A 49,475-nucleotide genomic window follows, 5' to 3' on the forward strand; every position below is an offset into this window, starting at 1 on the left:
ACCATCCCGGTGATTTTCAGCTCGATCAGGAGCGCATGACCCTCCTCAACGCCACCGCTGATCGCTTCAGGCGACTGCAAAAGCTGGTGGGTTTTGCCAACTTTACCCTCCTCGGTTTTGATCGGGGCTTGCGATTTGCCAAACGCTATCCCCAGGTGGGCTCATTCACTCGGGAAGAGCTTGATTTTTTGGAGATGATTTTTTCCGAACAGGCCTCCCTCTACGGCTTTTTCGGCGATAAGCCCCTCAAGCAGATCACCGCACGGATTCCCAGGCGGGAAGTGGTCAAAATCCCCCGCACCGGTAATTATCTCTACAAGGGGAGCCCTCAGAAGACCTACGAAAGAATTCGTCGGGATGTGGGAGACCGGGTGATTCTCACTTCGGGGGTGCGCAGCGTCGTTAAACAGTTTTTGCTGTTTTTATCCAAAGCCCAGGAGACCAAAGGCAACCTTTCCCGCGCCTCCAGGGCTCTCGCTCCACCAGGATACTCCTTCCACGGCATCAGCGATTTTGATGTGGGGCAGGTGGGATTCGGAGCCCTCAATTTTACCGAACGGTTTGTCACCACCGACGTTTTCCGGCAGTTGCGGGATCTGGGACACGTCAACCTCCGCTATCCTCGAGACAACTCCCTGGGCGTCCGCTTCGAGCCCTGGCACGTCAAAGTCACTTCCTGATTCATCCCCCACCTTCCTGATCCACGTTTCCTCCGGTTGGCCCCTGCTTCTGAATTTTAGTCAGATCTCTTCGGGATATTGTTTTAGAGGGCTGATCTATTCCATGTGTCAGCATAACATGCTGTAAAATAGTGGTGAATTCATGTAGTCAGGCTGCTTCCTGGATGCTGAGCACCAAGCGTTTGCCCAAAACGGCCAGGGCAGATTCGATTCGGGGGAGTTTGGAGGGATGGCGGGGATCCAAAAGGCGACGGACCTCTTTTTCATCGCAACCTAACCGGCTGGCAAGCTCGGATTTGCTCAACTCCGAATTTTTTAATGCCAGATAAAGGGCTGCCTTGGCGGACATTTGGGCTGGAACCGGAAGGTTTTTCTGGTTTGTGCCAGAGGGGGAAGGGGGTGGGATGGGATCTTTGCGACGGATGCGCCCAGCAATGGCCTCTTCCAGGCAGTCTGAGGCCTCTTCCAGAGCTTCCGCCAAGGTTGTCCCATCGGTGGCCGCCTCTGGAAAATCAGGGAAGGTCACCAGGTGATAGCCTGCTTCATCGATTTCAATGTTGATTGGATAGGTGAATGGCTGTTCCATAGGTATCCCTCATTTGAGATCGCTCTGTTTCAGGCCTAAATCCTTGAGCATCTTGTTAAGTAGACCAGGACCGATCTCTTTTTTGCGATCCTTTACCACTGTCATGGCCTCTCCAAAATAAAGGGTTCCATGACTTCCTTTCCCTCGTTCGCAGATAAAGCGAAAGGGGATATGACGCTCCCGGGCCAGTTTTTTTAACCGGGTCAGGAATTCAGATCCATTCATTGATTGAGTATCGGACAAATTTGTCCAAACATCAATAAAAACAAATCAAATTTGTTTTGGAAGCCATTTTTTTGTTTGCTCTGTAGCAAGTGCAAAGGCGTAGGGAAGGCAGGCCAAAAATGGGTAGAAATGTGATATTGAGGCTGGAGAATGACCCGGTTTTAGAAGGAAAAGAAGGCGTTGATTTCGTCAAACCGATCGACGACCAGGTCGGGATTCATCTCTGCCACGGGGAGGCCTCGGTTGTAGCCGTAGGTGACCAGGATCAGGGGACACTGGGCCGCTTGGGCCGCTTTGGCATCGGTGTCGGAATCACCCACCATCACCCCTTGGGCCGGGGTGGCGTTGAGCTGCTTTAAGGCGTGAAAGATGGGGTCGGGGTCGGGCTTGCGGCGGGGGAGGGTATTGCCGCCGATGACAGTGCTGAAAAAACGGGAAAGATTGAGTTCATCCAGCAGGCGAACGCTGAGATCTTCGGGTTTGTTGGTAACCACCGCCTGGGCTATGCCGGCTTTTTGGAGTTTGGTCAGGGTTTCCACCACACCGGGGTAGGGCCGGGAATGATCGGTGAGATGATCCCGATAGTAGGCGAGAAAATCCTGAACGGCGGCTTCAAAGTCGGGATCCCCTTCCGGCGGTTCGCTCTCTTCCCCCCAAAAACCCCGGGCACACAACACCCGGGCGCCGTTTCCCACCAGATGTCGCACTTCGTGGTGTTGCAGCAGTGGATAGCCCCGTTTTTCCAGGACATGGTTGAGTGCCCCCCAAAGATCCGGGGAGGTGTCCACCAGGGTGCCGTCCAGATCGAAGAGGGCGGCTTGAGGGGAGGGCGTTTGGGCCATTTGGAGCTGCTTTACTTGCGAATGGAGGCGATATAGGGGAGTTCACGGTAGCGTTCGGCATAGTCCATGCCGTATCCCACCACAAAAAGATTGGGTACCTGAAAGCCGATATAGTCCGCTTTGATGGGGAGTGTTCTGCGGGAGGGTTTGTCCATGAGCACACAGGTGGTCACCCGCTCGGCCCCTTTTTTCTTTAGATGCTCCACCGCAAAGGTGAGGGAGTTGCCGGAGTCGAGAATATCATCCACCACCAGCACCTGCCGTCCTTCCAGGTTGTCCCGGCAATCGATATTGAGTTCCACCTGGCCGCTACTTTCCGTGCCGTCGCCATAGGAGCTTATATGCATAAAATCCATGGTGGGCTCCACCCCGTGGCGGTGCATGGCACGGATGAGGTCGGCTGCAAAAACGAAGGCCCCCTTGAAAAGACCCACGACGTGGGGCTCTGGTCCCAGGTCGGCGGCAATCTCCTCGGCGAGGGCGTTCACCCGCTTGGTGATCTGGGCTTCGGTCAAGAGGGTGAATACCTTTTCAGTCATTAATCGGGTCCCCTTTCCAGGAGAAAAACTGCCATGGGGGCGAACAGGTTGGCTACGGCCAAGGGTACGAGATAGTTGGCAAACTGGCGTTTGATGGGGCCTTTGGGACGGTGTCCGGAGGCGGCCAGTGGGATCTGATCCAAAATTTGGATCTCCAGGGATTTGCAGAGATCCTGAAAATCCAGAATGGTACACATGTGAATGTTGGGGGTATCGTACCAGGCGTGGGGCAGCACCGGGGTGCGGGGCATGCGTCCCCCCAGGGTCAGGCCCAGACGGATTTTCCAGTGGCCAAAGTTGGGGAAGGAGACGATGATTTTACGCCCCACTCGCAACATTTCCTGGACCACGAAACGGGGCCGGTGAACCGCCTGGAGGGTGTGGGAAAGAATGACATAGTCAAAGGCGTTGTCGTGGTGATCACTCAACCCCTGGTCGATATCGCCCTGGAGCACCGGCAGCCCCCGGGCGATGCAGGCGTGGACCCCTTCGTGGGAAATTTCCACCCCGGCACCGTGGGCATTTTTCTGGTGGATGAGGTGTTCCAACAGCAGACCATCCCCACAGCCCAGATCAAGCACCCGGGCTCCCTCGGTCACCAGGCCTGCAATCACCTCCTGATCCACGCGCAGTTGAGGGGTTTTGATCATGCTTTGCCGTTGCCTTCCCCATGGAGGGTGATCTCTTGGTGGAGACGCTGCAGGAAAGAGGCCAGGGATTGCTTGAAGAGTGGCGCATCCAGCAAAAAGGCGTCGTGGCCGTAGGGGGAGGAAAACTGTTCGAAAGTGACGTTTTTTCGGTGCCAGTTGAGAATTTTGACCAGCTCCTTGGAGCGGGAAGTATCAAAACGCCAGTCGGTATCGAAGCTCATGACGAGAATTTTGGCTGTGACCGGTTTCAGTCGTTTGCCCGTGGTTTCCGGATCCGGGAAAGGATCAAAATAGTCCATCGCCTTGGTGATGTAGATATAGGTGTTGGCGTCGAACTGATGGACAAACGTAGATCCCTGGTAGTGCAGATAGCTCTCCACGGCAAAGTCATTCTCGAAGCCGTAGGAGAGTTCTTTGCGGTCTTGGAGGCGGCGGCCAAATTTATCGTGGAGGCCCTTTTCCGAAAGATAGGTGATATGGGCCATCATGCGGGCCAGGGCTAAACCGTGGATCGGTTTTTCGGCTTCATAATAGTCGCCATTGTTGAAATTGGGATCCACCATGATCGCTTGGCGGGCGACGGCGTTGAAGGCGATATTTTGCGCTGAAAGCCGGGGGGTGGAGGCGATGATGATGGAGGCCCTGACCGCATCGGGAAAGTCCAGAACCCACTGCATCGCGTGCATTCCCCCCATGGAACCTCCTGCGACCGCCAGGAGTTGTTTGATGCCCAGATGATCCATCAGCGCTTTTTGCAGTCGTACCATGTCGCCAATGGTGATCATGGGAAAGCTCAAACCAAAGGGCTTGCCGGTTTTGGGATTGATGCTGGAGGGGCCGGTGGTGCCGTCACAGCCGCCGAGATTATTGCTGCATATGACGAAAAAGCGATTGGTATCGTAGGGCTTTCCGGGACCGATATAGTCGTCCCACCAGCCCGGTTTGCGCTCGTCCGGGTGGTTGCGTCCGGCGGCGTGGGCGTTGCCGGAGAGGGCATGGCAGATGAGAATGGCGTTGGAGGCCGTTTCGTTGAGCTGGCCATAGGTCTCATAGGCGACCCGAACCGGGGCCAGGCTTGCGCCACAGTCCAGGGGCAGGCAGCTGCCGTCGGTGAACAGCTCCACGTGTTGGGTTTGAACGATACCGGCAGAGCCGATGACGGTGGCTTCCTTGCTTTTCATGACACCCTGGAAATAGACGATTGCAGGGAAGGGATCTTTTCTCTTTTTCACCCTTTAGTCAAGGGAATGGAAGAGGGGGGGGAGGGTCATTTTTTTTCGGCATGGAAATTGCTTAATTGTTCTCCAGAGTGAATTTTACAGATCGACTTTAGCCAGATCGATCCCATTGATTCAATGGACTCTTCGGTCAGATTGGGATCCATCCAGAGGGCTGATGGCTTGAATGAAAGAGGTTGAATTGAGATTTTTACCAGCAAAAGCAAGTGGATTTGATGTTTGTCAGCGGGTTGAAGAATGATTCATCGGCAGATAGGAGAAGGCAGGCCAAAGGGGCGTTTTTTCGAGTTGACCGAGCTTAAGCTGCTTGGCAATGACCCCAGGCTGGGCATGGTTTTGAGTCTGGGCGTGGTATGAGGCTTGCTTTCTGCCTGTATCGGATGGGGCGCTTTTAATGGTGGGATCCTTTGGGATAAGCCTGATCACCCCCCTGGATCCCTGTCCACCCTCGGCTGTCTGACAACAACGACGGGGTTTGACCAAGGGTCTGACTTTAAGAAGAATTCCCGACTTTACGGTTGGGATACCAGGTTTTGATTGGAGAATACGTTGGCCAGCAAACTCACCGCTCCATTTGCCCGACTCAATGGCTTGAGCGATATCTTCATGGCTGTCGGCATCATCCTGATGCTGGCCGTGATGCTGCTGCCGATGCCCTCGGCACTGTTGGACCTGTTGCTTTCCGTCAATATTTCATTGGCCATCGTCATTCTTCTGACGACTGTTTATGTTCATAAACCGCTTGAATTTTCTTCATTTCCAAGCGTTTTGCTGATTGCCACCCTGTTACGCCTCTCCCTGAACATTTCCACCACCCGTTTGATTTTGCTCCACGGGTCGGAAGGGGAGGCGGCAGCGGGTCAGGTGATTCGTTCTTTTGGCCAGTTTGTGGTAGGAGGCAACCCGGTCGTCGGGGTCATTGTTTTCTCGATCCTGGTGATTATCAACTTTGTGGTGATCACCAAAGGTGCCGGGCGCATCGCTGAAGTGGCCGCCCGCTTCACCTTGGACAAGATGCCCGGTAAGCAGATGGCTATCGATGCCGATCTCAACTCCGGACTCATCACCGAGGTGGAAGCCAAAAAACGTCGGCGGGAGATCGAAGAAGAGTCGGAATTTTTCGGGGCCATGGACGGTGCTTCGAAATTTGTCCGAGGGGATGCGGTTGCGGGTATTCTCATCACCCTGATCAACATCGTCGGCGGCTTCATCATCGGTGTCGCTCAACAGGATCTGAGTGCCGGGGATGCAGCCAATATCTATACGATTCTGACGGTGGGGGATGGACTGGTGGCACAGATTCCGGCCCTGGTGATCTCCTCCGCTGCCGGTTTTTTGGTGACCCGAGCCTCTTCCGACCGCCACATGGCGGAACACATGGGGGGGCAGATTACTGCAAACCCCCGGGTCATTCTGATCTCTGCTATCGTCCTGGGACTTTTTGCTCTGACGCCCGGCATGCCCACCACGGCTTTTTCGGTGTTGGCCATCCTGCTGGGTTTTTGGGCCTACATGCTCTTTAAAAAGAAAGATACCCAAGCCAAGGAGCTGGTGCGGGAAGAGAAGGTTCAGGCCCAGACCGAGGCACAGGTGGAGGAGCCCATCGAAAGCTTTTTGGCCCTCGATCTTTTGCGCCTGGATGTGGGCTACGGTTTAATCTCCCTGGTGGACGAGAGCCAGGATGGGGATTTGCTGGATAAGATTCGCTCGATTCGGCGCCAATTTGCCACCGACATGGGGTTCGTCGTCCCCCCCATCCACATTAAGGATAACCTCCAGTTCAGACCCGGAGAGTATGTTTTCCTGGTGAAGGGCGTGGAGGTGGGACGCGGTGAGATCAAGACCGGTCACTTTTTGGCCATGGAAGGGGGGGTGGTGACGGGCAAGATCAATGGCGTTCCCACCACCGAGCCCGCCTTTGGTCTGCCGGCCTTGTGGATCAATGCCAACGACCGGGAACGGGCGGAAATGTTGGGCTACACGGTGGTGGATCCCGCTACCGTGCTGGCGACCCACATTACCGAACTTGTGCACAACCATTCCCACGAAATGTTGAATCGCCAGGAGGTGCAGAGTCTTCTGGATCTGGTCGCCAAAAATCAGCCCAAGCTGGTGGAAGAGTTGGTTCCCAATCAGATCTCTCTGGGAGGAATCCAAAAAGTATTGCAGGGGCTATTGCGGGAGCGGGTTTCCATCCGCGATATGACCACCATTCTGGAAACGGTGGCCGACTACGCCAAGCTGGTCAAACATCCGGCCCAACTGGTGGAACTGGTCCGGCAATCCCTGGCCCGGTCTCTGGTTCGTCGCTACCTGGACGACGAGGGCAAACTGTCGGCATTGGTGCTGGGAGCGGATGCGGAAAACCTGGTCACAGAGGCGATTGTCGATGGGGAGTTCGGTTCATATCTTTCCATGGCCCCTCGCTCCACCAGTCTGTTTCTGAAAAAAGTCCGGGTGAATGTGGAAAAAGTGGCCATGCGGGTGGTGCAGCCGGTCATCATTACCGGCTCCCGGGTTCGACCGTTCGTCAAGCAGTGTACCGAGGGTGTTTTTCCCCATCTGGTGGTGTTATCCCAGAATGAGGTGCCCTCCAATGTGCAAGTTCAATCCCTGGGAACGGTTTCTCTCTCCTGACCCTTTATGAACGGTAACCGGATCGGATCATGAAAATATCAACCTTTCAAGCCCGGGACATGCGGGAGGCGCTTTTGGAGGTCAAGGAAAAGCTTGGCCCCGATGCTGTGATTCTCTCCACTCGCTCCATACGGGTGAAGGGCAAGGCCGGGCTTCCCACGGGTCGCTCCATGATCGAGGTGACCGCCTGTCCCAATCCCGGAGCCGATGGGAGTGTGCCAACACCGTCATTCCCCCGGCGGGTAGCTACCGGGGAGGCTCAGGTCTCTGGAGAGGCGGCAGCCAAACCGGGGCGCGGGCGGCTTTTTTCAGCGGTGGTGGATGACCCGGTGGAGATGGCCCCAAAAGAGTCTTTCCGATCACCTCCTCCGGAACCCGCCCGGCGACGTGCTCCGGCTGCGGTGGGGGGCCGGATTTCATCCTCTTCGGATCTTTCGGATATACGCTCCTCCTTGAGAACCCTGGAAGAGCGGGTTTCGGGTTTACCATCGATTTTGGATAATGAAGCCACAGGCCTGGGTCCCGAAGGCAAAAAACGCTACAGCTGGCTTCTGATGCACGGCGTTGAGGAGCCCATTGCCCGTAAAATAGCCGCCATGGATCAGGAGGATGTGGAGGGTGGGCTTGAGTCGGCCTTCAAAAAGGTGATGCAGTTTCGGGATCCTCTGGATGGTCGCGCCCGGGTGATTGCCCTGGTTGGACCCACCGGGGTGGGAAAAACCACCACCTTGGCCAAGATCGCCGCTGAATTGATCCTCAATCGGCGCCAAAACGTCGGCATGATCACCCTGGACACCTTCCGGGTGGGTGCAGTTGCCCAGCTGGAAACCTATGCCAAGCTGCTCCAGGTGCGCCTGGTGGTGGCCCGCTCCCTCTCGGAGGTCAAGGCGGGCCTGCAATCTCTCAACCGGTGTGACTTTATCCTGGTGGATACGGTGGGATCGAGTCCCTACAACCGGCGTCAGGTCAACTCCACCGGTGGATTGCTGCCGGTGATGGGGGAGGACCGGGAGGTGATGCTCTGCATGGCGGCCAATGTGCGGGAGAGCGAGCAGCAAGCGATCTACAGGCGGTTCTATTCCCTCTCTCCCACAGGGCTGATTTTTACCAAGCTCGATGAAACCGTCACCTATGGTGGCGTGCTCAACGTCGCACTGCGGGCACAAATTCCCCTGACTCTTTTTACCGACGGACAGAGGGTTCCGGAAAATCTGGGTTGGATGTCTGCCAAAAAACTGGCCCAATGGTTTCAGAAGGAACACCCGGTGGAAGAGTGATTCTTCCCATTGGTAGCTGATTTGGCATTTTATGAAGGAGGGGCAGTCCCCTTCACCCCGACCCTGAAAGTGGGGAGACGACTTTCATGGTAAAGGAAGGCAAGCAGAAGTCATGATCGAAGATGTTGACAACCAGGTGGCAACTCTCAAGGAGTTGGCCCGCAAGGTAGCCGAGACTCCTCATGCGGCTGCTGAAACGCCGTCGGTGGCCACAGCGGTCGGAAAGGTGGCCAAAGAGCGGGTCGCCCGACGCAAAGTGCCCTATACCATGGCTGTGACCAGTGGTAAGGGAGGGGTGGGCAAAACTTTGGTGAGCGTCAACCTGGCCATCGCCTTTGCCCGGCAGGGGCTCAAGGTGTTGGTCATTGATGCCGACTTGGGGCTTGCCAACATCGACGTGGTGTTGGGTCTGACGCCCCAATATACCATCCAGGATGTGCTGGATGGCGGTATGAGCCTCTCCGAGGTGGCGATCACTGGCCCCATGGGGATAACCATTCTACCTGCGGCCTCCGGCGTGGCCGAGCTTTCCACCCTTTCGGAGACCCAGCGTCTCTCCCTGATGGATCACATCGACAACTGGAACGATGATTTTGATGTGGTGCTGGTGGATACAGGCGCGGGGATTTCCAGTACGGTACGGTTTTTTGTGCTGGCGGTGGAGCGGATCACGGTGGTAGCCACCCCCGATCCCGCCTCCATCACCGATGCCTATGCCCTGATGAAGGTGATGTTTACGAATCACCGCATCTCCCGTTTTGACTTGTTGGTCAATCAGGCCAAGAGCGAGCAGGAGGCCCGGGAGGTCTATCGCACCCTCTATCGGGTGGCGGATAAATTTTTAAATATTGGTCTCAAATATTGCGGCTATATTCCATATGCCACACACTTGAGCCAGGCGGTACGCAAACAGAAACCGGTGACGGAGCTGTTTCCTGAATCCGAAGCGACGGCCTCTTTTGATAAACTTTCCACAAATCTGCTTGAAATGTGGGGGGAAAATCGTCAAAACGACGGACTGATGACCTTTTTCTGGCGGCGGCTTCTGGAGGAGGATAAAGATGCCTCCCCCCAAAGCCCGGAAAGTTGAACGGGATCGACATCCAATGAGTGCCCAAACCGCCCAAATAACCAAAAATCAAGACACCAAAGCCTGGGAATCCATGACCCGGGACGAAATCATCGTCAAATATGCCCCGATGGTGAAATATGTCGCCTCCAGAATGTCCATGAAGCTTCCCGAATCGGTGGAGTTGGACGACTTGGTTCAGGTGGGGGTGTTGGGATTGATCGATGCAGTCTCCAAGTTTGATCCAGCCCGGGGAATCAAGTTTCAGACCTATGCCGAATTTCGGGTTCGGGGAGCCATTCTCGATGAATTGCGCTCCATGGATTGGGTTCCCCGAGCGGTTCGCCAGGCCGCCACCCAGATTGAGGAGGTGTTCCACAAGCTGGAAGTCCAGGAAGGGCGGCCTGCTGATGATGAAGAGGTGGCGGACAATCTGGGGATCAGCCTGGGGGATTATTATGCCCAGCTGGATGCCATTCGGGGTATTTCCATTATCTCCTATGAAGATTTGCGTCCTTCCATAGATGATGAAGAGTGGGATGTTCTGGAGGTGTTTGCCGATCCGGAGGTGGAGGATCCTCTGGAAGCGATTGGTTTGCAGGAGTTGCGGCAAGGGTTGAGTGAGGCGATCAGCTCCCTGCCGGAGAAAGAGCGTTTGGTGGTGACCCTGTACTATTTTGAGGAGCTTACCATGAGCGAAATCGGTGAGGTTTTGGGGCTCACCGAATCACGGATTTCCCAGCTTCACAGTAAGGCGGCTCTCAGGATGCGGGCGCGAATTCGCCGGGTCATGGGTCGAAAATAGCGATGACTTTCTGGAATGTATTGGTAATTCTCTGTTTTGTGGTCCTCTACCTGGGAATCGCCCTGGTTTTTGTCCAGGTGCGTCGCCTGCGGGATGATCTGAAGCTCATGGCGACCACCCAGAATGCCGATGAGGATCATGAAGAGCTGCGGGAATATGTGGAGACGGTCACCGCCAGCCTGGAGATGATGGAGCGCAAGATCGGTATGGCCGTTGAGTCGATTCCTGCCCAGATACGGCCTGATCTGGAAGCGCTCCAGGGGGAGATGCGCTTTTTGAGTCGTCCGACTGAGAGCGGTATTGCCAACCGGTCCGAAACAGGATCAAGTAGCGAATCTGCCAACAAAAACGATGCCTACCGGGAAGCCCGTCTGCTTTTGGCCAACGGTGTGGATGAGGAACGGGTGATCAAGGAAACCGGTTTGACTGTGGAGGAAGTGAGCCTTCTGAAAAGTTTTTCCTCCCGGGAGGAGGAGTTGGGGGAGGGTGATCCCGACCCCTTGGAGTAAACGCCATGATCATTTCAGGGCTGCTGCTGCCGTCTGGCGATACAGCTGCCAGCGTCAAGCTGCCCCGGGTTTTTTCCCAGGGTGAATCCTTTACCGCCCGGGTTTCCCGTCTTGACAACCATGGTCAAGGTCTCATGAGGCTGCCTGACGGCCATCTTTTTTCCTTTTCCGGTGCCAAGGGACTCTCTGAAGGGGAGCAGGTACGCCTGGAGGTGGTCCGCACCGCTCCTGAACTCACCTTTCGCCTTGCTGGCACCCAATCCCAGGCTGCATCCCAACTGGCTGAATCCGCTGAGCAAAGTCTGGTCCGCGCCCCCGATGTATTCGCCCGATTGATCGCCCAGGCCGGTTTGGCCAAAGGGGGCATGAGTGGGGAGGCACTGCTGTTTTCCCTTAAAAATGCCGGACAGCCGTTTTTGGTCACCGACAAGGGGGAGACCCTGGCGGGGCTTCTGCAAAAAAATCTGCCCAATATTTCCGGTGATGCCCTTTTAAGAGGAAATGGGGCTTCTCTGGCCAAGCTTTTGGAAGGGGGCTCCCGACAGGATGTGGCTGACGCCATTCGCAACCTGCAACTGGCGGCTGGCACCCTTCGTCTGGGGGGGGAGGAGAGCGCCGGGATGGCTGGCAAGGAGAGTGCTGCCGCTGAACTGGCTGCCACCCGTGGAGCTTTGCAGCGGCTGGGGGATCTTCTCGCCATGCAGGAAATTTTGCCTCGTACCCCCGCAGCCGACGGCCAGGCCTTTCCGGGATATCGTCTGTTCTGGCTCACCGAAGGGGGGTTGGGGGAGGCGATCTGGCGCCAGAGTGGTGGAAAAAAAGGCGGCAGAGGAGAGGCGGACAACAACTCCATTCTGGTCTCCCTCAACATGACCCATCTGGGCTCGGTCCAGGCTCGATTGGAACTTGGGGAAAGACAGTTGATGGTTTCCATCGCCGCCGAAGATGAACAGGCCCTCTCGGCCTTGCGGGGTCAGGTAGGCCAACTGCGCACCGGGATTCAGGAGATAGGGCTGCCTCTGAAGGCGCTGGAACTCTCCCGCCTGACGCGAGCTGGAATGCGGGAGGCGCGTCAGCAGCTGCTGGGCCTTGCCGGTTCCGGTTTTTCGGCCAGGGCGTGACCATGGGCGAGGATGAAAAGAGAGAGGAAGGCCACATCAAGCAGGCCGTGGCGCTGCGTTATCGCAAAAGCCGGGACAAGGCCCCTCAGATTACCGCATCGGGAAAGGGGCGTATCGCTGACGCCATTCTCAAGCGGGCCGAGGCGGCGGGGGTTACGCTGATGGAGGATCCCGACCTGGTGGCGGTGTTGGGCAAGATTCCCGTAGGAGAGAGTGTCCCCCCCGATCTTTACAAGGCGGTGGCCGAGGTGCTCGCCTATGTCTATCGAATCAACAAATCGTTTGATGGAGAAGGGGATTCGTAGGGGGGTGATTGGGTTTGATGGCCTCTCCCAGCCGGGCTGTCGGGGTGTGGGGCAGGATGATGGTTTGTAGTGGAGCGGTGGATGACGCCAGTCTAAGCGGAGCGGTGGAAGGTTGCCTGCTGAGAAGGTTGGCAAGGGAGATGCAGTAGGTTTTAGTCAAAGGGCTTGAAAGGGGGGTGGCAGGGCCTATCTGGGGTTTTTTGGCTGAAAATGTAAAAAATATTGACTGAAAGTGTAAAAAAAAATTACACATGATCTCTCTGGGTATAACACCCGGAAAAAAAGATCATTCCGCTTTCACGTCGTCAAACCCTCATGATAGTCTGTCACCAAAGGAGATCTCCGCTGAGGGGGTGGGCCTTTTTGCCGATGAATTTTTAGGGAAGTTACAATGGCGCAAAGAAGAGCGATTCAGATTGCCGGTTTTGTCTACTCTCCTTGTCCCGCATGCAAGGAGATTATCTTTAAATCAGCCACCCTCTGTTACCACTGTGGAGAGTCGGTTGACGGCAACTATACCTATGTAGAGGCCGAGCCTTCAGAGTCCGAACGGGAACTCCTCAAGGGGCCGGGACTGACTTTTTTCCTGCCTTCGGCTTCTGGAGCGGAGGAGGAGTACGACCAGGGGGAGGAGGACGATCCATCCCAGGTTGAAAAGCCCCGGGGCCTCTTGGGTCGCTTCCTGCCGAAAAAGGATGACCATCAGCCTGAACGGGGGGAGGCGGCAGAGGGAACCAAAAAAATGATGCTCCCCGTCGCCAAGGTGGCGGTGGTCGTGGTTCTCTGCGGAACCATCCTATGGGGAGTGCAATATTTTTCCACAGAACCTTCGGCGTGTGAGCAAAACAACAAGTCCAGGGCACTGGCCATGGCCATGGAAAAGGGCGATACCAAAGCGCTTTCCAAAATGACGCCAGGTGAAAAGGGATCCCTGACCGGTTGCAGAAAGGACTAAAGCAGGTGTTGAAAAGAGGTGTTGAAAAAGAATTAATCCAACAGGGAGTGGGGTTTTGATTGGGATTCGCACCTATTTGCAAGCAATAATCCATCGAACCATTTCTGGCAAGATGGCCGCCAAGTCATCTGCCATTGATCGTGTTTCACTGCATCGGCAAAAGGCTGCCGTGGGAAGTGAGGCCGGGTTTACCCTGATCGAATTGATGTTGGTGATCGCCATTATCGGCAATCTGGCCGCTGTGGCCATGCCCATGTTCGAGCAACAGGTTTCCCGGGCACAGATGTCCGAAGGGCTTGGGTTTTTGATGGATGCCAAATCCGCCCTGGCTGAATATTACGCCGTAGAGGGCCGGTTTCCCACAGCACTGACCGACGCCTACGGGCCAGCCTGGACCGGTAACGACCTGGGGAAATATACCGACCGCATTATCGGCTGGGGATCGTTGGATCCGAGTTATCCGGATATCTATTATCTTTCAGCTGATTTTAAGGATTCCAATGTCGCGGAAGGGTTGATGTTGTCGGGGTTCATCGGTTTGAAAACGACAGATGGGGGGCTCAACTGGACTTGCGGTTTCTTTTGGTATGGCTACGAGCGCTACTATCCGACCAACTGTCAAAATTATATCTAGACCGGGGGGAATGGCCTCGGTGAAGCAGAGCACGTCGAACCCGAAAGAGGGACAGGGAGGTCTTGTTCCAGACGATGCCGGATTTGGGCCTGGGGAGTTGAACCAACATTCGGTGGTCAAACAGAAACAACGGGGAGAAGTGTCATGACTGGGATTCGATGGTCCACAACGGGGAAACAGACGCGTCAACGCGTTTGGAGCCAGGCGGAAGCTGCGTCAGGATCAGAGTGGCGTGCCACAGCCCAAGCGACCGGTGTATCCCGGCGCGGGCAGGCAGGTTTTACCCTGATCGAGTTGATGATCGTCATCGCCATCATCGGCAACCTGGCCGCTGTCGCCATGCCTATGTTCGAGCAGCAGGTATCCCGGGCACAGATGGCCGAAGCCATCGGCTTTTTAACCGACGCCAAATCCGCCCTGGCTGAATATTATGCGGTGGAGGGGCAATTCCCCGACGATATCACCGATGCCTACGGCCCCTCGGAAACCTTGTCCAACCTGGGAGAATATACCAATCGGATCAGCGGCTGGGGGTATAACTGGTATGGTCCCCCCTACGATGACTGGTTCTATATCTATGCCCAGTTCAGGACCTCTGATGTCGGTCAGGGGCTGTTGCTTTCCCGTTATATCGCTTTGAGAACCACGGATGGCGGGCGGACCTGGACCTGTGGTTATTTTTGGTACGGCTACGAGCGCTATTATCCGTCCAACTGCCAAAACTATATCTGATCGTAGCGGATCACGATTGTGTCAGAGGATGGGGCGTGGCCGGTTACTCCCACTCGATGGTTCCGGGGGGTTTGGAGGTGATGTCGTAGACCACCCGATTGACCCCCGGCACCTCATTGATGATGCGGTTGGCGATGCGGGAGAGCAGGTCATAGGGCATGGGATACCAGGAAGCGGTCATATAATCCTTGGTTTCCACCGCCCTGAGCGCCACCACATGTTCATAGCTGCGACCATCCCCCATCACCCCGACGCTTTTTACCGGTAGAAATACCGCAAACGCCTGGGCGATTCGGCCATAGTGGCCGGTGGCGTAAAGCTCATCCAGATAGATGGCATCCGCCCGGCGCAATAGATCGGCAAAGGGTTTTTTTACCTCTCCCAAAATCCGCACCCCCAGACCCGGCCCGGGGAAGGGATGGCGATAGATCATCCGCCGGGGCAGCCCCAGCTCCAAACCTACCTGCCGCACCTCATCCTTGAAAAGCTCCCGCAGAGGCTCCAGCAGATCCAACCCCATCCGCTCCGGCAGGCCCCCCACGTTGTGATGGGATTTGATGGCGGTGGCCACCCCTGTTTTGGCTCCGGCTGATTCGATTACATCCGGATAGATGGTCCCCTGGGCCAGCCATTTGACACCGGGAATCTTGTTGGCCTCCTCCTCGAACACCTCAATAAAGGTGTGACCGATGATCTTGCGTTTTTTTTCAGGATCGGTGACCCCCTCCAACCGGCTGATAAACCGATCCTCAGCATCCACCCGGATCACCTTGACCCCCAGGTGGCGGGCAAAGGTCTCCATCACCTCGTCCCCTTCGTTCAGGCGCAGGAGGCCGTTATCGACAAAAACGCAGGTGAGTTGGCCACCGATGGCCCGATGCAGCAAGGCCGCGACCACCGAAGAGTCCACCCCCCCGGAGAGTCCCAGCACCACATGATCCCCTCCCACCTGATCCCGGGCCTGGGAGATGGCATAGTCGACAAAATGGCTGGGGGTCCATTGGCGGGTGCAACCGCAGAGTTCGATAAAGTTTTCGATTAAAAATTCCCCCCGGGGGGTGTGGTTCACCTCCGGGTGAAACTGCACACCAAAGATGCGCCGCTTATTGTGGGACATGGCGGCGATGGGGGCGTTGTCGCTGGCGGCGGAGGTGACAAAACCGGTGGGCAATTTTTCCACATGGTCACCGTGGCTCATCCAGACATCGGTCTCTCCATCGATGAAAAAGTTGTGGGTGAGGGAACTTTCTTCTCCAGCCCGCACCCGTGCCGGTCCATACTCTCTTTTGTCAGCTGGCGTTACCTCACCCCCCATGAGCTTGGTGATCAGGTGCATGCCGTAGCAGATGCCCAATACCGGCACCCCCAGCTCAAAAAGCCCCTTGTCCACCGTCGGGGCGTTTGGGTCGTAGACCGACTGGTGGCCACCGGAAAGAATGATGCCCCTGGGATCGAAGGCGAGAATCTCCTCCAGGGTGATGGACCAGGGGTGTATTTCCGAATAGATATGGGCCTCCCGCACCCGGCGGGCGATGAGCTGGGTATATTGAGAGCCGAAATCCAGAATGAGGATTTTTTCGGCGTGGAGGGTGTGGTTCGGCATGTGGGTCGCAGAAGACATGGCAGATCAATCCAACCGATAGTTGGGGGATTCTTTGGTGATATTGACGTCGTGAACGTGGGATTCCCGAAGCCCGGAGGAGGTGATTCGGACCATTTGGGCCTGGGTGCGCAGGGTGGGGATATCCGGGCAGCCGGTATAGCCCATGGCCGCACGCAGTCCACCGATCATCTGGTGGATGAGATTGTGCAGGGGCCCTTTGTAGGGCACGCGGGCTTCCACCCCTTCGGGCACCAGCTTGTCCGCCTCCACCCCGCTCTGGCCATAGCGATCCTTGGAGCCTTTGGCCATGGCACCGATGGAGCCCATGCCCCGATAGGTTTTGTAGGAGCGGCCCTGATAGATGAAAACCTCGCCGGGGGATTCGTCGGTGCCAGCAAACATGGAGCCCAGCATGACACTGGAAGCACCCGCTGCAATGGCCTTGGCAATCTCTCCGGAAAACTTGACCCCACCGTCGGCGATAATGGGAATATCTGATTTTTCCGCTTCTTCCACACAGTCGGCGATGGCGGTCATCTGGGGAATGCCCACACCAGCCACCACCCGGGTGGTACAGATGGAGCCGGGTCCAATTCCCACCTTGACCCCGTCGGCCCCGGCTTCGATCAAATCCCGGGTACCCGCAGCTGTCGCCACATTGCCAGCGATCACCTGGGCGTTGGGGTAGCGGTCTTTAATCCATTTGACCAGGTCGAGCACACCCTGGGAGTGGCCGTGGGCGGTATCCACCACAATCACATCCACTTCGGCTTCCATGAGGGCGGTCACCCGGCGTTGCCCCTCCTTGCCGACGCCAACAGCAGCCCCCACTCGCAAGCGACCGGTGTCATCCTTGCAGGCATCCGGATGTGTCTGGGATTTTTCGATATCCTTCACCGTGATCAGCCCGACACAGCGGAAGGCCCCATCCACCACCAGCAGCTTTTCGATGCGGTGTTGATGGAGCTGTCGCTTGGCCTCGGCCATGGCGACCTCTTCTCGAACGGTGACCAAATCTTCCTGGGGAGTCATCAGCTCCCGAATGGGTTGGGCCGGGTCGGTCGCAAAGCGGACATCCCGATTGGTGAGAATGCCCAGCAGATGGCCATCGGCTTCGGTGACGGGAACCCCGGAGATATGGTTCTGTTTCATGAGCCCCTTGGCCTCTCTCAGGGGGGCTTCAGGTCGTATGGTCAGAGGGTCCACCACCATACCGGTGACGAATCGTTTGACCGTGCGGACATGTTTGGCCTGATCCTTGACGGTCATGTTTTTATGGATGATGCCGATCCCCCCTTCCTGGGCCATGGCGATAGCGGCCGGGGCTTCGGTCACGGTATCCATCGCGGCTGAGATCAGGGGCATTTTCAGGTTGATCCCACGGGTCAGTCGAGTGGCAATATCGACCTCCCGGGGCAGGACCGAGGAGAGGGCCGGGACCAGGAGAAGGTCGTCGAAAGTTAAGGCTTCTTTGAGGACGCGCATGAGTTGCCTCTTGTCAGAACGGTTTGGATAAGACCCTCTTTATGATCAATCAGGTGGGGTCTGGATCCAGGGGGCAGTTGTTTTGTCGGTGTGTTCAGTTGTATCAGTAAAGAGTCATCCAGCTTAGGATGGTTGCTCTTGGGATTTCGGTTTGGAATCGCTTTCGGCTTCGGGTTTTCGCCAACCCAGGGCGACCAGATATTGTTCCGGGCTGCGGCCTCGGCTGGCTTTGGGTTTGATCACCTTGACCCGCTCGAAGAGCAATCGGGCCTCCCGAATCAGATCGTGAAATCCAGGCCCTTGGAAGAGCTTGACCACCATGGCTCCCCCAGGAATGAGGGCCAGCTCGGCAAACTGAAAGGCGGACTCCGCCAGGGCTTCGCCCCGACCCTGATCCGCCACCTTGAAGCCGGTCATCTCCGGAGCCATATCGCTTAAAATAAGATCCACCAAACCATCGCCGCCCAAAATATCCTGAAGGCTGGCGAGGGTCTCATCCGCCAAAAAATCTCCCAGGATGAAGGTGATGGCGGTTTTGTCCCGCACTCCCTGGGCTTCCAGAGAGTCCATGGGGAGCCGGTCCACCGCGACCACCCGCCCTCCGGGGCCAGCCAGTTTCAGGGCGATCTGGCTCCATCCTCCAGGTGAGGCACCCAGATCGACAATGGTCATGCCAGGCCGGATCAGAGGACCGGTTTGGGGATCCTTGGTCAGGCGTTCCTGGATTTCCAACAGCTTGTAGGCAGCCCTTGAGCGATATCCAGCTTTGCGGGCGGCCAGAACATAGGGATCTTTGGCTCTTTCCCGTAGCCATCGGTCACTGGAGGGGCGCCGTTTGGCCATGGGGTGGTTGATCCGGTTTAATAGCTGATGTTGAGAATTTCGAAATGGCGCAAGCCGCCTGGAGCACGCACTTCAGCGGTATCTCCCTCTTCCTTGCCGATCATGGCCCGGGCCATGGGGCTGGTGATCGATATTTTGCCCAATTCCAGGTCAGCCTCATCAACCCCTACGATCTGGTAGGTGGTCTCTTCGTCACTCTCCTCATCGGCCACCGTCACTTTGGCCCCGAACGCGACTTTGCTGGTTTTGATGCGGGAGGTGTCGATCACCTGGGCGTTGGCGATTTTGCTTTCGATCTCCTTGATGCGCCCCTCATTGAAACCATGTTGCTCCTTGGCAGCATGGTATTCGGCATTTTCCGAGAGATCGCCGTGATCCCGAGCGACGGAGATCGCCTCAATAATGCGGGGTCGATCCTCTGATTTGCGCCGTTGGAGTTCCGCCTTTAATTGTTCCGCCCCGGCCAGGGTCATGGGCACTGTCTGTGACATGGGAAGCCGCCTTACGGTTTGAATGGAGATCGAAAATTCAGGGTTGGGTATGATAATCCTGCAAGGCCCGGCAATGGAACCCGGACTGTTGGACAGCATCAATGGCTGCCACCGTTGCCCGTATGCCGGAAAGGGTCGTGACATAGGGGATTTTGGCCATGAGGGCGGTGCGGCGCAAGGAGAGAGAGTCGGCAATGGCCTGTTTTCCCTCGGTGGTGTTAAAAACCAGCGCCACACCCCCTTGGTTCATGCTGTCCACAATGTGGGGGCTGCCTTCATTGACCTTGTTGACGGTCTCGACCGGAATACCTTCCCCCTTGAGAAAGCGTGCTGTTCCCTGGGTGGCCAGGAGTTTGAAACCCATGGCGACCAATCGCCCGGCGGGTTGCACCATGGCCAGTTTGTCTTCTTCCCGAATGGAGATGAAAATCCGTTCACCCTTGGTCAAATCCCCAGGCTGGGGCAGAAAAGTACCCGCTCCTTCTTCGGCTTTGGCAAAAGCCACTCCAAAGGTGTCGGCCAGCCCCATCACTTCACCGGTCGATTTCATTTCAGGGCCCAGCAGGGTATCTACCCCCGGAAACTTATCGAAGGGAAAAACCGCTTCCTTGACCGCGACATGGCGGGTTTGGGGGGTGCGGGTCAGGCCGATTTTGTCCAGCGTTTCACCCGCCATCACCCGGGCGGCCACTTTGGCCAGAGGCACCCCGGTGGCTTTGGAAACAAAGGGGACCGTGCGGGAGGCCCGGGGGTTGACCTCCAGAATGAAAATCGCGCTGTTTTGCACCGCAAACTGGATGTTCATGAGCCCCACCACCTTCAGCTCCTTGGCCAGCAGTTTGGTCTGGCGCTCGATCTCCTCCAGGGTGCCGATGCCTACCGAATAGGCGGGCAGAGAGCAGGCGGAATCCCCGGAGTGAATCCCGGCTTCCTCGATATGCTCCATGATGCCCCCCACCACGGCCCGATGACCGTCGGCCACACAATCGACATCGATCTCGATGGCATCTTTCAAAAACTGGTCGATGAGCACCGGATGATCCGGAGAGGCGTGGACCGCCGTGCGCATATAGTGGCTGAGATCGGATTCGTCGTGGACGATCTCCATGGCGCGGCCACCCAACACATAGGAGGGGCGCACGACGATGGGATAACCGACTTCCCGGGCCACCTGAATCGCCTCTTTTTCAGAGCGGGCGAGGCCATTTTTGGGTTGCCTGAGGCCAATGCGTTGTAACAGCTGCTGAAACCGCTCCCGATCTTCGGCGACATCGATGGCGTCGGGGGAGGTGCCGATGATGGGAACGCCTGCATTGTGGAGGTCGTTGGCGAGTTTTAAGGGGGTTTGACCGCCAAACTGCACGATCACCCCATGGGGCTTTTCGATATCTACAATAGCCATGACATCCTCAAAGGTGAGGGGCTCAAAATAGAGCCGGTCAGAGGTGTCATAGTCGGTGGAGACGGTTTCGGGGTTGCAGTTGACCATGATGGTCTCAAAACCGGACTCCCGAAGGGCAAAGGCGGCATGGACGCAGCAATAGTCAAACTCGATTCCCTGACCGATACGGTTGGGGCCACCCCCCAGGATCATGATTTTTTTGCGTTCGCTGGGCTCTGACTCGCACTCACTCTCGAAGGTGGAGTAGAGATAGGCGGTTTGGGAGGCGAACTCCGCCGCACAGGTATCCACCCGCTTGAAGACCGGGTTGACCTTGAGTTGCCTGCGTGCCTGACGGATCTTTTCAGGGGTGGTCTGGATGATTTCAGCCAGGCGCTGATCTGAAAAGCCCTTTTCCTTCAATTCCCGCAGATGATCGGCGGATAGATCCGCCAGGGGTTTGCCTGTGAGAGCCGCTTCTGCTTCCACCAACTGGGCGATCTGATCCAAAAACCAAGGGTCGATGGCTGTGATGTCATGGAGCCATTCCAGGCTTTTACCCTGACGAAAGCCCTCGGCCAGATAGAGAATGCGGTCGGGGGTGGGGCGATTTAAACGGCTCTTCAGGGCTTTTTCCCGGGCTTCGGGGCTCTCTCCCTGGATCTCCATGGAGTCAAAACCACTGAGGTCGGTCTCCAGGGAGCGGAGTCCTTTTTGAACCGACTCCTTAAAGGTGCGACCAATGGACATCACCTCACCGACGGATTTCATCTGGGTGGTGAGAACGGGGTCTGCCTGGGGAAACTTTTCGAAGGTGAAGCGGGGAATCTTGGTGACCACATAGTCGATGGTGGGCTCAAAGGAGGCTGGCGTTACCCCGGTGATATCGTTCATGATTTCCGGCAGGGTAAAGCCCACCGCGAGCTTGGCGGCTACTTTGGCGATGGGAAAACCGGTCGCCTTGGAAGCCAGCGCCGAGGAGCGGGAGACCCGGGGATTCATCTCGATGATCACCAGCCTGCCTGTTTCCGGATGCATGGCAAACTGCACGTTGGAGCCACCGGTATCCACCCCGATTTCTCGCAGCACTGCGATGGAGGCGTCCCGCAGATCCTGATATTCCTTGTCGGTCAGGGTTTGGGCCGGGGCCACGGTGATGGAGTCGCCGGTATGCACCCCCATGGGGTCGAAATTTTCAATGGAGCAGACGATGATGGCGTTATCCGCCATATCCCGCACCACCTCCATCTCAAACTCTTTCCAGCCGATCAGGGACTCTTCCACCAACACTTCGTTGTTGGGGGAAGCGGCCAGCCCACGCTCGATCAGGGTGATAAACTCTTCCCGATTGTTGGCTACACCACCGCCGGTTCCCCCCAGGGTGAATCCAGGCCGTAAAATGGTCGGATAGCCGATCTCTTTCTGGATCTCCAGCGCCTCCTCAAGGGAGTGGGCAAAGCCGGAGAGGGGCAGATCCATGCCGATGGCGGTCATCGCCTTTTTAAATTGTTCCCGATCCTCGGCCTTGGCAATCGCTTCGCGGGAGGCGCCGATCAGCTCTACGCCATGTTTTTCCAGAAGTCCGGCATCGGCCAGCGCCAAGGCCAGATTGAGGGCGGTCTGCCCGCCCATGGTCGGGAGCACCGCATCGGGTTTTTCCCGCTCCAGGATGCAGGCCAGGGAGTCCAGGGTGAGGGGCTCCACATAGGTCCGGTCGGCAAGCTCCGGATCGGTCATGATGGTGGCGGGGTTGGAATTGACCAGCACCACCTCAAAGCCGTCTTCTTTGAGGGCTTTGCAGGCTTGAGCCCCGGAGTAGTCGAATTCACAGGCTTGGCCGATGACGATGGGGCCTGCGCCGATGAGAAGAATTCGCTTGATATCAGTACGTTTGGGCATCTTTAGATGCGCTCCATGCGTGTGTTCAACAGGGACTTGAGGGAGTTGGCTGATGGACCATTAAAAAAAATAGCCATTGTCAGACCTGCTTCATGTCGGAAACAGTGGCTGTCATCCTCAGGCCTGTTTCATAAAATGGGCAAAACGTTGAAACAGATGGCTGGCATCGTGGGGGCCGGGGCTGGCTTCGGGGTGGTGCTGTACCGAAAAAACAGGCCGGTCGTTGAGACGAATTCCTTCCAGGGTGCCATCAAAAAGGGAGCGGTGGGTGACGGTGATGCCCTCTGGCAGGCTTTCTTCCAGAACCACAAAGCCGTGATTTTGGCTGGTCACCTCTACTTTGCCGCTCTCCAGATCCTGGACCGGATGGTTGCCCCCCCGATGGCCAAATTTCATTTTGCCGGTTTTGGCGCCCAGGGCCAGAGAGAGCATCTGGTGGCCCAGGCAGATTCCAAAGAGGGGCAGATCGGTTTTGAGTAGCGCTTTGATGGTTTCGATCCCCGATACCACGGCATCCGGGTCGCCGGGACCGTTGGAGAGAAAGACCCCGTCGGGATTCATGGCCAGAATTTCGTCGATACCGGTGGTGGCTGGAAAAATCGTCAGATCACAGCCTGCCCCCACAAGCCCCCGCAGTATGTTGTGTTTAACGCCAAAATCAAGCACTGCGACCCGATGTTTTGGGCCTTGTCCTGCCTGGTTGAGGTCGGTGATATAGCTGGGTGGGGGCACCTTGCGCCAGGGGAGGGGACCTGCGCGCCATTCATGGGGGGTTTTACAGGTGACATCACCGGTCAGGTTCATTCCTTGCAATCCCGGCCAGGCTTTGGCCTTGGCTACCAGGGAGTCCCGGTCAAAATCGGTGGTGGAAATCACCCCCCGCTGGGCGCCTTTGTCTCGCAGCAGCCGCACCAGTTGCCGGGTGTCGATACCCTCGATGGCGGGAATGGCGTGACGCACCAAAAAATCGGGCAGACTTTCCCGGGAGCGCCAGTTGGAGGGAATCCGGGAGCACTCCTTGACCACAAATCCACGGATGTGGGGTCCCAGGGATTCCATATCTTCAGGGTTCATGCCCACATTACCAATCTGGGTGTAGGTCATGGTGACGATCTGGCCTGCGTAGGAAGGATCGGTCATGATCTCCTGGTAGCCAGTCATGGAGGTGTTGAAACAGACCTCCCCGACCGACTCTCCCGCAGCACCCAGGGAGCGTCCAATAAAGAGAGTCCCATCTTCCAGGGCCAGGGCCGCCCGGCCCCTTCCCGATGTCGTTTCATTGCTCAACTTGCCGCTCCGCCAGGAAAGTCCGCGAGGGATCGAATGAGGGTGACTGCCATATTGCCCCGGATGGGTCTTCTTCTGCTACCGGGAAAATGTGTGCAGGGTCTTTTGATGGTTGGTCTCACTTTACTCTGGATGGGTAATGTTGGCCTACCGGGAAATTGGATGCCAGAGCAGATAGCAGCTGTTCCCATTTTGACCTGAGTCGGCAAGGTGGCACCACCGGAAAAAAGAATCAGGGAGCGTTGGACGGCTCCGGTCATGGCCGGGTGGATGGCCGCAGACCTGACGATTCGATGGGTGGCAAAAGCCCCTTTGGCGGCCATGGTCATGGGATCAGGTAAAAGAGGAAAACCATGACTGCGGGTTATAACGCCAACCCCGTTCCAAGTCAACGCCGTCACCGGCCAGGATGACGGTTGGTGAGTGTTGCGAAAAGGGGGCTGAAATGGTTTATTTAGAATGGACCAATTTGCCGACATATCCATCAGGAGAGAGCTCCATGAAGAAGCGTCCTGGGAGAAGTCCCACGGTAAAGAGAAGCTGTTGGTTGCTTGTTGTGGGATTATTTTGCGCAATCCCGGCTCCGGGGAGTCTCTTGGCCGGAGGGTGGTTGGGGGTCACCATCGAGCCTCCCCAAGGGGTGCAGATCGGGGAAATTGTCAAAGGAAGCCCTGCGGATAGCGCCGCTCTTTTGCGGGGGGATATCATCACCCGGGTCAATGACGAACCCGTCCACTCCATCTGGCACTTTTCCTCTACCATCGCCAGCTATCAGGCCGGGGATGTGGTGACGCTGACGCTCTTGAGAGAGGGAGGGGTTCATGAAATCGAGGTGACCCTGGATCAGAGCGTTCAGCATCCCTCCTTTCTCCAGGGGAGGGCATCCAGCTTCAGTGGGCAGGGGGGATCCAGAGGATATTCGCCTGAGGGAATGCCGCCAAACAGCCCCATGCCCTCTCAAGGAGGGGGAGCTTGGAATTCATTCAGCCCTGGCGGTTTTGCTCCTGGAAGTGGTTATGGCCCGGGTGGAGGGTATGGTTCCGGGAATGGTTATGGTCCCGGCGTGCGCTATGGCCCTGGGGGTGGTTATGGTCCGGGCGGGGGGTATGGTCCTGGGAATGGCTATGGCCCAGGGAACGGTTATGGTTCAGGTATGGTCTATTCTCCTGGGGGTGGCTATGGCCCAGGCTTGTTCTACGGTCCTGGGAGTGGCTATGGCCCGGGGAGCGGCGCTGGCTCAGATGCGATGGCGCCAGGGAGTGATTTGGCTCCGGGGAGTGGGGAGATCCAACCGGCTCCCCCTGAAAAAGCCTATTTAGGGTCTTGGCTCGGTGTGGCCATGGGGGTGGCGGATGGGGGGGTGGTGATTTTGGGTGTGGCCCCCGCAAGCCCTGCCCAAGCGGGTGGGCTGGAAGAGGGGGATATTATCCTGGCAGTCAATGATCAGACCGTTGCCAACAGCGCTGACCTGACGCGCATCATCCAGGAGACGCCCCCTGGCGAGGAGGCGCGCATTGTGGTGCGCCGGGCTCGGGAAACCCGAACCATGACGACAACCCTCGGTGAACGGCCTTTGGTGCCATGAGGTATCTTCCGGTTTTCCGAAGTCCTGGACTGATCGCGGCTCTTCTGTGCGTTTTCAAGAACCATTAATCCCAGGGAGGCTTCTCAAGCGCTACAAGCGTTTTTTGGCTGATGTGGAACTGCCGGGGGGGGAGATCCTGGTGGCCCACTGTCCCAACACCGGGGCCATGACCGGCATGGCTCAACCGGGGACGCCGGTTTTGCTCTCCCATTCCAACAATCCCCGGCGCAAACTGGCCCATACCTGGGAGCTGGCTCAGGTTGAAAAAAACTGGGTAGTGGTCAATACCGGCCTCGCCAACCGGGTGGTGGCGGAAGGATTGGCAGCGGGGGGAATTCCGGAGCTTGCCGGTTATCCACACCAATCCCGGGAAGTGCGCTATGATGAGAGCCGGTTTGATTTTTGTCTGACCGGTGGCGATAGGCCCTCCTGCTACCTGGAAGTCAAAAGCGTTACCCTGCGCCAGGGGGAGGGGGCTTTTTTTCCGGATGCAGTCACCGAACGGGGTCTGCGGCATCTGGAAACCCTGGTCCGAGTGGTACAAGAGGGCCACAGGGGGGTGATGCTCTATCTGGTGCAGCGGGCGGATTGCCGTTTTTTTGCGCCAGCCATCACCATTGATCCGGCTTATGCAAAAGGCCTTCAAGAAGCCGTCAAACAAGGCGTGGAGGTCGTGGTCCGGGTTTGCCGGGTCACACCACAGGGGGTTGCCCTGTACCGAACGATTCCTTTTGAAATGAACCCGGAATGATTCATATCAAAACACCCGAAGAGATTCGACGCATGCGGGCCACTTGCCGCCTGGCTGCCCAAACGCTGGTGATGATCGAGCCCCTGGTGCAGCCTGATATTACCACCAATGAGCTGAACGACATCTGCCACGATTATATCATCCGGCACGGTGCCACCCCCTCTCCCTTGAACTATCGGGGATTTCCCAAGTCAATCTGCACTTCCGTCAATCAACAGGTCTGTCACGGCATTCCCGGTAAACGGAAGCTGCGGGAGGGGGATATTATCAATGTCGATATCACCACCTGTCTGGATGGTTTCCACGGCGACACCAGCCGCACTCTGTTTGTGGGTAAGCCCGGTCCCAAAGCCAAAAAAATCACCGAGGTAGCCGAAGCCTGTCTGGATGTGGGGATTGAGCAGGTGGTTCCTGGTGGGCATATCGGGGATATCGGCGCCGCCATCGAAGCCCATGCCCTCAAAAACCGCTGTACGGTGGTGCGGGAATATTGTGGTCACGGCATCGGTCGGGCATTCCACGAAGATCCGGCCATTCTCCACTATGGGCAGCGTGGGGAAGGGGCTGTGTTAAAACCCGGCATGATCTTTACCATCGAACCGATGATCAATCTGGGTAAGGCCGCGATCAAGCACCTGCCCGATAAATGGACTGTGGTGACCAAGGACCACTCCCTCTCCGCCCAGTTCGAACATACCCTCCTGGTCACCGAATCCGGCTGTGAAATTCTCACTGTGGCCGATGGAGAGGTGTGATTCGGTGACGGATCACATGCTATCCCATCGGCCTTTTGATTGTTGGCACGTTTCACCGTGGAGCGGTGTTTCGTGAAGTTTCCTGCCAAAGCCGCCTCTTTTTCGACCAGCTTTCCCTCCAAGCTGAAGCGTCACCTCTCGGTCTGGCTGGTTTTTTTTCTGGGTCTGTTTATTTCTGCCACGGGTTTCGATCACATGGAGGAGATGAACCGTCGGGAGATGAAAAACCTGTTCGAGTCCGGTGCCCAGGAACGTCTCCATGCCCTGCGCAAGGATATCGACCACATTCAGACTGAACTGGAGGATATTCGCAGCTTTTTTAATGGCTCCAGCTTTGTCGAGCGACAAGAATTTCAGGCCTTCGTGCAACCCATGCTCCGTCGGCATCCCTATATCCAGGCTTTGGAGTGGATCCCCAGGGTGACCCGGAGTGAAAGGGGCCAATATGAGTCGGAAGCGGCAAAGGACTATCCGGGCTTTCAGATTACCGAACGGGTAATGCAGGGGCTGATGTTACCGGCGCCCCCCCGGGAGGAATATTTTCCTGTCTATTATGTAGAGCCCTATCAAGGCAATGAAAAGGCTCTGGGTTTTGATCTGGGATCCAGTTCAACCCGGCTGGAAGCTTTGAATCAAGCTCGGGACAGTGGTTTGCCATCGGTCACGGGCCGGGTGGTTCTGGTACAGGCAAGTGATGTTCAGGCCTATGGTTTTCTGGTTTTATCGCCCATTTACCAACCTGACGCATTAATAACTGGTGTGGCCGAACGTCGTCGTCATCTCAAAGGATTTGTACTGGGTGTTTTTCGTATCGGACCCTTGGTGGAAGCTTCTCTGGCTCAGTTGGCTCCTCGGGGTATTGATTTTGAAATTCGGGATGAATCGGCCTCTGAAGAAAAGCAATTTCTCTACTATCATGTCAGTCGGCAGACATCAGGCCGTTCCAAGGCAGAAGCCACCAAGCCTTCTGAGCTGAATAATCAGTTGCAATTCAATGTTCAGTTCGAGGTGGGTGGGCGTCAGTGGTCGTTTGCCGCTTATTCAACCCCCACTTTGCTGGGGAAGGCTGCGTCCAATAACGCCTGGCTCCTGTTTTTCGCCGGTCTGCTGCTGACGCTTGTTTTGACGCTGTACCTGATCCGCTTGCTACGGGTTCTCCAGGAGCGTCAGCAAATGACCGAAATTCTGAATGCCAGCCAAAAAAGTCTGACCAAGGCCCAGCAGATTGCTCATCTGGGCAATTGGGAGTGGGATATTGTCAGCGGTAAAATGACCTTGTCGGAAGAGATTCATCGGCTGTTCGGGCGTCCACTGGCTGCATTTGGGCCGGGCTATCAGAGCTACATGGGGTTTGTTCATCCTGAGGATCGGGAACGGGTTCGGGAAATACGCAACTTGGCACTTTGTAAAAAAAATGCTGATTTTCAGATCGATTATCGGATTGTTCTGCCCAATGGTTCGGAATCCATCGTCCAGGAGTTGGGTGAGGTAGTCCGCAATGAGCTGGGGGTGCCGGTTTCGGTCTCCGGAATCATCCAGGATATCACCGAGCATCGCTTGGCCGCCAACCGTTTGGCCAAGGCGGTGGAGAGTCTGGAGGAGCGGGAGCACTATCTCCAATCGATTTTGGATACCTCCCTGGATGCCATTATCACCATGACCCCCAAGGGTGTTGTGGTGGGTTTCAATCCGACGGCTGAGCAGATGTTCGGCTATAAAAAAGAGGAGATCATGGGCCGGGATTTGACCGATTTTATCATTCCCCCGGAATTGAAAGAGCTACACCGCAATGCCCTGAGACGTTTTGCCGGGCCGTTTTCCAGCCTGCCGGTTTTTGGCCGACGCATGGAAATGCCGGGTCTTCGGGCGGATGGTTCCCGTATGGAGTTGGAGATGGCCCTGGTGGCGGTTCAGCGTAAGGAAGAGACCCTTTTTGTCGGCTCCATTTACGATATGACCGAGCGCAAGCAGCTATTGCAATCCCTGAAGGAGACCCTGGAAGAGGCGGAATCGGCCAATCGTTCCAAGAGTGAATTTTTGGCCAACATGAGCCATGAAATCCGCAGTCCCATGAATGCCATTATCGGTATGACCGATCTGGTTTTGGGTAGCCGGCTTTCTGAAGAGCAGCGGGACCATCTGGAGACGGTGCAACGCTCCTCCCAGACGATGTTGGAGCTGTTGAACGGCATTCTGGACCTTTCCCGTATTGAGGCCGGACAGCTGGTTTTAGAGTACATCACCTTTAACTTGCGCAATTGTGTAGAGGAAGTGTGCCAGACCCTGGCGGTGAAGGCTCACATGAAAGAGTTGGAGCTTTACTGCCAACTGGAGTCGGACCTGCCGGAGATATTGGTGGGGGATCCCCTGCGTCTGAACCAGGTGTTGACCAATCTCCTCTCCAACGCCATCAAGTTTACCGATGAGGGGGAGGTGGGCGTACATGTCCAGTTGGAGGCCGCTGAGGGTGGTTCCCCATCCCAGGAGGAGTTCGGAGCGAACCATCCGGATGGTGTGGGTCTGCGATTTATCATTTGGGATACCGGAATCGGCATTGCAGAGGAAAATTTAAGTCGTGTTTTTCAGAGGTTTACCCAGGGGGATGGTTCAACCACCCGGGAGTATGGCGGAACCGGATTGGGGCTGACCATCTCACGGCGTCTGGTCTATATGATGGCTGGGGATATCGCTGTTGAGAGTGCCAAGGGGAGAGGGAGCGTTTTTCAATTTACGGCGCGTTTTGGCCAGCATGACCAGCTTCAATCCACTGTCGTCAGGCCGGATCACCTCTCTCGACCCAGCTGGCCCGGGAAGGCGCTTTCCGGCGTTCGGGTGTTGCTGTGTGACGGACATGCTACAGGCCGTGGGATTGTTCGGGAGATGTTGGTTCATTTTGATGCCCGGGTGATGGAAGCCTGGGATGCCGACTCTTTTTCCCGGGTTTTAACCCGGGAGAAAGAACAAAACAGCTGGCCCGATGTCGTGATTTTTGATCATTTGGTTTTGGTGGAGATGGCCCGGGATTCCGAAGTGTTAGCCCCTTTGTTTGCTAAAGGGGCTGGATTGTTGGTGATGTTTCCCGGGCAGTTGAACCTGGAAAAACTCTCTCTTCCCCCAGAGTTCCAACGGGCCGTATCGATACAAAAACCGGTGCGGCTGTTCCGGTTGCTGGAATGGATCAATATTGCTTTGGGGCGGGAACAGGAGGCACCGCGAGCGGAGGGGCGTCCCAGATTTCGAGGAAGGCGATCCAGAGGTCGTCTCAATATTTTGTTGGTGGAGGATTTGCCGGACAATCAGGTACTGGCAACCGAAGTGCTGGAAGAGGCGGGTCATCGGGTGGCCATTGCCAATCATGGCCTGGAGGCGTTGCATCTGATCAAGGAAAGCCGCTTCGACCTGATCTTGATGGATTTGCAAATGCCGGAGATGGGGGGGCTGGAAGCTACTCGGCGTATTCGTCATCCGGAAAATCCCGGTTTGACCCCCAAGGATGTCCCGATCATTGCCGTGACCGCCCGGGTGCGGGAGGGGGATAGGCAAGAGTGTGAAGAAGCCGGTATGAACGGCTTTGTCGCCAAGCCCTATCGAGTAGAGGCTTTATTGGATGCAATCAAACCGTTTTTGCCGCCACCCGATAGCAAAAAGAGACGCCAAAAAAGCACCCGAAAGGTGGTCATATTGACGCCGGTTGAGGTGGATTCAGAAAACTTCTTGCCAAGAATGCGGATTTTTCTGGACGAAGGCCCCAAACGGCTGCAAGATCTTGGAGAGGCTTTTGCAAATGAAAATGTGCGCCAATCGGTGAAACAGATCGAGTGCCTGATGGGCTTGGCTGAGGCGGTAGGTGCCAGCCGGGTCGCATCCGTAGCCTTGCGGTTACGGGGACAGGTTGAGGTGGAAGATTGGGAAGAGGCCCGCTCCCGCTCCCGGGACTTGGAAGCAGCGTTTCACAAGGCCCGCAAAGCCCTGATGGAGAAAGGTGAGGAAGTATGAAAGCCCTGATTGTAGACGATCAAATCGATAACCGTAAGTTATTGAGAGATATTTTGGAGTCTCACGCAACCTGTGATCTGGTCAGTAATGGCCTGGAGGCGGTCAAAACCTTCGAGATGGAGCTGACCGGTGGGGAGCCTTATGATTTGGTGCTTCTCGATATCATGATGCCGGTGATGGATGGCCAGGAAGCCTTGAAGCAGATGCGGGCTGTGGAGCGGGAACAGAAGGTGCCAGCCAGTGAGGAGGCGGTGATTATCATGGTGACCGCTTTGGACTCCCCCAAGCCGGTTACGGAGGCCTTTTTCAAGGGTTTTTGTACCGATTATGTCTCCAAACCCCTGCGCCCCAAGGTGTTGCTGGACAAGTTGGCTGAGTATGGTCTGATCGAAGCCTGACTGTTTTGGTTTTTCGGGGTTCGGCGTCTCTCCCTCATTGCGGACCCCGCCCATGTCTTTTATTGCTGATCTGCACATCCATTCCAAATATTCCCGGGCCACCAGCCGGGAATGCGACCTGGAAAATCTCGCCCTCTGGAGCCGGAAAAAAGGTGTTTCGGTGCTGGGTACCGGGGATTTTACCCATCCCGCCTGGTTCGAGGAGATCTCCACCAAGCTCGTTGCCGCCGAGCCCGGCCTCTTCCGCTTGCGGGAAGAGCTGGAGCGGGGGGTTGAAAGCCGCTTGAAGGGGTTTGCCGGTGAGCCGATTCGCTTTCAGCTGACCGTTGAAATTTCCACCATCTATAAATCCGGTCCCAAAACCCGCAAAGTCCACCACCTGATATCGATGCCCGATCTGGAGGCCGCCCAGCGCTTTAATGCCCAGCTGGATCGCATCGGCAATATCCACTCCGACGGTCGCCCCATTCTGGGTTTGGATTCCCGTGATCTGTTGGAAATTGTTCTGGCATCGGGGGAGGGGGGGTGGCTGATTCCCGCCCACATCTGGACCCCGTGGTTTTCGATGTTGGGGTCGAAGTCGGGGTTTGATTCCGTCGCGGAGTGTTATCGGGATCTTGCCCCGCATATTTTTGCCTTGGAGACCGGCCTGTCGTCGGATCCCCCCATGAACTGGCAGATTTCCGGATTGGATGATTACCGTCTGGTCTCCAACTCCGACGCCCATTCACCCATGAAACTGGGGCGGGAGGCGACCCGTTTTGAGACCCCTCTGGACTATTTTGCCATGGTGGCGGCGTTGAAGAGTGGGGTGGGGTATGGGGGGACGTTGGAATTTTTTCCCGAGGAGGGAAAATATCACCTGGATGGCCATCGCAAGTGTGGGGTGCGGCTGGAGCCGGAAGAGACCCGGGAGCGGGAGGGGCTCTGTCCGAGTTGTGGCAAGCCGGTGGTGGTGGGGGTGTTGAACCGGGTGGAAGAGCTGTCGGACCGCCAGGAAGGGATTCGACCGCAGAGTGGCGGGGATTTTACTTCGCTCATTCCCTTGCAGGAGATCATCTCTGAGATCGAAGGGGTGGGGCCGGGTTCCAAGCGGGTGCAGCGGAGTTATGAAACGTTGCTCTCCAAGCTCGGACCGGAGCTTTATATTTTGGAAAAAGCCCCCCTGGAAGATCTACACCGGGCCGGGTCGGAGCGGTTTGCCGAGGCGATCTCCCGTTTGCGGGAGAGCCGGGTGATTCGCCAAGGGGGGTATGATGGGGCGTTTGGGGTGATTCGTCTGTTTGAGCCTGACGAATTGGTTGAGCGCACTGCAGTGGGGGTGCTGTTTGATCCGGCAGAGTTGGCTGGGGAGAGCCCTGGAAGAGACAGGCCAGCCGCTAAAACCCGCCAAAAAAGGGCTCCCCGAAAGAAAAAAACCGCTCTTGCCAAGAGATCCCCAGTGCCAGCGAAAAAAGCCGATCCAGCGCTGGCCGAGGGGGGGATCCTGGCGGGGCTTGATCCAGAGCAGCGTTTGGCAGCAGAAGCCACTCGGGGGCCTGTGATGATCCTGGCAGGCCCCGGCACCGGCAAAACCCGCACCCTCACCCGCCGTTTGTGTCAGGTGATCCAACAGGAGGGCGTCGCGCCGGAAGCGGTCCTGGCTCTCACCTTCACCCGTCGGGCGGCGGGGGAGATGGCGGAGCGGTTGGTGGCGTTGCTGCCAGGTGTAGGTGATAAAATTCCTGTCATGACCTTCCACGCCCTCGGCTGGTCGATGGTGCGGGAGCACTTTGCCGCTCTGGGGTTTGAGGCCCCCCCCACCATCGCTTCCGATATCGAGTTGACGGGATTATTGCGAGAGCTGATCGGATTATCGGCTGCCCGGGCGGCCAAGAGGCTGGGGGAAATTTCCCGGATCAAGGGGGAGGGGAGGGAGAGAGATGATCCCTTTATCGAGCGGTGGCAGCAGGCTTTGGGGGAGCGGGGGTGGGTGGATCTGGATGATTTGATCGGGTTACCCCTGGCGCTGCTTGATCAACAGGAAGCGTTGGTGGCCCACTACCGGGGGCGCTACCCTTGGGTTTCGGTGGATGAATTTCAGGATGTGGATGGGCGGCAATATCGACTGCTACGCCACTTGGTTCCTTCCGGGGGCAACCTCTGCGTGATTGGGGATCCGGATCAGGCGATCTATGGTTTTCGGGGGGGAGATGTACGCTTTTTTACTGAATTCGAACGGGATTTCGAGGAGGTGCGAGCCATTCGCCTGAGTCGCTCCTACCGCTCGGGGCCGTTGATTTTGGCGGCGGCCGGGGAGGTGATGGCGGCATCGGAAATGAAACGTGAACGTGAATTGCAGCCCATGGGAGGGGAGCCGCTACCGGTGGGGGTGCATGGGGCGCTCTCCGAAAAAGCCGAGGCGGAATTTATCGTCCAGACCCTGGAAAGGTTGCTTGGGGGGCACTCCTTTTTTTCAGTGGATTCGGGGCGGGCCGATGGGGAAGCTGAGGGCGTTTATGGATTTGCCGATTTTGCCGTGCTCTACCGCACCGATACCCAGGGGGAGGTGATGGCCGAGGCGTTACAGCGCTCGGGTATTCCCTATCAAAAACGCTCCCACAATCGCTTGCTGGATCACCCGGGGGTGGGGGAGGTGGTGGCGCGCATGGGGGAGGGGGAAGGCTCGGTGCTTCAACGCTTGCTGGGGGATGTTGAGTGCCCGGAGGCGGTAGGGGAGCTGCTGAAACCGTTGGCTGAGGCGTGTGGTGGGGATTGGGGGCTCTTCCAGGCGCGCTTGTCCATGGGGGCGGAGGTGGATTGTTGGGAAGCCAAGGCCGATCGGGTCACCTTGATGACCTTGCATGGCTCCAAGGGGTTGGAGTTTCCGGTGGTTTTTATGGTCGGTTGCGAGGAGGGGGTGTTGCCCTTGGCCTGGGGAAAAGCGGTTGAGGATCTGGAGGAGGAGCGCAGGCTTTTTTTTGTGGGGATGACCCGGGCGAAGGAGCGGCTTTTTCTCAGCCATGCCAAAAAGCGGCTGTGGCGGGGGAAGGTGAGGGAGGGGGAGCGGAGCCGTTTTTTGCAAGGGATATCGGAAGGGTTGCTGGAACATCACCAGGCCCCACCTCTACCGAAAAAAAAGCCGAAGCCGTTTGGCGAGCAGCTCAGTTTATTTGGGGATGAGGATGTGTGAGTTGAAGAGGGTGATCCAACCGTGAACCATTCGGGCTATCTCTATCTGGCGTTGGCGATTTTGAGTGAAGTGGCCGGCACCATCGCGCTGAAATTTTCCAATGGTTTCCAAAAGCTGCTGCCGTCATCGATCACGGTGGTGGGCTATGCGCTGGCGTTTTACCTCCTTTCCCTGAGCCTCAAGACCCTGGGGGTTGGTTTTACCTATGCCGTATGGGCCGGCATTGGCATCGTCCTGATTTCCATCGCGGGGGTGTTTGTTTTTGGTGAAAAGGTGGATTTGGGCGGCATCATCGGCCTGGGCCTGATCGTGGCCGGCGTGGTGATACTCAACCTCTATTCCGGCATGGGCAAGGGGTGAGGGAATAATCCCAAATCCGGCAGTTGGGCGTACGCACATGCCCCAGCCCCTTGATCCACCAAGCCAATCGGGAGAAAATCCTGTGACCAACATGGTGCCGGCGATTTCTCCCAATTCACTCTGCGAACCCATATCCTGCACCTACCACACACGCCCAACTACCGTATTTAGGTTCAATAGGTGCCTGTTTCCCTTGGCACGACTATAAGAAAAAAAGGGCGAATAAACATAAAAAAAAGGGGCGATGTTTTGCCCCTTTGAGTCTGCGTTGATGTTCAGTCTCGTGCGTGGGGTCAACCCCGTTTTTTGATCCAATCGGCGATACCGGGGGGGACTTCCTTTTGGGCTCGGGAGCTGACGTAGAGGCCGATGTGGCCACCGCTGAAGGGAAGCTCCGAATAATCCTCGCTGCCGACGAGATTTTTCAATGCCAGTGATGCCGCCGGGGGAACCAGATGATCCTTGGTGGCATAGACATTGAGCACCGGCATGGTGAGGTTTTTCAGATCGACGGTTTTATCTCCGATCTTGATGCCGCCGTTGACCAAGCCGTTCTTCTGGTAAAAATCCTTGATAAACTGACAGAAAGCCTCTCCTGCCTGGTCCGGACTGTCCGCGACCCACTTTTCCATGCGCAGAAAGTTGGTAAGCTTTTTCTTGTCCTCCAGGATATCGATCATATCCAGATATTTTTTGCCCGTGGAGGGGGCCGAGCGCATGGAGGCGAAGGTGACATTCAGTAGATCCCCCGGGATATTCCCCATGGCATCCACCATCAGATCCACATCCAGCTTTTGCGCCCAATGGGAGAGCAGATTGTCCGGGGTCTGAAAATCCACCGGCGTCACCGTCACCACCAGATTGCGCACCCGCTCCGGATGCATGGCGCTATAGCAGAGGCTGAAACTTCCCCCCTGGCAGATCCCCAGCACGTTGATGCGAAAGAGCCCGTGACGCTCGCAAATCGCTTCCACTGAACGGTGGATGTAGCCGTTGATGTAGTCATCCAGATTGATAAATTTGTCGGAACGATCTGGATAGCCCCAGTCGATGAGATAGACATCCAGACCCTGATCCAACAACCCCCGGATCATGGAACGATCTTCTTGCAGGTCAGCCATATAGGGGCGATTTACCAGGGCATAGACCACCAGCACCGGCACCCGATGGGGGTTTTCCACTCTGGGCTTGAAGCGGTAGAGGACCATCTTGTCCTCCTGATAAATCGCTTCCCGCTCGCTACACCCGACCTCTACTTCACCCACCTCCCCCAAGGAAGGCAGGCCATTGATGAATTTCCGGTTGAGATCCGCCACTTCCTGGGCGGCCTTCTCCGGGCTGATGGAAAAAGGCAACATGAATGATTCCTCCTGAGCGCTGATGGAAATCAGTCGCTTTTGGTGGTCCGGGTGGATTTACGGGGTTTTTTGGCAGCGGCAGCGGCAGCCGCAGCCGCTTTGGGCTTGGTTGGGGCTTTGGCCTGGGCCTGGGCTACCGTCTTGCTGGCCTCAACATTCGCCTGAAGATGCGCCACCTGATTGCGCAATCCAGCCACATCCAGCTTTTCCACCTCGTCCCGAAGAGTGTTAAGCTCCTGGGCCAAATCCCGCTCTTGGGCCTTGGCCTTGAGTTGGGCTTCCAGGGCTGCCACCCGACGCTGTAAGCCTCGGACGGTCTTGTGAGCGCTGTCCATCTCCCGGCGGTGGGGCAGGTTCATCGCTTCCAACACCTGATCCATCGCCTCACCGTTGTGGGCCCGCAGTCGATTCATGGCGTTGACCAATTCGGCATTGGCAGCGGCATACTCCGTACCCACCACCATCTTGGCGTGGGCCGCCTCGGCACACCCGACCCACAGGTCAAAGATCTCCTTGAAGCTGCTCAAGGGTTCTTCATCCTGGGCGAGTTTGACGAGCTTTTCCTGGAACATTTCCAGAGCTGTGACCGTCTCCTGACCCTGGAGCTGCATAAACTTGCCCATCGCCTCCTGGCAGGCCCACATATGCTGGCCCGTGGCCTCGGAGTGTGCCCGCCACTTTTCCATCACATCCGGGGAGATGATGGAAAGGTATTGCTTGAAGTGACCCATCAACGCCTCGTTCATCCCCGGGGGGAGACCAAAAGCGGAAAGGTCCGGGAAGCTGCCCATCTGGGGCATTCCCTGGGGCATTCCCTGGGGCATCATGCCCTGCCAAGCTTGCCAGGCTTGGGGAGCGGAGCTGAAGGAGTTGGTCAAAAACCCCTTGGCTGTTTCGATGTTTTTGGCCAAAAGCTCCTGCCAGGCTTCGGCACCTGTGCCACCGGAGGCCATGGCTTGAAAAGCCTTCATGGACTCTTCGGCCAGCTTTGGAAACGCCTGACCCCAAGCGAGCAGGTTGGCATGAATCGCCTGTTCCGGTGCGCCGTGGGGAATGCCGGAATTGTTTTTCCACCAGGATTGAAACATCTGGCTGAAGTCAGGCTGGGCTCCGGCGCTGGGTGGAGACCACCAACCCCAGGGATTGGGAGTCCCCATATTCCCGGCGCCGGATGGGCCGCTCATGGCGGCCATAGCCTGCTTTTGCCACTCGGTCCAGCCGTTCATCCAGTTGGTGGAAAATGGGTTGCCATCAGTCATATCGGTTCCCTCCGGAGTGACAAAGGATATAAGGGGTGGAGATAAGGATGCTCATGCCCATGAAAGCGGTTGGATCACTTTCATGGGCAGGGAGGAAGGGGGATTCCCCTTCGGCCAGACAAAGATTATTAGGGATTTTTGCCCATGCTGAGCAGGTCGTTGACGTTTTTCTCAACGAGGGAGTTCAGCTCGTCTTTGGATTCGGTCAGCACGCTCATGGTCTTGCGGGCGTGGTTGATCATCAGTTCACCCAACTCGCTGGCGAGTTCAGCCTGGGTGGAGACCGCTTGCTTGACATCCTTCACCTCACCGGTCTCTTTCATCTTTTTGACACCCGCTTCCATGCAGCTGCCAGCCACTTCCAGCTGCTGCTCGGCGAGGGTTCTCAGGGTGCGATCATTGATCTCCTGCAAACGCAGCATCGCGTCCAGAACATTCTTGGTCATCGCGGTCATCTGTTCGGGTATCTTGTTTTCCATGGCTCGTCTCCTGGCTCCTGGTAGGACTGCTTTTCGTCATGTTGCGATGCAGCATATTGCGGTGCAGCATAATGAAGCTTTTTGCGCCTGTCAATCATTTTTTTGCAAACTTTGAAACAGAGTGGTGCTGTCGGCTGCTGGTTGGGGCCGCGACAAGGCTTGGGGAATAACGTCGGAGAGGCGTGTGGAACAGAGACGGTAGCTGGTCAGCTATGACTCGTCGGAGTCGGTTTTTTTGGTAGGCGCGCCCGAAGCTATCGAGAAGAGATTGTTCTGCCATTGCTGCCAGAAGGCGATGTTGGAATCGGTGATTTTTTCCATCATCGCCAGGGGCAGACCGGCATCGGCGGGGGTGTTGAGGAGCTGCTTTTGCAGATCCACCTGCTGCTCCATGAAAAAGCCCAGGGATTTTTCCAGATAGTGGCTGACCGATGTTTGCAGGAGATCGCCATGGAGGCGGATAATGCGGGTGAGGACATCGCTGGAGAGGATGGGATCTCCCTTCTCTTCCTGTTCGGTGATGATCTGCAACAGGACCGAGCGGGTGATCTCTTTGCCGCTGCGGCTGTCCACCACCTGGAAGGGAATCCGCTCTTTAACCAGCTTGCGGATTCCCTCCAGGGTGACATAACGGCTCTCCGCCGTGTCGTACAGGCGGCGGTTGGGATATTTTTTGATGATGCGGATATCGTCCATGGCCGCAGGGTGCTTTAAGCCAGGGTCAAAATCAATGTATGAACTGCCCGCCGTTGACATCGATGTTGGCGCCAGTGATGAAGCCGGCATCGTCAGCAGCCAGGAAAAGCGCCACCCGGGCGATTTCGATGGGTTCTGCCAGGCGACCTGCCGGAATCTGGGCGATGATGGCGTCGAGGATCTCCTTGGGGATATCCAGCATCATTTTGGTGGCGGTATAACCCGGGGAGATGGTGTTGACGGTGACCCCTTTGCGGGCTCCTTCCTGGGCCAGGGCCATGGTGAAGCCGTGGAGGCCTGCCTTGGAAGCGGAATAGTTGGCCTGACCGAACTGGCCTTTGCGGCCATTGATGGAGGAGATGTTGATGATCCGTCCAAATTTGCGGTCCAGCATGCCGGGCCACACCTGCCGGGTCATGTTGAAGGCCCCGTCCAGGTTGGTGTTGATCACCGCATCCCACTGCTCGGGGGTCATTTTTTTCAGGGTGCTGTCCCGGGTGATGCCGGCATTGTTGATAAGGACATCGATGGGGCCCACCTGGGATTCCACATCGTCGATCATCTTTTTGCAGGAATAAAAATCGGTCACATCCACCTCAAAGAGGGGAATATCCATATCCTCGGCTTTGCGGGCGGCGCGCCAGTCATCAATCCGTTGACATTCGATCACAGTACAGGTGGCAGCCACCTTGTATCCGGCCTTGATCAGGCCCCGGGTGATTTCGGTACCGATGCCTCCAGCACCACCAGTCACCAATGCAGTCCTTTGAGTCATTTGGGGATTCTCCTTGTTGATGTGCCACTCTCGTAGTGCGGGTTCGGGAGCCATTTGGCTACTGTTACCGGTCATCACCCGGTTTTGCTTCGGTGTGTCCGGTATGGGGGTAAAACTATTTCCCCGCCGCCCTTACGGGCAAACCGGCTGGCGGGGAGATCTATTGCTGATTTCGGATTCCTTAAGCGATGGGAAGATCCGAATGATTTTTACATCCGATCATGAATCTTCAAGCAGTCAGGGGAGGGGGATTCTAACCCCGCTCCACCGCCAACGCCACACCCATTCCACCACCGATGCACAGAGTGGCCAAACCGCGCTTGGCATCCCGCTTGGCCATGGCGTGGAGCAGGGTCACCAGAATCCGGGCTCCGGAAGCGCCGATGGGGTGTCCCAGGGAGATGGCACCGCCATTGACGTTGATCTTGTCGGTATCCCAGCCAAGCTCTTTGTTGACAGAGATGGCCTGGGAGGCGAAAGCTTCGTTGGCTTCGATGAGGTCGAGATCGTCAATGCTCCAGCCTGCCTTATCCAGACATTTTTTTACCGCAGGCACAGGCCCGGTTCCCATGATGTCCGGCTCTACCCCGGCACTGGCATAAGCCACCACCCGAGCCATGGGGGTGATTCCCAGTTCAGCGGCTTTGGAGGCTGAAGCCACCAACACCATGGCAGCGCCATCGTTGATGCCGGAAGCGTTACCAGCGGTCACCGCACCGGTTTTTTCGAAGGCGGGGCGCAGCTTGCCAAGGGAAGCCGCCGTGGTGCCTGCCCGGGGAAATTCGTCCCGGTCAAAAATGACGGGGGGCTTTTTGCGCTGGGGGATCTCCAGGGGGATGATCTCATCCTTGAATTGATCGCTGTTCTGGGCCGCTTCGGTCTTCTGCTGGGAGCCTGCGGAAAATTGGTCCAACTCGTCCCGGTTGAGTTCATATTTGCGGACCAGATTTTCCGCCGTACAGCCCATGTGATAGTCGTTAAAAACATCCCACAGACCATCGACGATCATGGAATCCTTCATTTTCCAATCGCCCATTTTGGCGCCGTTGCGGGAATTTTCCAAAACATGGGGGGAGCGGGTCATGTTTTCCTGGCCCCCGGCCACAATCAGATCGGCATCGCCGCAGCGAATCGCCTGGGCGGCCAGATGGACCGCCTTGAGGCCCGAACCGCACACTTTATTGATGGTCATGGCGGGCACGGTGACCGGCAAACCAGCGCCGAGGCAGGTTTGGCGGGCGGGGTTTTGGCCGACACCGGCGGTGAGCACCTGGCCCAGGATCACCTCATCCACCTGATCCGCCGCCACGCCACTGCGCTCCAGCAGGCCGGAGATGACTTTGGCGCCCATTTCACTGGCAGGCATATTTTGCAGGGTACCTAAAAATTTGCCAATGGCGGAGCGACCGGCTGCAAGGATGACCACATTTTCCATTGTTGATGCCTCCAAAAGGGTGCTGCTGTAGTGAATAGGGGCTCCTGGGTTGTTTGACTCAGGGGCTTAAGTTCCATGTTTTCAAGGTGTTGGATAGTCTGGTTGGATCTATCCGGACAGCTGAATACAAAAAAAATGTGTTTTTCACGGCATGCGAATGTGCATCACTCACATAAATACATCGGTATTTCCTACTATAATTTCACCGCCCGGTCCATGCCTGAAGAGGATCAATTGTGTGAAAATTTGATGGACAGTCATTTTTTTCACGCAAAATCAGTGTATTAGGTTTAATGTGAAAAACCGACTTTTGCCGGAGAAAAAGCGCGTGTTTGAGAAAGGGAATTGGTTTGAGAGGGTGGAGGAAGGGGGTTTATTGATAAATGTTCGAAACAGAAGGAAAAATGAGAAAGGCCGGAGAGACGATTGCCTCCCCGGCCCAGACACCTGTTATCAGGATGGTGGCTGATGAACAACTCCCACCAAGGTGTCTCCCCAGTTAAGGATGGCAGACGCCTTGTGAATGGCGTCTGCCAACCGAGTGAACTGATTTTTGATGCTGCTTATGCCCCGATGTAGCCCCGCTCGTCGTGGAGGGAGATATCGAGTCCCATGATTTCACTCTCCTCATCCACCCGCAGGCCCAGGGTGGCATCGATGATTTTGAGGAGCAGGAAGCTGATGATGCCGCAATAGACCGCTGTCACCACCACACTCATGGTCTGGGCCGCTACCTGCCCACTCATGGTCATCCCTTCAGCCAGCCCCACACCACCCAGATCAGCGGAGACGAAGACGCCGGTGAGGATGGCACCGACGATGCCGCCGACACCGTGGACACCGAAGGCGTCGAGAGAGTCATCGTAGCCCAGCTTGCGTTTCATGGTGGTCGCACTCCAAAAGCAGACAAAGCCTGAGATGGCACCGATGGCCAACGCTCCCATGGGCCCAACGAATCCCGAGGCCGGGGTGATGGCGACAAGCCCGCCCACAGCACCGGTCACAATACCCAGGACACTCGGTTTGCCGTGACGCACCCACTCGGCGAACATCCAGGCCAGCGCCGCCGTGGCGGAGGCCAACTGGGTCACCACCATGGCCATGCCCGCCGTGCCGTCTGCCGCCAGTTCACTGCCCGCATTGAATCCAAACCAGCCCACCCATAGCATCCCAGCACCAATCACCGTCAGGGGCAGGTTGTGAGGAGGCATGGCGGTGGTGGGAAAGCCCCGGCGCTTGCCGAGAACCAGTGCCGCGACCAGGCCCGCTACACCGGCATTGATGTGCACCACCGTACCTCCTGCAAAGTCCAGCACCCCGTGATCTCCCATCCAGCCACCACCCCACACCCAGTGACAGACCGGGATATAGACCAGGGTGACCCAAAAGGTGAGGAAAATCAGCATCGCCGAAAATTTCATCCGCTCCGCAAAGGCCCCCACGATCAGCGCCGGGGTGATGATGGCGAAGGTCATCTGGAAGGTCATGAACACCCCCTCCGGGATGGTGCCGGAGAGGGAATCGGGGGTGACCCCCAAGAGAAAGGCTTTATTGAGACCGCCAATCACGGCATTGACTGAACCGCCATCTTCAAAGGCTAGGCTATAGCCGTAAACCGCCCAGAGCACCGTCATCAGCGAGGTGATGGCGAAACATTGCATGAGCACGGAGAGAACATTTTTGGCCCGTACCATGCCCGCATAAAAAAGCGAGAGGCCGGGGATGGTCATGAAGAGCACCAGGGCCGTTGCGGTCAACATCCAGGCGGTATCACCGGAGTTGAGTTGGGCGGCTTCTTGTGCATGGGCCAGGGTGGGGATGAATAGGGTCGGGGCCAGTAGAGCCAGGGACCATTTTCCGGGGGTGTGCATGATATCCTCCTTGATAGCTGCTTCGAGCACGTTTTAGAGCACGTTGTCGCCGGTTTCGCCGGTACGGATGCGCAGGGCCCGTTCCAGATCCAGCACAAATATTTTGCCGTCGCCGATGCGACCGGTATGTCCCGCCTTTTGGATGGCCTCCACCACGCCCTCCACCATATTTTCAGAAACAGCGGCTTCGATTTTGAGCTTGGGCAAAAAATCCACCTGATATTCCGCGCCGCGATAGAGTTCGGTATGACCTTTTTGTCGACCAAACCCACGCACTTCGGTTACGGTGATGCCCTGGAGCCCCACCTTGGTGAGGGATTCCCGAACTTCGTCCAGCTTGAATGGTTTGATGATGGCGATGATCCACTTCATGATATCCTCCTTGCCCGTAACCGCATTTTTCATCAGCCCGGCTCCATGCTGGGCTACCGGGGGAAACCTCCGCCCGGATGTTGGCTATAGGGCATAAGGCGTGCCATGTTTTGTATGATGTTGAAAATCAAGTAAAATATAAGAATTTCAGAGTAAAAAATCTTCTCTGAAAGTATGGGTTGCATAATTATTGATCACGCTTGTTGGTGTGGTGTTGGGCGGGTGATTAAAAATTAACCAGATCGAGGGAATCATGGAGCATCGTGCCTATTTTATTGTCGGAGATTTTTTTTCCTGCATCGTGACAGGGGGAATGACCGGCTGGTTGGTGACCGGCTGGGTGGGGAGTGGCTGGTCGATGTTTGGGGGAATGCTGCTGGGCATGGGGGTCGGAATGGGGTTGGCCTTTTTGCTCTCCCCGATTTTCATGACCTTTTTCGGAGCCATGGAGGTGATGGTGCCCGGCATGTTGAGTGGCATGTTGGGGGGGATGGTGGTGGGGATGGGGGTTCCAGGTGATTCTCTGACCGCTCTGGATGGTTGGATTCAGGGGGGTGTGGCGGGGGGGGTGGTGGTGATGGCGACCTATGCCATGAACTGGCAGGTGAAAGGAGTGAGACCATGAACCAGCCCTCTGACCATGACCAGCCTGAGGGGGGGAGCGACAACAAGCCCCGGATCAGTGCTGAGGCGATGGCTGCCGAGACCCAAAAAAAATGGGATTTTTCCGCCGGATTTTTCGACATCATCGCCTACGGTGCGGAGTTGCGCTGGGGGCCGGAAAAAAAGGCGCTCTACCGATCCATGTCCGGCAAGGTGCTTTTCGTCGCCATGGGGACCGGTCTTGATATTGCCCAGTTTCCGCCGAATCAGGATATCATCGGTGTTGATATCAGCTCTAAAATGTTGGCCAAGGCCCAACCCCGGGCGGACAGCTATCCGGGGAGCTTGACATTGATGGTGCAGGATGTGCTGGCGCTGGATTTTGCCGATGACAGTTTTGATCAGGTTTTTACCGCCTGCACCTTCTGCTCTGTGCCCAATCCTGTGGCGGGGTTGCGCTCCTTGAAGCGGGTGTTGAAGCCCGGAGGCCGCCTCAACATGTTTGAACACACCGGCTCCCGCATTCCTCCCTTCAATATGATGCTCAACCTGATGAATCCCCTCTGTCGGCAGATGGGACCGGAGGTCAACCGCCCTACGGAGGAGAATGTCCGGGCGGCTGGTTTTGAGATTTTGGAGGTGAATCACATCTATTTGGATATCGTCAAGACCATCCGAGCCGTGGCGCCGGGGTGAGTCGGATGATTTTGGCAACCCCCTGGACTTTGCTGGAAAACCCTGCTGTTGTGTCCGGTAAATTCATTTAAAATCCCGGGAAGTCCACTGCTGGAAAGGGCGTTTTCCATGATGGTAAAAGGGTTTTTGTGCTCCCTATCATCCCCGTGGTGACGCGAGCCTGCCATTGCGGTGGAAGCTCCTGTGGGCTATTAATAGCGCGATTCCAGGCCCAGGTCTTCAGCCTGAGGGCCGTTACCAACCCCAGCCATGCAACCGGGGGGTGCCATGGGTAGATCCTCTTTCTTTTCAACGCTCGTTTCCGCCCTCTGGACCCTGACGCTGATCAGCGTCTCGGTTTATGCGGGTTATTATGTCGCGCTGATTCTGGATTGGTCCATTGTCCAGAGCTACATCACCCTTCCCGGGTTTTTAAGCGTTCCCCTGGAGTATCAGACCGAGACCCCCATCATTCGCACGTTGGCCGGGGTGATTTCCGGATTTTTGCTCTTCTTCATCATCTGCTATGTCTGGCAGGCCTTCTGGGACGCCTTTCGCCTGGGAATGGTCAGCCGCTCCCTGCGGGTGGCGATGAAAAAGGGCCGTCTGGAAAATCCCGAACGTCCGGTGATCGATTGGGGTTGGTTTTACTATCCGCTCTTCAGCCGTTTATGGCGGGATTTTGCCGAAACCCTCCACTGTCAGCGTCACCCGGATGCCAAGGTGGATGAAAACCGGGTGCAGTATCGTGCAACAGCCCCCGCAGAGCTTCATTTTAGTCCCCAAACCCTGGTAGACACCCCCATGAAGGTGGAGTTTTTCCGCCACCTTCCCGGCATCCTCACCGGTGCGGGTATCGTCAGCACCTTTGCCGGTATTCTCCTGGGCTTGACCGAGTTTAATCCGGTGGTGGAGCCCGATCAGGTCACCTTACAGCTGCAAAACCTCTTCATGGGGGTTTCAACCGCCTTCGTCGCCTCCTTTTTTGCCATTTTCACCGCTATCTGCATCACCGTGGTGGAAAAGCTGCTGCTCCACTGGCGCTATGCCCAGGTGACGGCGCTCCAGGGACGTCTGGACGATATGTTTCAGGCTGGGGTGGAGCCGGAATATCTGGCAGAGCTGGTCAAGAGCGGGAGCGAGCAATCCGACCGTCTGGAGGCTCTGGCGACCCAGTTTGTTCCCCGCCTCACCGCTTTTTTGGAGCGCTCCGGTGAGTCTGACGCTCTGCAAGGGGGAGCCCTTGATAAAATTTTGGATCCTCTGGCCGAAAAGCTGGCTGCAAGCCAAGCCAACCAAACCCGGGCACTGGCGGAAAAATTGGCTGAAAACCAGGCCAATCAAACCCGGGCGCTGGCAGAAGCGCTCAAAAATGGCCTGAACGAGCCCCTCAAGCTGATCTCCAAATCGGTACAGGTGACCCTGGAGGAGCAGCGCAAGGGGGGGGAATCCATCGATGCTCTCAAGAGCGGCTTGGAGGGTGTGGGTGAAAAACTGGACCGGATTGTCGGTGCGGTGAATGGCCTGGATGGGGTGTTGCGTGACGGGCACAACGACCACGCCCAGCGGATGGCCCGGGAAGCGGAGGCCACCGGGCAGAGGGCGGATGAGCAAGCCCGACACCTCAAAGAGGGGCTTCAGGGGCTGGGAGAGCGGTTCGAGACGGTTGGTGATCGACTCCAAGGGGCCATCGCCGGGTTGCAACAAAACGGTGAGGGTATCCAACAGCTGCTGGAAAAACAGACCAATCAGCTGGCTCAGGGGGAAGAACGGGATCAGGAGCAGGCCCTGAAGCAGGCTCGGGCTCAGGAGCAGGCTCAGGAGCAGGCCCAAGCTTTGACCCAGGGTTTGGAGGGGTTAAGCCAAAAGCTGGATGAGGGGGTCGCTGCCGTCAAAGAGATCTCCGGCTCCGTGGATAAAACGATGGGGGGGCTTTCCAGCTCTCTAAATGAAACGATGACAGGGATCTCCAGCTCTCTGAATAAAGAGTTGGGAGCTCTTTCCAGCTCTCTGAATGAAACGATGACAGGGATCTCCAGCTCCCTGGATGAAACGATGACGGGACTTTCCAGCTCCCTGAATGAACAAACAGGAGGGCTTTCCAGCTCCCTGAATGAAACGATGACGGGACTTTCCAGCTCCCTGAATAAAGAGATGGGGGGGATGACCGATTCCCTCACCAAGGGATTTGATACCTTGGGAGGCCAGCTCAATCAAGCGGCTGAGGGGGTTTCTGCCGTGGGTGGAAAGCTCACGGGGCTTCTGGAAAAACAGTCCAGCCAGTTGACGGCCCAGTTGGCAGACCAGGCGGCTCAGGCGGGGGATGGGGAGCAGGCCCGCGCTGATCGAATGACCCAAGGGCTGGAAGCTCTCGGAGAAAAGCTCGATCAGGCCATCGAAGGCATCGCAGCCTTTTCCCAAATGGGCTCCCAGCTGAAAGAGGTGTTGGAGGAGCAGTCCCAGGCACTGGCCCAAGGGACTCAAGGGGAACGGGAGCAAGGGCTTGAAGTCATTGGCGCTTTGCAGAGTCTGGGAGAAAAACTGGATCAGGCAGGCCAAGGCTTGGCAGGGCTTGATGGGGCGGTTGGTGAGATATCCAATCGTCTGAAATCCGGCTTGGATACCCTCAGACAGGGAATCGATGGCCAGGGCCAGGGGATCGAGGGAATCAACCAGGGGATTGCGGGCATCAGCCAAGGGATCGAGGGAGTCAACCAGGGGATCCATGGGTTCGGCCAAAAGGTGGAGAGTTCGGTGGCCGGGGTATCCCGGGTGGGCGGGGAGTTGCGAGGGCTTTTGCAACACCAAGCCGAGCTTCTGGAAAAAAATATCGCTGGGGAGCAAGAGCGTGCTGCCGGGGAGCGGGAACGTGGCGATATGTTGATTTTGGGCATCGAAGAGTTGGGAGAAAAGGTGAATGGGGCGGTTTCCGGCATTTCCGATGCCTTGAAGGGGGGGGTGGGGGATCTCAAGAGCCAGCTGGCCCAGAGCCATGCCGGAATCGATGGGCTTGGCGAGGTGCTACAAGGGGTGTTGGCCAGCCAAACCGCCCGGCAGGAAGTGGAAGGCACGGAGCAACAGGCGCAGTCGGAACGGGTTTCCATCGCTTTGGATGGTCTCGGTAGCCGGTTGGATCAGATCGGTCAGCAGCTGGATGGGGCGGCATCCGGGATTTCCGCAGGCCTGACTTCGGAGCTTCAAGCCCTGGGAGGCAAGCTGGACCAGGCGGTATCGGGGGCCTCGGATATTTCGGATGTGGGCTTGGAGATTCAAAATATTTTGGAAAGCCAAGCCTCCCTTCTGACCGAATCTGCCGAACGGGACAAAGAGACCGCACAAAGGCAGGGTCAGGGATTGGAGAGCATCGGCGAACGGATGGATGGTGCCCTGTCGGTGGTCGCCAAGGCTCTTGATGGCGGCTTTAAGGAGTTGGGGGATAAAGTGGACCTGGGGGTTGCCGGGATAGCCGACCTGGGAGCGGGCCTCACCGGATCGTTGGCCAAGCAGGCGACGGAACTGAGCCAACAAACCAGCCGTTTGAACGACTCTGCCCAGAAAGGTCAGGAGGGGCTTGCCGCCGTTGCGGAAAAACTTCAGGGGTTGGGTGACAAGCTGGATGGGGGAATCAATGCCCTGGCAGATGCCGGAGGAGAACTCAAGGGGCTCATGGAAGATCAATCCGCCCTGATGGTGGATGCCGCCCAACAGGAGCGCCATTTAAGCCAAACCCTCAACACCGCACTGGATGGGATAGGCGAAAAACTGGCTGACTCTCTGGCGCTGTTGCGTCGTGAGTTGGGGGAGCGGGGTGAGCGCCTGGATCGGGTTTTGGATGCCATTCCCACCACGCTGACAACAGGCTCCCAGCAGGTCAAAAAAGCCCTTGAGAGTGGCCTGGTCGCCATACCCCAGCTGGTGGAAAATCTGGAAGCTCTGCGCCAGGAGCAGGGGGAGCGGGCCTTGATTCTGCGTCAGGATCAAGATGCCAGAGACAAGGCCTTGCGCCAGGATCAAGACGCCCGGGACAAGGCGTTGCGCCAGGAGCAGGATAGCCGCAGTCAGGCGGAACGCTCTCTGCTGGAATCCGCTCTCACCACCAATCGCCTCTCTCTGGAAAAAGGGGTGGCCGCACTCCACGACAAGCTCCATGAGGTGGCGCAAAAGCTGCCCTCAGGTAGCGATATCCAGAGCTTGATGAAAGAGCTTTCCCAAGCCCAACAGCAGGCTGACAAGGAGCGGGATGCCTTTCTTTTGAATCGCCTCAGCGCCGGTCAGGGGGAGTTGATTGAGCGGGTGGAAAAATCCTTCAACGCGGGCCAAGGAGCCCTGGTCGAGCGGGTGAAGGAGTCCTTCGATGCCGGATTGGAACAGCCGGTACAGGAGATTGTCGAGCGGGTCTCGGAAGTGCGGGAGGCGCAACTCGCCCAGGGGCGGGAGTTGAGTGAAGGCATTTTGAACGCTTTTGCCCATCAGCTCCGTGAGACCGTCAGCAGCTTGGGGGATCGTCTGGGAGAACTTGGAGAGCGAATCACCAGTGAGCGGGAAGGGATGGAGGCCACCTTTAAAAATTTGGTGGTGGCCATGGGCGAGGCTGCCGAACAGGGGGGAGAAAAGCTCTCTTCCCAGCTGGACAGGGCTTTGGCCGGTAGTGAGCTGCGCCAGGATGAGCTGATCGAATCCCTGACCAAATTTACCGCCGATATCCGGGTGGATCTCGACCAGTTGCAGGTCAAAATCCGGGACACCTCACAGGAGCTTTCCGACAATCTGGTCAGCCAGACCCAGGAAATATCCGCTCAAACCGGTGAGGCCACCGAACAGCGTATCGAAGCCTCTACCAGTCAGCTTTCCCGGGAATTCAAGGCTACCCTGCAAAAATTGGAGCAGGAGCAGGCCCAGCGGGAGAAGAGCCGGGAGAAGGATCTCATGGCCCGGCTCCAGGCTGGGGACGATGATCTGGCCAAGCGTCTGGTTACAGCCATCCAGTCCGATCTGGCTGGATCAGCCGATGGTCTGGCCGAGCGGCTTCAGAGTGCGATCCAAAAGGATTTGAGCAGTTCCACGGATGGTCTGGCCGAGCGGCTTCAGAGTGCGATCCAAAAGGATTTGAGCAGTTCCACGGATGGTCTGGCCGAGCGGCTT

41 protein-coding genes (1 of these 41 only partly in view) are annotated in these 49,475 nt (G+C 56.8%); 21 read left to right on the forward strand and 20 right to left on the reverse strand.

The features are described 5' to 3' along the window. Positions 1-680 carry the 3' portion of a D-alanyl-D-alanine carboxypeptidase family protein gene (locus HQL52_02800; GenBank protein MBF0368363.1) on the forward strand. The gene continues 169 nt to the left of window position 1, outside the view, so 680 of the gene's 849 nt are visible here — the last part of the coding sequence; the start codon falls outside the window, past its left edge; it ends in the stop codon at positions 678-680. Between the two features lie 148 nt (positions 681-828). Here HQL52_02800 and HQL52_02805 read toward each other — a convergent pair whose 3' ends face one another. From HQL52_02805 to HQL52_02830, 6 genes are all read right to left on the reverse strand, one after another. Beyond that, on the reverse strand, positions 829-1,266 hold the full coding sequence (locus HQL52_02805; protein MBF0368364.1) for a type II toxin-antitoxin system HicB family antitoxin: 438 nt from the start codon (positions 1,264-1,266) through the stop codon (positions 829-831). 9 nt (positions 1,267-1,275) lie between these two features. Further along, positions 1,276-1,491 carry a hypothetical protein gene (locus HQL52_02810; GenBank protein ID MBF0368365.1) on the reverse strand — a complete coding sequence of 72 codons (216 nt, stop codon included), beginning with the start codon at positions 1,489-1,491 and terminating at the stop codon, positions 1,276-1,278. Between the two features lie 161 nt (positions 1,492-1,652). Beyond that, entirely contained in the window at positions 1,653-2,333 is a 681-nt protein-coding gene (locus HQL52_02815) for a phosphoglycolate phosphatase (GenBank protein ID MBF0368366.1), read from the reverse strand. An 11-nt stretch (positions 2,334-2,344) separates the two neighbouring features. Next, on the reverse strand, positions 2,345-2,872 hold the full coding sequence (hpt, locus tag HQL52_02820) for a hypoxanthine phosphoribosyltransferase (protein MBF0368367.1): 528 nt from the start codon (positions 2,870-2,872) through the stop codon (positions 2,345-2,347). Next, positions 2,872-3,522, reverse strand: a complete 651-nt coding sequence (gene metW / locus HQL52_02825; protein ID MBF0368368.1) for a methionine biosynthesis protein MetW — start codon at positions 3,520-3,522, stop codon at positions 2,872-2,874. Before metW ends, hpt begins: the two co-directional genes overlap by 1 nt. Beyond that, positions 3,519-4,703 (reverse strand): homoserine O-acetyltransferase, encoded by a 1,185-nt coding sequence (locus HQL52_02830; GenBank protein MBF0368369.1) that lies wholly within the window; start codon positions 4,701-4,703, stop codon positions 3,519-3,521. The genes metW and HQL52_02830 overlap by 4 nt, the downstream gene beginning before the upstream one ends. Positions 4,704-5,366: 663 nt before the next feature. On the opposite strand from HQL52_02830, the gene flhA reads away from it, so the two are divergent. The 10 genes from flhA (at position 5,367) to HQL52_02880 (ending at position 14,804) form a co-directional block, all read left to right on the forward strand. Further along, positions 5,367-7,397: a flagellar biosynthesis protein FlhA gene (gene flhA, locus HQL52_02835; GenBank protein ID MBF0368370.1), complete on the forward strand. Its 2,031-nt coding sequence runs from the start codon at positions 5,367-5,369 to the stop codon at positions 7,395-7,397. A gap of 29 nt (positions 7,398-7,426) precedes the next feature. Then, the gene (flhF, locus tag HQL52_02840) at positions 7,427-8,674 is read left to right on the forward strand and encodes a flagellar biosynthesis protein FlhF (protein ID MBF0368371.1); all 1,248 of its coding nucleotides are present in this window, start codon (positions 7,427-7,429) and stop codon (positions 8,672-8,674) included. A gap of 112 nt (positions 8,675-8,786) precedes the next feature. Further along, positions 8,787-9,764: a MinD/ParA family protein gene (locus HQL52_02845; GenBank protein ID MBF0368372.1), complete on the forward strand. Its 978-nt coding sequence runs from the start codon at positions 8,787-8,789 to the stop codon at positions 9,762-9,764. 16 nt (positions 9,765-9,780) lie between these two features. Next, complete coding sequence (locus HQL52_02850; GenBank protein ID MBF0368373.1) at positions 9,781-10,548, forward strand: FliA/WhiG family RNA polymerase sigma factor; 768 nt, start codon at positions 9,781-9,783, stop codon at positions 10,546-10,548. A gap of 2 nt (positions 10,549-10,550) precedes the next feature. After that, complete coding sequence (locus tag HQL52_02855) at positions 10,551-11,057, forward strand: hypothetical protein (GenBank protein MBF0368374.1); 507 nt, start codon at positions 10,551-10,553, stop codon at positions 11,055-11,057. A 5-nt stretch (positions 11,058-11,062) separates the two neighbouring features. Beyond that, positions 11,063-12,178: a flagellar hook-length control protein FliK gene (locus HQL52_02860; GenBank protein MBF0368375.1), complete on the forward strand. Its 1,116-nt coding sequence runs from the start codon at positions 11,063-11,065 to the stop codon at positions 12,176-12,178. A 2-nt stretch (positions 12,179-12,180) separates the two neighbouring features. After that, positions 12,181-12,483, forward strand: a complete 303-nt coding sequence (locus tag HQL52_02865; protein MBF0368376.1) for an EscU/YscU/HrcU family type III secretion system export apparatus switch protein — start codon at positions 12,181-12,183, stop codon at positions 12,481-12,483. A gap of 391 nt (positions 12,484-12,874) precedes the next feature. Beyond that, positions 12,875-13,438, forward strand: a complete 564-nt coding sequence (locus HQL52_02870; GenBank protein MBF0368377.1) for a hypothetical protein — start codon at positions 12,875-12,877, stop codon at positions 13,436-13,438. 55 nt (positions 13,439-13,493) lie between these two features. Continuing rightward, positions 13,494-14,072 carry a pilin gene (locus HQL52_02875; GenBank protein ID MBF0368378.1) on the forward strand — a complete coding sequence of 193 codons (579 nt, stop codon included), beginning with the start codon at positions 13,494-13,496 and terminating at the stop codon, positions 14,070-14,072. 144 nt (positions 14,073-14,216) lie between these two features. Then, complete coding sequence (locus HQL52_02880; protein MBF0368379.1) at positions 14,217-14,804, forward strand: pilin; 588 nt, start codon at positions 14,217-14,219, stop codon at positions 14,802-14,804. A 43-nt stretch (positions 14,805-14,847) separates the two neighbouring features. Here HQL52_02880 and guaA read toward each other — a convergent pair whose 3' ends face one another. From guaA to carA, 6 genes are all read right to left on the reverse strand, one after another. Next, positions 14,848-16,407 carry a glutamine-hydrolyzing GMP synthase gene (gene guaA / locus HQL52_02885; GenBank protein ID MBF0368380.1) on the reverse strand — a complete coding sequence of 520 codons (1,560 nt, stop codon included), beginning with the start codon at positions 16,405-16,407 and terminating at the stop codon, positions 14,848-14,850. A 24-nt stretch (positions 16,408-16,431) separates the two neighbouring features. Then, positions 16,432-17,892, reverse strand: a complete 1,461-nt coding sequence (guaB, locus tag HQL52_02890; GenBank protein MBF0368381.1) for an IMP dehydrogenase — start codon at positions 17,890-17,892, stop codon at positions 16,432-16,434. Positions 17,893-18,015: 123 nt separating this feature from the next. Further along, on the reverse strand, positions 18,016-18,735 hold the full coding sequence (locus HQL52_02895; GenBank protein MBF0368382.1) for an RlmE family RNA methyltransferase: 720 nt from the start codon (positions 18,733-18,735) through the stop codon (positions 18,016-18,018). 17 nt (positions 18,736-18,752) lie between these two features. Next, on the reverse strand, positions 18,753-19,226 hold the full coding sequence (greA, locus tag HQL52_02900; protein MBF0368383.1) for a transcription elongation factor GreA: 474 nt from the start codon (positions 19,224-19,226) through the stop codon (positions 18,753-18,755). A gap of 37 nt (positions 19,227-19,263) precedes the next feature. Further along, positions 19,264-22,506 carry a carbamoyl-phosphate synthase large subunit gene (gene carB / locus HQL52_02905; protein MBF0368384.1) on the reverse strand — a complete coding sequence of 1,081 codons (3,243 nt, stop codon included), beginning with the start codon at positions 22,504-22,506 and terminating at the stop codon, positions 19,264-19,266. Between the two features lie 117 nt (positions 22,507-22,623). Next, positions 22,624-23,793 (reverse strand): glutamine-hydrolyzing carbamoyl-phosphate synthase small subunit, encoded by a 1,170-nt coding sequence (gene carA / locus HQL52_02910; protein ID MBF0368385.1) that lies wholly within the window; start codon positions 23,791-23,793, stop codon positions 22,624-22,626. 595 nt (positions 23,794-24,388) lie between these two features. Here carA and HQL52_02915 point away from each other — a divergent pair. The 7 genes from HQL52_02915 (at position 24,389) to HQL52_02945 (ending at position 34,810) form a co-directional block, all read left to right on the forward strand. After that, entirely contained in the window at positions 24,389-25,378 is a 990-nt protein-coding gene (locus HQL52_02915; protein MBF0368386.1) for a PDZ domain-containing protein, read from the forward strand. A 46-nt stretch (positions 25,379-25,424) separates the two neighbouring features. Continuing rightward, on the forward strand, positions 25,425-26,129 hold the full coding sequence (gene sfsA, locus HQL52_02920) for a DNA/RNA nuclease SfsA (GenBank protein MBF0368387.1): 705 nt from the start codon (positions 25,425-25,427) through the stop codon (positions 26,127-26,129). Then, positions 26,126-26,884, forward strand: coding sequence for a type I methionyl aminopeptidase (gene map / locus HQL52_02925; protein ID MBF0368388.1), 759 nt, complete (start codon positions 26,126-26,128; stop codon positions 26,882-26,884). The genes sfsA and map overlap by 4 nt, the downstream gene beginning before the upstream one ends. 72 nt (positions 26,885-26,956) lie before the next feature. Beyond that, positions 26,957-30,880 (forward strand): CHASE domain-containing protein, encoded by a 3,924-nt coding sequence (locus tag HQL52_02930; protein MBF0368389.1) that lies wholly within the window; start codon positions 26,957-26,959, stop codon positions 30,878-30,880. Continuing rightward, positions 30,877-31,278 carry a response regulator gene (locus HQL52_02935; protein MBF0368390.1) on the forward strand — a complete coding sequence of 134 codons (402 nt, stop codon included), beginning with the start codon at positions 30,877-30,879 and terminating at the stop codon, positions 31,276-31,278. The genes HQL52_02930 and HQL52_02935 overlap by 4 nt, the downstream gene beginning before the upstream one ends. A gap of 52 nt (positions 31,279-31,330) precedes the next feature. Then, entirely contained in the window at positions 31,331-34,450 is a 3,120-nt protein-coding gene (locus tag HQL52_02940) for a UvrD-helicase domain-containing protein (GenBank protein ID MBF0368391.1), read from the forward strand. Between the two features lie 21 nt (positions 34,451-34,471). Further along, positions 34,472-34,810, forward strand: coding sequence for a multidrug efflux SMR transporter (locus HQL52_02945; GenBank protein MBF0368392.1), 339 nt, complete (start codon positions 34,472-34,474; stop codon positions 34,808-34,810). A 293-nt stretch (positions 34,811-35,103) separates the two neighbouring features. On the opposite strand, the gene HQL52_02950 is transcribed toward HQL52_02945, so the two are convergent. The 8 genes from HQL52_02950 to HQL52_02985 all read right to left on the reverse strand — a co-directional run bounded on the left by HQL52_02950 (position 35,104) and on the right by HQL52_02985 (position 43,055). Then, on the reverse strand, positions 35,104-36,168 hold the full coding sequence (locus tag HQL52_02950; protein MBF0368393.1) for a class III poly(R)-hydroxyalkanoic acid synthase subunit PhaC: 1,065 nt from the start codon (positions 36,166-36,168) through the stop codon (positions 35,104-35,106). Between the two features lie 29 nt (positions 36,169-36,197). Beyond that, positions 36,198-37,427 (reverse strand): hypothetical protein, encoded by a 1,230-nt coding sequence (locus HQL52_02955; GenBank protein MBF0368394.1) that lies wholly within the window; start codon positions 37,425-37,427, stop codon positions 36,198-36,200. 128 nt (positions 37,428-37,555) lie between these two features. Further along, a complete protein-coding gene (locus tag HQL52_02960) occupies positions 37,556-37,906 on the reverse strand; it encodes a phasin family protein (GenBank protein MBF0368395.1) in 351 nt (116 codons plus the stop codon). 210 nt (positions 37,907-38,116) lie between these two features. Continuing rightward, positions 38,117-38,602, reverse strand: a complete 486-nt coding sequence (phaR, locus tag HQL52_02965) for a polyhydroxyalkanoate synthesis repressor PhaR (protein ID MBF0368396.1) — start codon at positions 38,600-38,602, stop codon at positions 38,117-38,119. A gap of 31 nt (positions 38,603-38,633) precedes the next feature. Next, positions 38,634-39,377, reverse strand: a complete 744-nt coding sequence (gene phbB / locus HQL52_02970) for an acetoacetyl-CoA reductase (GenBank protein MBF0368397.1) — start codon at positions 39,375-39,377, stop codon at positions 38,634-38,636. Positions 39,378-39,630: 253 nt separating this feature from the next. Then, positions 39,631-40,812, reverse strand: coding sequence for an acetyl-CoA C-acetyltransferase (locus HQL52_02975; GenBank protein MBF0368398.1), 1,182 nt, complete (start codon positions 40,810-40,812; stop codon positions 39,631-39,633). Between the two features lie 563 nt (positions 40,813-41,375). Then, positions 41,376-42,683 carry an ammonium transporter gene (locus tag HQL52_02980; GenBank protein ID MBF0368399.1) on the reverse strand — a complete coding sequence of 436 codons (1,308 nt, stop codon included), beginning with the start codon at positions 42,681-42,683 and terminating at the stop codon, positions 41,376-41,378. 33 nt (positions 42,684-42,716) lie between these two features. Next, positions 42,717-43,055, reverse strand: coding sequence for a P-II family nitrogen regulator (locus tag HQL52_02985; GenBank protein MBF0368400.1), 339 nt, complete (start codon positions 43,053-43,055; stop codon positions 42,717-42,719). Positions 43,056-43,308: 253 nt separating this feature from the next. Here HQL52_02985 and HQL52_02990 point away from each other — a divergent pair, with 253 nt between their 5' ends. The 3 genes from HQL52_02990 to HQL52_03000 all read left to right on the forward strand — a co-directional run. After that, on the forward strand, positions 43,309-43,680 hold the full coding sequence (locus HQL52_02990) for a hypothetical protein (protein MBF0368401.1): 372 nt from the start codon (positions 43,309-43,311) through the stop codon (positions 43,678-43,680). Then, positions 43,677-44,354, forward strand: a complete 678-nt coding sequence (locus HQL52_02995) for a class I SAM-dependent methyltransferase (protein MBF0368402.1) — start codon at positions 43,677-43,679, stop codon at positions 44,352-44,354. The genes HQL52_02990 and HQL52_02995 overlap by 4 nt, the downstream gene beginning before the upstream one ends. Positions 44,355-44,621: 267 nt before the next feature. Continuing rightward, positions 44,622-49,475, forward strand: a 4,854-nt coding sequence (locus HQL52_03000) for a hypothetical protein (GenBank protein ID MBF0368403.1), incomplete at its 3' end; no start/stop codon positions are given.

The sequence above is a fragment of the Magnetococcales bacterium genome, assembly GCA_015232395.1.
GTDB lineage: Bacteria > Pseudomonadota > Magnetococcia > Magnetococcales > JADFZT01 > JADFZT01.

What these genes read in the sequence shown, in the direction of transcription:
- HQL52_02805 (MBF0368364.1), bottom strand. Translation starts at nt 1,266, where the DNA reads ATGGAACAGCCATTCACCTATCCAATCAACATTGAAATCGATGAAGCA.
- HQL52_02810 (MBF0368365.1), bottom strand. Translation starts at nt 1,491, where the DNA reads ATGAATGGATCTGAATTCCTGACCCGGTTAAAAAAACTGGCCCGGGAG.
- HQL52_02815 (MBF0368366.1), bottom strand. Translation starts at nt 2,333, where the DNA reads ATGGCCCAAACGCCCTCCCCTCAAGCCGCCCTCTTCGATCTGGACGGC.
- hpt (MBF0368367.1), bottom strand. Translation starts at nt 2,872, where the DNA reads ATGACTGAAAAGGTATTCACCCTCTTGACCGAAGCCCAGATCACCAAG.
- metW (MBF0368368.1), bottom strand. Translation starts at nt 3,522, where the DNA reads ATGATCAAAACCCCTCAACTGCGCGTGGATCAGGAGGTGATTGCAGGC.
- HQL52_02830 (MBF0368369.1), bottom strand. Translation starts at nt 4,703, where the DNA reads ATGAAAAGCAAGGAAGCCACCGTCATCGGCTCTGCCGGTATCGTTCAA.
- flhA (MBF0368370.1), top strand. Translation starts at nt 5,367, where the DNA reads ATGGCTGTCGGCATCATCCTGATGCTGGCCGTGATGCTGCTGCCGATG.
- flhF (MBF0368371.1), top strand. Translation starts at nt 7,427, where the DNA reads ATGAAAATATCAACCTTTCAAGCCCGGGACATGCGGGAGGCGCTTTTG.
- HQL52_02845 (MBF0368372.1), top strand. Translation starts at nt 8,787, where the DNA reads ATGATCGAAGATGTTGACAACCAGGTGGCAACTCTCAAGGAGTTGGCC.
- HQL52_02850 (MBF0368373.1), top strand. Translation starts at nt 9,781, where the DNA reads ATGAGTGCCCAAACCGCCCAAATAACCAAAAATCAAGACACCAAAGCC.
- HQL52_02855 (MBF0368374.1), top strand. Translation starts at nt 10,551, where the DNA reads ATGACTTTCTGGAATGTATTGGTAATTCTCTGTTTTGTGGTCCTCTAC.
- HQL52_02860 (MBF0368375.1), top strand. Translation starts at nt 11,063, where the DNA reads ATGATCATTTCAGGGCTGCTGCTGCCGTCTGGCGATACAGCTGCCAGC.
- HQL52_02865 (MBF0368376.1), top strand. Translation starts at nt 12,181, where the DNA reads ATGGGCGAGGATGAAAAGAGAGAGGAAGGCCACATCAAGCAGGCCGTG.
- HQL52_02870 (MBF0368377.1), top strand. Translation starts at nt 12,875, where the DNA reads ATGGCGCAAAGAAGAGCGATTCAGATTGCCGGTTTTGTCTACTCTCCT.
- HQL52_02880 (MBF0368379.1), top strand. Translation starts at nt 14,217, where the DNA reads ATGACTGGGATTCGATGGTCCACAACGGGGAAACAGACGCGTCAACGC.
- guaA (MBF0368380.1), bottom strand. Translation starts at nt 16,407, where the DNA reads ATGCCGAACCACACCCTCCACGCCGAAAAAATCCTCATTCTGGATTTC.
- guaB (MBF0368381.1), bottom strand. Translation starts at nt 17,892, where the DNA reads ATGCGCGTCCTCAAAGAAGCCTTAACTTTCGACGACCTTCTCCTGGTC.
- HQL52_02895 (MBF0368382.1), bottom strand. Translation starts at nt 18,735, where the DNA reads ATGGCCAAACGGCGCCCCTCCAGTGACCGATGGCTACGGGAAAGAGCC.
- greA (MBF0368383.1), bottom strand. Translation starts at nt 19,226, where the DNA reads ATGTCACAGACAGTGCCCATGACCCTGGCCGGGGCGGAACAATTAAAG.
- carB (MBF0368384.1), bottom strand. Translation starts at nt 22,506, where the DNA reads ATGCCCAAACGTACTGATATCAAGCGAATTCTTCTCATCGGCGCAGGC.
- map (MBF0368388.1), top strand. Translation starts at nt 26,126, where the DNA reads ATGATTCATATCAAAACACCCGAAGAGATTCGACGCATGCGGGCCACT.
- HQL52_02935 (MBF0368390.1), top strand. Translation starts at nt 30,877, where the DNA reads ATGAAAGCCCTGATTGTAGACGATCAAATCGATAACCGTAAGTTATTG.
- HQL52_02940 (MBF0368391.1), top strand. Translation starts at nt 31,331, where the DNA reads ATGTCTTTTATTGCTGATCTGCACATCCATTCCAAATATTCCCGGGCC.
- HQL52_02950 (MBF0368393.1), bottom strand. Translation starts at nt 36,168, where the DNA reads ATGTTGCCTTTTTCCATCAGCCCGGAGAAGGCCGCCCAGGAAGTGGCG.
- HQL52_02955 (MBF0368394.1), bottom strand. Translation starts at nt 37,427, where the DNA reads ATGACTGATGGCAACCCATTTTCCACCAACTGGATGAACGGCTGGACC.
- HQL52_02960 (MBF0368395.1), bottom strand. Translation starts at nt 37,906, where the DNA reads ATGGAAAACAAGATACCCGAACAGATGACCGCGATGACCAAGAATGTT.
- phaR (MBF0368396.1), bottom strand. Translation starts at nt 38,602, where the DNA reads ATGGACGATATCCGCATCATCAAAAAATATCCCAACCGCCGCCTGTAC.
- phbB (MBF0368397.1), bottom strand. Translation starts at nt 39,377, where the DNA reads ATGACTCAAAGGACTGCATTGGTGACTGGTGGTGCTGGAGGCATCGGT.
- HQL52_02975 (MBF0368398.1), bottom strand. Translation starts at nt 40,812, where the DNA reads ATGGAAAATGTGGTCATCCTTGCAGCCGGTCGCTCCGCCATTGGCAAA.
- HQL52_02980 (MBF0368399.1), bottom strand. Translation starts at nt 42,683, where the DNA reads ATGCACACCCCCGGAAAATGGTCCCTGGCTCTACTGGCCCCGACCCTA.
- HQL52_02985 (MBF0368400.1), bottom strand. Translation starts at nt 43,055, where the DNA reads ATGAAGTGGATCATCGCCATCATCAAACCATTCAAGCTGGACGAAGTT.
- HQL52_02990 (MBF0368401.1), top strand. Translation starts at nt 43,309, where the DNA reads ATGGAGCATCGTGCCTATTTTATTGTCGGAGATTTTTTTTCCTGCATC.
- HQL52_02995 (MBF0368402.1), top strand. Translation starts at nt 43,677, where the DNA reads ATGAACCAGCCCTCTGACCATGACCAGCCTGAGGGGGGGAGCGACAAC.